Consider the following 57,671-nt stretch of genomic DNA (forward strand, 5'->3'; position numbering starts at 1 on the left):
CCGTTATTTTTAATCTCTATACTATGGTCTATCTTTAGAAAATGCTCTTTTATACTTTGATGCAGCATAAGATTGAAATCCGTACCTAAACTAAAGCTTTCAATATAATCACTAGAGTTAAAATAAAACATCTCTTGTCTTTTAAAATGCTTCACCTTAGCATTTTGTTCCACTTTTAGATCATTGTCTAGCATTACTAAGTAGCGCTGATAATGTAAAAATTGGGTAAAAACACTTGGAACACTACGGATTGTTGCTACACTTATACGAAAGAGAAAATCTTTTTTTTCATAGCTAGACTCTTTAGGATAGATAAAGTAGGAGAATGTCTCTCCGCCGGCCCATTGTACAGAGGTTGTTTGATTTTTCGTAACTAAAGACATATTTTTTATTTAAAGATAAATAAAAGCCTTCATTTACAAGGAGAATTCCCCTTAAAAAAAACTAGAAAATTTTAAACTCCCTTCTCTATATTCAACCTCAACTAAGGGCAATACATTTGGAGAGGTGTATTGTATAATTTGCATTGTTCTTTTTAAAAAATTGCAAAACCAAAAGTATAAAAATGAAAAAGAGGTAAATCACAAAGATCATTGTCTTTGTAATTTACCTCTTGCCCTATGTGTATGTCTCTAAGAGAAGCCTTACTATCTATAGTCAAATCCTTTAGGATATCATGCACTTATTCCATGATGAATTTAACATCTTTATTGTACTGCTTGTCGACAATTACCCCAACAAAAGGATGTATAGAGAAACTTCTTTGCTCGCTTTCACTTTCAATAGAATAGATAAACTCTAAATGATTTTCTCTGTCCTTTAAGCTAATTGGCTTAATTACAGTTTCTTGATTGGTAACCGGACCTATGATAACAATAACAAAGTATTTATCAAAATCAATAGGAGTTGCCTGGCTATTTTCACTCATTGTTCTGCCTACAGAAAAATAAGTATCGAATTGTTGTTTTGATTCGATTTTCAAACTAATCACAGAAGTATTCTCAATGGTATTCAGAACAAAATAGTTCTCGATCACCTTATATGGTACTAATGCATTATTTAAAGTCGCCGCCTTTTGGGAAACTTCTTCTTGAACATTTACAGTTGGTTCTTTGACTTTATCACAAGCTAAAAAGCCCATGCAAGAAATAAGTCCTATTATAAGTGTCTTTTTCATATTTCATCGTTTAATATCCTATCAACGAAAACAAGACAACTTTAGTATGTTTATCTTTAAAAAAAATTTACTAATTCTCTAAAATATTCCTTTGCAACACAAAAACAGTGTCATAAGGTGTTTTTCTAGGTTTACGTGGGTAAAACACAATACCAAATTTATTTTCTTCTATAGGACTAATACTAGATAGAACTAAATCATTATTATCTATATTAAGTACCTCTTTATTTAAAACATTGGTATAACCAGATTTGTTTTTATTATAGAAAAGCTCCAATAAGCTATCTTTTTGCACCACTAACCATCCGTTACCAAATTCGGTAGTAAATTGAACCGCTGTAGTATCTTGGTTTATTTTCTGAGGATGCCATGTCCCAAAAAACTCATCCTTTATATCAAATAAATCAATATACATCCCTTGGCCTTGTTCATCGATTTCTACTAAGCCTATTTCTCCATCCTCTTCACATAAAAGGTAAGAATTACCCTCAAAAGACAAAGCTAAAGCCTCATGTACAAAAGGAATATCAAACTCTAAAACTCTTCTTCTTAATTCCTTCCCATTTTGATCTATTTCCCTATGTAGCCAACCTTGTTCGATCTCAGTGATTAGCTGTATAGTGTTACCTGTAACACATACTTTATTATCCTTAGGTAAAGCAATGGCCACTTTAGTTTCCTTTACAATGGTATTATCTTCAAAGTGAATAACGCGCATGGTATCAGTTTTAGCCTCTTTCCACAAATCAACTTCGTAAAAAATAGAGCTATTACTAGTGGTTCCTATAAATCTGCCTTTAAAATCTTTGTTTGTTTTAAAACCAATTTCATTAGGAGAAAATACAGGTTTGCAAAAAGCAAAATCTTTTTCTCCCTCATGCATTACCACCGATACAAAGCTTTCTTTATTTGGGCTAATGAAAAAACAAGGAAGAGTTCCTTTATCCTCTACAACTTCTTTGGTCTGTCCCTGTTGATCTATTATAGTATACACCAACTTAAAATCACTATTATCTGTGGCTTGACTATAAACATAATTTGCCAATAGCAATCCTTGATTGCTCCAACAACTCCCTTTGGCTTGAATAGCAAAAGGCACTTTTATTGTTGTAATTAATCCAAATGATGTTTGTTCGTTCATAAAAAAAATATACTTTTTAATTCCCTACAAAGGTAAGAAAAACAAAATTGTTTAATTGGTCAAGAAAAATACATTTTTCCTTATAAAGGTATTAATGTAGTAGATCTGGATTAACAGATACAAACTCCTTATACTCAGGGTACTTCTGTAGCATTGCATCCACGAAACTACAACAAGATACAATTTTCAAAGAATGCTCTTTGACATAATGGATTAATCCCTTTAAAAATAATTCCGTCCCCACCCCTTTTTGCCTGTATTTAGACTTTACCATAGTATGGTCGATTACTATGGTATTTTCACGAATGTGATAAGCCATCTCTCCAGCACGATGGGTGTCGATAAAGGCCATAAAAAGTCCCTTATGTGTTTGATCTTCGTGTGCAATATTCATCGTGAAAGAATTTAAATCGTTGAACTATTAAATTTAGCACATATTGTTCTAGATAAAAAATATTAGAAGAAGAATCTGTGTTTGAAAAAAATATATTTCTAATAAAAAAACTCAAAATATACGCTAACATTTACCTGTTTATACCAATACATAGGTAAAAACAACATACACACCGTTTTATACCTTTTACTACTAAAAACTCAATGATTTTAAGATATAAATATATTTACACCTTATTTATATTGTAAAATTTAATAAAAAAGAACATTAATAATATAAATACTACAATTACCTAGTAAAAATAAGATAATATTAACAATCATATTTTGAATTATTACACATATCACAATAATTAATGTAAAAAATACATAAATAACATTTATTTATTAAAATATTACCACATAAATTGCTTTATATTTAATAATATATACTTTTGATATTCAACAAACAATCAAAAAATATGTTACACCTTACAAAACGATTTATTGTCTCACTCTATTTAGTGGTTTTTTTACCCATTAGCCTAGGTAAATTACAAGCCACTAATATCCACTTGGATAAAAGGCAATTAAGTAGCTTAAATTTTACTAAAGACACGCCTTCAAGTTCTTTATCTTTTGCTAAAGACCAAAATGGTAATAGCTGGATTAAAGGGTATTTTAGTCCAAATGAACTAGGAACTCCCATTTCCTTACGCATTATGAGTCCCTTATTACAGGACTATGATCTGTACATTGTTAAAGACAGTAAATATGTCAAGCAAACCCTGCCTGTTTACAAAAGGGGAATCATACAAAACAATCTATTCCCTCATTACAACTTCTGCACTTTACACGATGAATTCTACATTCATATTAAACAAAAAGTTGAAAAGAAGATTCCAATTGAAATTTACCAGCGTCAAGACCTTCTAGAGCAGTTACAACAGGAAAACGCCATTTCCTACATAGCCCTTTACTCTGCCATAGCATGTTTATTATTTAGTCTTGTCTCCTATTTTACAATTATGAAAACTTTACCTTTAAAAAAAACACTGATTTTATATTATACTAGTATTTTACTGCTTCTCTTATATAATTATGGCTTTATCTCCTATATAATCCAAAGTAAATGGCTAGTTAAAAACTTTTTACTCCTTGCCATTCCCTTAAGTACATGGATTGGAGTCCTTTTAATATATAAAATAGGAGAAAGCACTTACCTTAGTAGAAGTAATTTTATTAAAAACAGCTTCTTACTCATTCTAGCTATAAGTTTTGCTATCGTCTATTTTTTCTACCCCTTAAAGGTATTCCTACTATGTATAAGTATTTTAACCTTACTTAGTTTATTGGTTGCTTTAACCTTGAGTTTTCTGTCCAACTACTATTCTACAAAATTTAAACTACTATTCCTATTTACCGTTTTTTCCATGCTACTCACCTACTTTTTACTCATTCAAATGGCTATGAACTATAGTCTAAATTATAATGAGTATCTACCACTTTGGAATTATATGGTAGTGATAGTTCTTATAGCCTCTTATGGCCTATCTATTTTAAAATCTAAACAATTATCTTACAACCAAAAGATATTACAGGACTCTTTAAGGGATATCCCCGATCTAAACTCAGATGTCCTCAACAAATGGCAAGAGGAAGATTTTCTTAAAAAATGTGTCGCTTATGCTAAAAACCAGCATAACTTAACCAATCGAGAAGCGGATACCTTATTTTATATCTGGCAGGAGAATAGCATAAAACAGATCTCCGAAAAGATGTTTGTATCCCCAAGTACTATAAAATTCCATACCACTAGAGTATATAGTAAAATAAAGGTTAGAAATCGCACACAAGCTCTAGAACTTAGAGACCATTACTTAAAAACAATATCGTAGACTAGAAACAAAAAAGCCTTGTAACAAATCAACAAGGCTTTTTTTTGGTTATTTTTTGTTGTACCACAACATCTAAAGTGAATATAAGGCGTATAGTTTCCAGGTAGAAAGCCACTCCAAAAGTGCTAATTAGCAGTGTAAAGCATCTTTGAAAACTTTACTTTCTACTAGGTGAAGACCTCCTTTGATAGAACTAAACAAGACCTTTAGCGCACATGCCAAGGTTTTTTAAATAGATCTAAAGTTAAAAACAGTTGATGAGAGCCTGCATTATAAGAATGCATACTATTGGAAGACATGGTATAAGAATACCCTAAAAGCAAATTAGGTGAAAGTTTATAGGCTGCTAAAAAGCCTACCGAAGACTTATTACGATAGGATAACCCTAAATCAATTCTTCGCTTAAAGCGAGCTATACCATTTACTTCAAAACCAAAAGTATGGGGTCTACGTATTTTTAAGAGTCCAGTAGCTAGAAGATCTAAGCTTGGGCTAATATAAAAATCATATGCCCCATGAATATACATTACAGGACTTTTCTTTAAAACAGGTAACACTTTATTTTGATATACTTTATTGGGTATTAAGTCCATGACAGAAACCCCAATGTATGCACTGTTCATTGCCAATACAGCTCCCAAACCAATATTGGGATTGATTTTCTTTAACTGCCCTAGATCCCAATAAGGATCACTAGTATCTAAAAAAGTAAGATCATTATAATTAATCTGCGTTCGCTGCATAGTTGCCTTTAACCCAATTCGCAGAGCATAACCAGGGCTTAACTCCACCCCATAAGACAAATTAAGTGCTACATCTAACTGATCAATCACACCAATAGATTCTTGCATTACATTTAAACCTACACCAAAATCAGAATATCCAATCAAGCTACTTGCAGAAAGTTCAACCGACTTTGGTGCCCCTTGCAATCCAACCCATTGGGTATTATATCCTGCAAAAAGATGAGGCCCATCCTTAAAATAGATAAAACCTGGATTAAAAACCGAAGCATTGTATACTGTTTGGGCAATCCCCCCAACCTCTTGAGAAAAGCTAGGTAAACAACATCCAAACCCGGCTAGCAACAAAGCTAAAAAACGAGATAACAAACTAGTTCTTTTCATAATTCTACCTATTAAATCGTTTCTAAATGAAGGTTGCCAGATTTTGTAATTACTCTGTATTGTTCTTTTTGGCCCAATTGATACTTTAGTACATAGTAATAAGTGCCAGAGGGTAATTTCTTACCATTTTGCATACCTGTAAACACATTAGTGCTACCATCTGCATATTTATCATAATCCTTTACTGCAAATACTTTCACTCCCCAACGGTCATAAATCTCCACTTGAGTAGAAGAATACTTATGAATATTTTGAATATAGAGGTAGTCGTTCTTACCATCGTGGTTAGCAGAAACAAAATTGTACACTAAAACATCCCCAGGTAAAAGTTGGTCTTTATCCACATAGGCAAGAGTAACAACAGAAGTCTGGGGCCTTAAGTTTACGCTAGCCCCAATATATGCTCCATCTTTCTCTATTTTACCTCCTTTATCTTCCCAAATACCGAGGAGTTCATTCCATTGTACTATAGATAAGCCTTCTAGATTATCGCTAATATCTAGGGTTCTTTTGTCTATACTTAAGCTCAAAAAAACCGCGCCAGTAGTCTTCTTGTCTTTATCAATAACCCAATATTCCTGCTTATTTATATTTTTGATGATGCTAGCTTTATTTTCTCTTGTAGAAAAAAAATCATGATCTCCATAAACATACTTAACCTTAAAGGCAGCTTTGGGACAATCTACTGCTGCGATAACAAGGGGGCGATATAAATTATTGTCGCCAATTGGAAATGTATAGGAATGCTTTCCATGTTTCTCTATGCTTCCTTGTACATAACTTAAATCATTTGCCCCTACGGCAGTACTTTTATTATGTACAGCAATTGCACCTAAAGTTCTATGGTCAGTAGTTTTCTGAACCTCATCCATAAATACAATGCCTTGGACAAAGTCCATTTGTCCATAAACATCTAAGTTACTTCTAAGGGTAAAGCCATCACTATCTCCAAAAGAGTTCCAGGTAATATCGTGGAACTTAGAGATCGACTCTCCTGAAATAATTTTAGATTCTTCCTTTATATTTTCAAACACACTATGCGACTTATCGCTACTGCTTTCGAAAAAACCGTCGTTGTGAAAATCATCAAAAAAATAGGTGATTCCCTGGCTAGAAACTTGTGCATCAGACAAGCCAACAAATTTATAACTAGTGCTTAGCACTCCTTGGGTCCCAATGCTCAAATAACCATTTATAGTCAAAGCAGGGGAAACTTGTTCTTGCCAATTATAAGCTATAGACAATGAAGTATATAGCAGCATAAATAGACTAAGAATATATTTATGAGAATATATCTGTATCATAAAAATCCGGATTAATACATGAAACAATGAAGGGATTATTTTAAGCGAAGTACTAAATTCAAGGAACTCACACTGCTTTTCTTTGTACTATCCTTTACTTTAAAACTTAAGATTCCTTCTTTAGAGAGAGAAACAACTTCCAAGTAATCCTGATCCATTTTAGTTACAAAATAATCTATCTCAGAGGCTTTAAGCTCTTGCACACTACTCTGGGTATTGCTTTGAATAATAGGAGTTCCAAAAGATTCCTGGTAAAGGCTATAGAGGTTAATTTCTTGGATTTGCTGGGTTGGAAGAACAGTAAAAGAATACTGATAAATAAAAATTGCATCGCCTTGTAAACTATTGGTCCTTTTTAAGTCACTACTAGGACTTTGGTTATCTAAAGCAGTAGTTTCTGGAGTAAAACGGGCAGTTTGTGCAAAAGTATCCTTGCAAATTAGGGTATTGGCATTCACCCATTCTACCCCACTTTCATCAGCACTTGTAACCAAAACTTGGTTAGCTTTTCCTGGTTTAATTTCTAAGAGGACATCCTTGGAATTTTCTAGACTAGACTTTTTAACTTCTAAGGTTTTTGATTGAATATCCCCCCTTTTAATATGCTCACTTATTCTATTTATATCTACTTCAAGACTATTAGATTCGGTATTTACCTTCAAACCTTCCCCAACAAAATCTAAGTCTAATTTACTGACTGAAACTGACTCATCTCTAAGCATATTGTTAGAGATTTGATTTGTCAAATTAACTCTCGATTCCACTCCATTTATGGTAGAACTTAAAACACCGTCCAAAAAAGAGAGTTTATTTTCAAACTCTACTAATAATTTTGAACCATCTCTCCACTCTACCCCACTCCCAAAACTATTGGTAACTAGAATCTGGTTTGCTAAGCCGTGTTTAATATTTATTTCTAAATCTCCTAATAGAGCATCATTATCTCCTAAAATGGTAAGTGTCTCAGTGCTAATATTCCCTTTTGACTGCTTAAAATCCAATAAATCAAAATCTACTTCTAAAGCACCTGTTTTTGGGTTTTTAATCAAACCAGGACCAGCAATATCTTCATTTATCTTAAAGCGTGTTACTGTAAAGTTCCTTAACATATCTGTAGTAATCTTACCAGTAAGATCCACACTTGCTTTAGTGCCTTGTACATTTGAAACTAATTTATTTCCCTCTAAATCCAATGAATTCTCTATGTCTATGCTTTGATTTAGCCATGCTATATCTCCATCGTTATTCACTGATAAAACCTGTCCTTTATTTCCTTTTGTCAATTGACCTAAACTTAGTGTACCTGAGAGATCCTCTAAAGAAATCTCTTGGGAATTGACCTCTAAAATTCCTTCTTGATCTATTTGTACTCCCGAACCAGGCTTAATGACTCCTTGGCTTTGCTTGGTGGCTATTGGTACATTTAAGCTGTAATATTTGGTATTATCTTCAAACCTTTGGCTTATATTAATATGCTTGGAAGTGATGGTATCTAAGATAATAGCATCATAACTTCCCTTTAAGAGTGGATTTAAATCTACATTATTTACTTTACTATGCTCATCTTTATATAGTAAGACTTTATTGACAGTGTCAAGTTGTAAAGAAGTAAGACTTTGTTGCTCAGCTATTTTGTTATTTAAAGCATTGTCAAAAGAAATGGGCTTCTTATCCTCTAAAGCCCTTTGAACATCCGATAAAACATCTATGGTTGTAGCCTCAGAGTCTTCATTAGTAAAGGTATATATCCCATTTTGTATATTTTCCAAAGAAGTTTTTTTCTGATTATCCCAAACGATACGCTTTAGATCAATGGTGGATGCCTGCTTATTTTGATTCTCAAAATGCAATAATCCTTGTTTATAATCTACTTTTAAAACAGAAACTCCTTGAAACCCCTCTACTACTTGTTTCAAATCCAGTGTGGTAGTTTCTTTATTTTCATCCAAAAAGGCTAACATTCCTGTAACGGAATCATAGGACAAAATAGTTAAGTCTTGTTCTAATTGGATTTCCCTTTCTATATCCTGCTCATCTTTATAATATAGCGTATTGTCTTTAAACCATACATTTCCACTGGTTTTCTCGATTAATTCCAATAGAAACTCTTTAATCACAGTATTAGTGAATACTTTTTCTAATTCCTGAATTACAATCAGGGGAATATCTTCTATAAGGGCAATCCTGTTCCATTTACCATAAGCCCAATAGTAATATCCTGGACTTAACTCAGAATTAGAAGTGGTATTATAAAGAATAAGACTCTCTATATTCCCAGCTTTTATACTACGGGAATCTTGCAAAGACTGCAAAGCTATTCGAGGCATAATAAAACCTCTTGAATTGGACTCTAAAATTAACTCGGCAGAGGCATTAGGACGATTGGTACCAATGGCAACTTGAGCTTTTCCCAACAAAGGAAAAGCAAGGCATAATAATGCCCATACGATTTTTTTTGATTTCATAGGTTTAATAATTTGATAGTTAGATTTACCTTGGATCTTTTTCAAGTAAAAAGTCCAACATTGTAAAATTGCAAATTAAAACCACTAAAAACCTTAATAATCAATCAGTTACACCTATTTCCATACTCCCCTAATACCTCTACCTAACCCTTTAAAAACCAATACCATACCTTTTAGAAAAATAGAGTACTATACTACAAGACGTATAGAGCGCGCTTTTAGATACTATACTAGATTAAAACACTAATTAACACCATAATACCTCTTAGATAAAGTTTGCTATACCTTTGACCACCAAAATCTAGCCTATTTACAACCGTATTTAATAGCATTAATGAGTGATAAGTCCATTTAAAACAAAAAAATCCACCCTATAATTTGTCAAAAACAAACCATAGGGTGGATTTTTACAGATTATAATAAAGTATTTGTTTTAATCTAGAAAGCTAAGGGATTGCATAATAGCCTTTGAACTGAGCTGTAACTCATTGTTTTTCTGTACATTTAACAATACTTGAGTCACAAAATCAACCGCTTTTTCAGTGGCTTGTAGTATATCTTTTCCCTGATGTAGTTGACTTGTCAAAACAGAGGCAAATAAATCTCCTGTACCCACTGCTTGTAAATGCACAAAAGAAGTTTTAAATCGATATACCTCACCTTGTCTAACTACAATTACCTCCAAAATATCTTCTGGTGTATCTTCTAGTACCGCCCCAGTAAGTACAATTGTCTTTTCCTTTAATAATGCATGGGATAAAACGCTCTGTTGTAAATCTTTCTGTGTAGAAATCTTTCTTTGTAAAATAAATTCTATCTCGAAATGATTAGGAGTAATAATATCTGCTAATTCCAATAGATGATCTAAAGAATAATGGGCTACATCTTCTTCAATATATAAGCCATTAGCCCTAGTATCTCCAAAAACTGGATCATATACATAGAGGGCTGTAGGATTCACTTGTTTGTAGTATTTTATAAACGAGCTACTAATATCAATTAACTCCTTCGTATTTATATAACCTGTTATTAAGTATTTACTCTTTTGACACAGATCAATTTCTTTCACCCCTTTAATAAGTAAAGAAAATAACTCCGGAGTAATTACTTCTCCATAATAGACATTATCTTCTGCGTGTGTAGAAAGCAGTACAGTTGGTAAAATAACAACCTCTATACCATGTAAGCGAATAGCAAAGCTTGCAATACTATTTCCTACATAACCATAAGAAACTAAGCTTTGTATAGAGATGATACTATTTTGTTGCATAAGTGTTTTTTTGAGTGTTAGTAACTATGGAAGTATACAGCCATAACAAAGGCCAAGTTCCAAAGCAAACAAAGATAAAAATAAGGGAAGTTAATTACTAGTAAACACAAGCTATTTCCTTAGTATTACAACAAAAAAAAGCTGTTTTCACAGCTTTTTTTATGTAGATTGAACTAAAAATATTTTTTAGTTAGATACGAATTTTAATCCTACGATAGATCCAATAAGTGTGAAGATAAAGAACAGTCTCCAAAAAGATGCAGGATCTTTAAAGAAAATAATTCCCATTATAACCGTTCCAACAGCACCTATCCCGGTCCATACTGCATAAGCAGTTCCTAAAGGTAAAGTTTGAGTAGCCTTGATTAGTAAAGCCATACTTCCTACAAGTGCAACTGCAAAACCAATATACCATGCAACGGCCTCATTTCCTTGAGCTTCTTTAGCTTTACCAAGACAAAATGTAAACCCTACTTCAAATAGACCACCTAAAATAAGTAATATCCAATTCATTTTAATTCTTTTTAAAAAATGTAGGGGCAAATATCTATATAAATTTTATAATAAAGTCCGTTTTAAAAAAAAAACAGAATAACTTAAAATGGATTTTTAAATATACCTGATTTACCATTAAACAACATGGATTTATTGTTATATATCTTCTTGGATAACTCTATAAAATTCCCTAAGATGATATACCAAAGAAACATCCCAACAAACCCTATTAAGTATTTACAAATCACAATATTAGATATATTAATAGATATGAGGTTCTTGTAGAATAAAATTATAAGAAATTCCAAGCTAACAAATAGTAAAACGCATAACCACCAGAGGTTAATTATCCTTGTAGAAAACCTTTTATAATGTCCATCATACTTTATACGGTGGAAGGTTTGTAAACCTAAGAACAATCGCTTTACAAGTGCTAAGGGAAAAATTAGATTCATCAATGGAATAAACCACAATAGTACACTCAAGTAAACAGGCACTTTCATAGATGGATTGATAACAGAAAGCTTCTTATATGCTAAAAAGAACCATGCCAAAAAGACAAATGCAAAACCTATATAAACAATAAATCCTATCTGTTTTAGTATGCTTCCCATTCTTTGAAACTGTTCTAATTCTGTTGTTGGATAAGATACTCCCTGGAATATATTATCAATAATAATATAATGCATGATAGAATAATTGAGCATACCAAAGAGTTGCAAAAGACATAAAAGAGCTAACAGTCGAACTAAGAAATCTAATATTAACGTAGGTACCTTATAGATTATTTTTGCCATAATCTTGCATCTTGAATTTTAATTTGAACAATGCCATTGGATTTCTTATCTCCAATAGGATTTTGCAGAACCACCCAGTACATTAATCGTTTTTTACTTTGTGGATTAATATACACGCAACTAAGCACAGTGGTATCATCTAAATTAGCAACGCCTCGAGAATAAGTCATTGCTTGGGTACATAAGTCTTGAAACTGTTGTAGATTACAATTATAAAAGTAATCCTCTTTGGTGTAACTTACCTTGGCATCCTTTAATGTATAATTGGAATTTAAATAAAACTCTATGGAATATAGCACATCTTTACCACTAGTTAAACGTTCTATAGAAAAGCGATCTTGACTTTTGTGCTTATATGGGATATAGTACAGCTTTTCTCCTTCAAATTTTGGATAAATACTATAGTCCATCTTTGCCATCTCCATTGGGTTACCACTGGGATCCACTAAAGTAGTTAATAGGGATTCCACCTTAAGGGTATCCACTTCTTGGCTGGTTACTAGCTCCATTAATTGCCCTAATTTCTGGGCGAAGTTTTGCTTTTCTTGGCTAAACCCACTTAAACTAAGTAAGCTAAAGAGCCATATAAATAGTAAACACTTATTTTGTTTGCTTTGTTTTTTCATCAGTTACAAATTATTTCTTTACTACCAGATTACTAAAGTTGTTGTTGCACTAAAAAATAGCATTAAATTATATATCTATTTCACTAGATGGTTAGAAAAGTTCTTTTCCTATATATAAGCTACAAGTTAAGTATTTTACAGCCACTACACCCCTAATTTGATTATAAAATCGAGGCTTTAACCAAATAATTTCTAAAATACTCTTAAGACTAGAGTGAATGGCATAAAAATCTCCTCTGAATTATAAATTTATTGTATCTTTAAGCTTATAGCCTTGATGTATGAGGCCATTTAGCTTACCTATACTAAGCAATGGCTTTAAGTAATAAGTTTACTTTATAGCATTATAAATAGATAATTACCTGTTTAAGAATAAGTAAATAAAAAAAGGCTAAGTTTGTAAGTATAGCAATAACTATCAAAAACAATTTATAAGATGAAAAACCAAAGATTGACTACTGCTTCGGGAAGACCCTACAATGACCATGAGACTTCATTAACAGCTGGAGAAAGAGGACCTGTTTTATTAGAGGATTACTTACTTCATGAAAAACTTGCTCATTTTAATAGAGAGAGAATTCCAGAGAGAATTGTGCATGCTAAAGGTTCAGGGGCATTTGGAACATTTACAGTTACAAATGATATCACTGCTTATACTAAAGCAAAACTTTTCAGTGAAGTTGGTAAAAAAACAGATGTGTTTTTGCGTTTTTCAACAGTTGGAGGGGAAAAAGGATCTGCAGATTCAGAAAGAGATCCACGCGGATTTGCATTAAAATTCTATACAGAGGATGGAAATTGGGATCTTGTTGGAAACAACACTCCTGTATTTTTTGTTAGAGATGCTAAAAAATTCCCAGATTTTATTCATACTCAAAAAAGAAACCCTGGAACTAACTTAAAAGACCCAACAATGGTATGGGATTATTGGTCTTTAACTCCAGAGAGTTTACACCAAGTTTTAATCCTTATGAGTGACCGTGGTACTCCTTATGGATATAGACATATGAATGGATATGGTAGTCATACTTTCTCTATGATCAATAAAGACAATGAGGTAGTATATGTGAAATTCCACTTCAAAACAGCACAGGGAATCAAAAACTTAACAGGTCCTGAGGCAGAACAAATGAGAGCCAAAGACATGGATTTTGCACAACGTGATTTATATGAGAACATTAAAGAAGGTAACTTCCCTAAATGGAATTTAAAAATCCAAGTAATGACTTTAGAGCAAGCTAGTAAAGCAACAACTAATCCTTTCGATGTTACTAAAGTTTGGCCACATAAAGACTTTCCATTAATTGATGTGGGAGTTTTAGAATTAAATAGAAACCCAGAGAACTACTTCCAAGATGTAGAGCAAGCAGCTTTTGCTCCTGCGCATATTATTGATGGAATTGGATTCTCTCCAGATAAAATGTTACAAGGTAGAATTCTAGCCTATCCAGATGCCCAAAGATATCGTTTAGGTGCTAACTACGAACAAATTCCAGTGAACCGTTGCCCATTTATGGTTAACACTTACCAAAGAGATGGTTATATGCGTGTAGATGGTAATAGCGGAAGCAAACCTAACTATTCACCAAATAGCTTTGATGATCTTTATGAAGATCCAAACTACGCTGAACCTGCAATGTCTTTAGGAAGCAATGTAGTGGCGGATCGTTTCAATGTGGATAATACTTATGATAATGACTTCTTTACTCAACCAGGTAATTTATACCGTCTAATGAGTGAACAGGATAAAACCAACACAGTAAACAACATTGTTGGAGCAATGAGTGGAATCGGCAGTGAGAAAAGAGATGAAATCATCGCTCGTCAACTATGCCACTGGTTTAGAGCTGACTTAGAGTTAGGAATGAGAATTGCTAAAGGATTAAACTTTGATACTACTAAGTTTTCTAAATCTTAATCAACTCATTTATAAAACATAATAAAAAAAGCTGTAGAAAAATTTCTACAGCTTTTTTTTATATTACTTAATCTTTATTGGATTCCTAAGAATTCAAAAGGCTTAGCCGTTATTAATTTATCTTTGCTATTACCCGAAATCATAGGGCTATTTGCAAGTTCTATTTTCTTAACTTTAGCTTTTTCACTAAAATCTAATTCATTAAAGTCTAACCAAATAGGCGTTAAAGAAAGTGGATCCTCATAATAATACACTAGGTTCTTTTGATCTGCAACAGTTCTCCATTTCGTAGAGGATAGGTTAGGTTGACCATCAATGTGAACTCCATAAGGCACCGAACAGTTCCTAATAATACTAAAGGCAGCACCTACGGCAATTTTAGGATTATCACTTTGTTCTACTGCTGTGGCATAATAGGCTGCACGAACAAAACGATCTTCTGATCTACCCGTTCCTGGTAATACTTTATTACCTGGTAAGTAATCCCAATAACCACGAATAGCTAATTGCTTATCAAAAGTAGGTGAGTTTGTAAGTACCGTATAGTCTGGACTATGGTAAATCACTAATTTTCCATCTATGTATTCAAAAATAGCATTATCTCCACTTGCATCTGAAATAGATAAATGCACAGTAGCTAATGAATCCCTTCCAGGAGTATTATCGGTTACAACAATTATTGGATTATCTTGCAAATCTTCTACTGCTTCTTTAACAGTAGCATAGTTATCTAAGACGTATTGCGCCCAAATAGCCAGAGAAATTCCCTTTTCGTTTCCATTTGGATTATAAGCAGGATAAATAGACTCTTCTAGCCATAAAATATTAGAAACCAGTCCTTTTTCATTCATTCCATCAGTAGTTGCAATATCAAAGGCAGATACTACCACACTTCCATATTTAGCTGTCCACTGAGCAGAAGCCTTCCCTACTACTCCATTTCTTTGCATTCCACGAGGAAAAACCCACATATTTGGCACGATATCGTCCTTCCAATCCATAGAACGAGCTGTAATATTCGTATTTTTTGGCCCTTTATAAACTACTCTAGTACAAGCATCTGATTCTTGCCAAGTACCAAGAGCTATTGCAGCTAAAGCAACCATTGCTAAACTCTTTACCCCTTTTTTCATTGTTATACTTTTTTGGTTAACACCCTATAAAGATACTGAAATTTTAACAATTACTAAGATGTTAATGCTTTTTTATAGCATTGAATAGCCCTTAGTCTTGCCTCTTGGTGATCAACTATTGGCAAACAGTAATCATCAGTGAAAGCCTCTGGCACCCATTTTTGTATATAAATATTATCTGGATCAAAACGCTTAGCTTGTATAGAGGGATTAAATATTCTAAAATAAGGTACAGAGTCACAACCAGTTGAACTACACCATTGCCAATTCCCATTGTTGCTAGCTAGCTCATAATCTATTAGATATTGGGCAAAGAAAGCCTCCCCCCAACGGTAGTCAATTAATAAGTGTTTACATAAAAAACTAGCCACCACCATTCTAACCCTATTTTGCATAAAACCTGTAGTTCGTAGTTCTCTTATGCCGGCATCAACTAACGGATACCCCGTTTTTCCTTGACACCAAAGCTCAAATTCCTCCAAATTATTACGCCAAGCAACACCTTGGTACTTCTGTTTAAAACAGTTTAATTCCACTGAAGGAAAATGATAAAGAATTTGAATAAAAAATTCCCTCCAAATTAATTGATCTAGCCATACAGAACTGTACTTTTGGGCATAGCAGAAACATTCTCTTATACTTAGGGTACCATATACCAAAGCAATCCCTATATGGGAAGTTGCATCTAAAGCAGGTATATCCCTAGTTTGGCCATACTCTTTTAAAATTTCAGGATCCAAAGTAACATTAGTAAAAACCTTTTGGCTAGTAATAAACCCTAGCTCTTGTAAACTAGGTAACTCCCATGGATAATCTACCAAAAGTAACTCCTTAGATAACTCTACTTTATAGCTTTTAATTTGTATTTGAGCTAACAGCTTTTTATAAGCCTTAGCATAGTAACTATATACTTTATAGGCCGTAGAGTCATTTTTGACAATTTGATCTACCTCAATTAAAATACGATCGCATAGAAAACGAATAGCAATACCTTTATTGAATAAAAAATCCTTTAATGCTATATTGCGTTTTACCCTCCTTGGTTCATAATCTCTTACTGCAAAAACTTGTTGAATGTCAAAGCAGTTTTGTAAATCTTCGAAGGCCTTAAAAACACTTTGATGCATAGCAATTATATTGGCTCCAAAAACATTTAATGTTTTGTTTATCTGTGTTAAATGGTAATGGATATAATTTATTCTTCTGTCGTCTTTCAAAGAAAACTCCTCCAAGATTTGGGGGTCAAAAACATATAAAAACACTATTTTATGGCCTGTTTTGCTCGCTTCAAACAAGGCGTAGTTATCTTGTAAACGCAAATTTCTCTCTAACCAAACTACAGTTATCTTTTGTTTTTCCATAGCTATTTAAAAAAAACACCGGTTAGTTGTATAACAAACCGGTGTAATTAAACTATTTACAATTTCAATTTAAGCAAATTTTAAAAATCGCCAATTAAACTCATCCATGAAGTACCTACAATAAAGTAAATCCCTAGAAGCATTACTCCAATGATAAGTCCATAAGACCACCATGTTTTTAGTTCCACGTATCCACTTCCGAAATAAACCGGCGCTGGCCCGTGTCCATAATGGGTTAGAGTTCCATAAATAGACCCCATAAATCCAAGCATTAATGCCAATAATAAAGGCGGAACTCCTAAAGTAATCCCCACCCCTAATAAAGCTGCATACATTGCCGCTACGTGGGCTGTTGCACTTGCGAATAAGTAATGGGAAAAGAAATAAACTCCGATTAATATTGGGAAGGCATAATGCCAGTGAATACCACCCATTTTAGACTGTACTAAATCACTGAACCACCCAATAAATCCAAGTTCATTTAATGAACTAGCCATCATTACTAGAACGGCAAACCATACGATAGTATCCCAAGCACTTTTCTCACTTTTCACATCCTCCCATGTTAATACAGAAGTTAATAAAAGGATAGTTAAACCAATAAAGGCTGTAGTAGTTGCATCAATGCTGAATAAATCTCCTGTAATCCATAAGCAAAGTAGGATAATAAAGGTAATCAACATTAAAATTTCTTGGATCGTTAATTTACCCATTTCTTTTAATTTCTCTGCAGCCAATTTTGGAGCATCTTGGGTTTTTTTAAGTTCCGGTGGAAATATTTTATAAAGAACAATAGGCGTTATAATAAAGGCAACCATCCCAGGAACAAAACCTGCCGCAGCCCAACTCATCCAACTTATATTTACCCCTAAATCCGCAGCAAACTTCTGACACATTGGGTTAGAAGCCGTTCCTGTTAAGAACATAGATGAGGTAATAAGGTTCATATAATAAGAATTAAGTGTAAGATAAGAACCTAATTTTCTATGGGTTTCTGGCTTGGAAGGATCCGATCCAAAGTTCAAAGCCATTGACTTCATAATAGGATATATAATACCACCACCTCTTGCAGTGTTACTTGGAATAGCTGGAGCTAATACTAAATCCGCTAAACCTAAACCATAAGCCAGTCCTAAGGTACTTTTTCCAAAACCGCGAATGAACAAATAAGCAATTCGATTACCTAAACCCGTTTTAATAAAACCTCTAGCAATAAAGAAAGAGATTCCAATAAGCCAAATTACTTTATCGCCAAACCCTCTTAAACTAAGAGCAATACTCTTACCTGGATCACCAGGAGCTAATAATTGGAAAAATGCGGTTAAAGCAACTGCTAACATACACATAGTACCCATAGGAGCCGCCTTTAAGATAATACCAATGATAGTACTAACAAAGATGGCAAATAAATGCCATGCATCTGGACTTACGCCCTCTGGTTGAGGACAAAACCACAACAATAATCCTATTATTGCAGTAATTACTAAATTACGTATATTAATTTCTTTCATGACACTATATTTCTATGATTATAATCGGCATTGGAATTGTACAAAGGCAAGATTCGAATTATAGGTCTTTGTATCTTTGATATTTTTCTTGTAATTATCGATCTGCATTCCTATTTGAATTCTAGCACCGTAATTCTTCAAGAACTCTAAACTAAGCATTGGCACCCAAGTTTGCCTTGGATTAGAATCTAACTTAGAATTAGCATCTAAATATTCGTAGCGCATTGCAAATTCGATTGCCTGAAAGTGTCTATGCCCTAGCTCATAACGAAAGTTAGGAAGAACATAAAATCCCTTCATTATATAATCATCTAGCTTTCCTAAGCGATTCTCAGGTGCAGTGGCAAAATACATATTGTGATTGGTACCTTGCTTTGCTTCACTTTGAATCTCTACACTCCAACGATCTGCTATTGGCAAAGTGATACTAGCCTCCACGCCAGCGGCGTAAATACTCTCTTTATGAGTTTCTCCCAAACCACCACTTGCTCCAACACTAAAGTTTAATTTCTTGTCTAAAAGAAATAATAATCGAGTAGAATAATTCTTCCCATTGTCATTATCGGTGGTATTTTTTCCATTTCCATTCGTTACAGAAATACCATAACTAAGGGGAACTTTACCTAAATCCACACTACCCGATACGGCAGCTCCAATTTGGAAACTTTGCCAACCATTGGAACCGAACATATAGTAGGAATTCGAGTAATCAATACTCTTTACAATATCCACAGAATAAGTATCTTCCAATCCAAAAAGTGGTCTAAACTGCCCTACAGTAAATTGTAAATAACGATTTACTGTATACTTTGCATAAGCATTCTCCAATACTTTTGTCTTGGTGTCATTTTTAAAATCTGCAAAGTTGGCTAAAGCTACTACCTCTAAATTCTCTGATAATCGGGCATTTAAAGAAACGCGCATACGTTTAATATCAAAGGAATTGCTCACTACATCACCACTTGTGTGCTGTAATCCATCGATATCTACTCCTTTTTTTGTATTGTCTAAGAATCTTGCTTGAAAGACCCCTCCGATCTTAAATTTGGGAAATTTTTGCTCTGGCTCATTTAAAACAACCACATCTTCGAAAATCTTAATGGTATCGTTTTCAATAATTTTATCTTTACTATAGCCGTAAGCACTAAACAAAAAAGTGCTTACTACTATAGCTCCCTGGAATAATTTTTTGTTGATGATTTTCATAACTTACTTTTTAAACTTGAAAAAGTTGGTTCGATTGTATTCGTAATTCATTCTGGCAATATTCAATACTGAGATGCCCTGTGGACATTTCACCTCACATGCTTCTGTATTAGAACAGTGTCCAAAATCCTCTAGATCCATTTGATGAATCATCTTTAAAGCTCTATTATCTCTTTCTTCTTTACCTTGAGGTAAGATTGCCATTTGGGTAATCTTAGCAGAGGTAAACAATGCAGCACTTCCATTCTTACATGTAGCCACACAAGCTCCACATCCAATACAAGCTGCGGAATCAAATGCTGCTTCTGCTGTTTGGTGAGAAACTGGGATGCTATTTGCCTCAGGAGCCTGTCCGGTATTTACCGATACATATCCTCCAGAGGAAATGATTCTATCAAAAGCGGATCTGTCTACTTTTAAGTCTTTTTTGATTGGAAACCCTTCCGCTCTAAAAGGTTCAATTAATATAGTTTCTCCATCTTTAAACTCCCTCATATGCAATTGACATGTAGTAGTGTTTTTTAATGGACCATGGGCTTGACCGTTAATAACAACACCACATTGTCCACATATTCCTTCTCTACAATCGTGATCAAACTCAACCGGTGTTTGATCCTGTAAAATTAACTGGTCATTTAAAGTATCTAACATCTCTAAAAAAGACATATGTGTATTGACATTGTCTAAAGTATAGTCTACTAATTTACCTTGTGTATTGCGATTGTCTTGTCTCCAAACTTTTAAATGCAACTTCATAATCTCAATTATTTATAACTACGGATAGTTGGTTGTACGAATTCAAATTTTAACTCCTCTTTGTTTAAAATAGGAGTTTGAGCTTGTTCTCCTGGCCATTCCCAAGCAGAGATAAACTGGAAGTCCTTATCATTTCTCATTGCCTCTCCATCTGGGGTTTGGTATTCCTCTCTGAAATGGGCTCCACAAGATTCCTCTCTAGTTAAAGCATCATAACACATTAACACTCCTATTTCAAGGTAATCCGCCACTCGGCCAGCTTTCTCTAATTCACTATTCATACCTAAGGTACTACCAGGTACTTTTACATCTTTATAAAACTCTTCTTTTAGCTTTTTGATTTCTTCAATGGCATATTCAAGACCTTCTTTATTACGTGCTAATCCGCAGTAGTCATACAATAGCTTCCCAAGTTTCTTATGGAAGTAATCCACTGTCTTTGTTCCATTGATTTGTAATAAATGGTCTAATTTTTCCTGGGTTTGCTTTAATGAAATTTCAAAAGCTGGATTATCCACCGTTACTTTTTCAGTCTTTAAATCTTCTGCTAAATAATTAGCAATGGTATATGGAGCAATAAAATAACCATCCACACATGCTTGAAGTAAAGAGTTAGCACCAAGTCTGTTGGCACCATGATCAGCAAAGTTGGCCTCTCCAAGGGCAAAAAGTCCTGGTATTGTGGTTTGCAATTCATAATCTACCCACAGTCCGCCCATTGAAAAGTGAGCTGCTGGAGAAATCATCATAGGCTCTTTATAAGCATCTATATCCGTAATTTTTTGATACATGGTAAAAAGGTTACCATACTTTTCTTTGATTTTATCCTTTCCTTGTTCTTTAATAGCTTTAGAGAAATCTAAGTATACCGCATTTTTTAAAGCCCCTACTCCATGACCTGCGTCAATTCTTTCTTTGGCTGCACGAGAGGAAATATCCCTAGGAGCTAGGTTACCAAAAGCTGGATAACGCCTCTCTAAGTAATAATCTCTTTCATTCTCTGGTATATCATTTGCTTTTCTTGTATCATTTGCATCTAAAGGCACCCAAATACGCCCATCATTTCTCAACGATTCACTCATTAGGGTTAATTTAGATTGATAATCTCCACTTTGCGGCAAAGAAGTTGGGTGAATTTGTGTCCAACTAGGACTTGCAAAATAAGCTCCTTTTTTATGGGCTCTCCAAATTGCAGATCCGTTACATCCCATAGCTAAAGTAGATAAGTAATATATTTTACCGAATCCACCAGTGGCTAAAACAACTGCATTGGCTGCGTGTTTTTCAATTTCTCCGGTTTCAAGGTTTCTAACAATAATACCTTTTGCCTTTCCATCTACTACCACTAAATCTAACATCTCATGGCAAGTATACATTTTAACCGTCTTTTTCTCTACTTGTCTCATTAAAGCCTGATAGCTTCCTAAAAGTAATTGTTGTCCGGTTTGTCCTCTTGCGTAAAAGGTACGACTCACTTGTACCCCACCAAAAGATCTATTATTTAAATATCCTCCATATTCTCTACCAAAAGGTACTCCTTGAGCTACTGCTTGGTCAATTAAGTTTACTGAACATTCTGCTAAACGGTATACACTTGCCTCACGTGATCTAAAGTCTCCTCCTTTTAAAGTATCTACGAACATGCGATATACACTATCCCCATCGTTTTTATAATTCTTTGCCGCATTAACCCCTCCTTGTGCAGCTACAGAGTGCGCACGACGGGCAGAGTCTTGAAAACAAAAAGATTTTACATTATACCCCATTTCACCTAAAGAAGCTGCTAGGGAACTACCCGCTAGGCCAGTTCCTACAACAATTACATCTAGCTTTTTACGGTTAGCTGGATTTACCAAACGAGCGGTTTTTTTATAATTGGACCATTTATCTTCTAGTGGTCCTACTGGAATTTTTGGATCTAACTTCATTGCATCAACTAATTTTGGGTGAAATAAATATAAACAGGCATTAAGGCAAAGCCTAAGCAAATAACGATGGAATAGACTAAAGCAAAGGCTTTTGTCCATCGAACAAATTTTGGATTAAAAAGCCCTAGTGTTCGAATACCACTATTAATACCATGTATTAAGTGATAACACAAGGCTACCATAGCAACCACATAAACAACAACTAACCAACCTTGGGAAAAAGCAGTAACAACTACTTCATATAAGTCTTTATGCCCATTAGCATCTAAGCCTACTTGACCAAACTTATATTGGTACCAAAAGTTTTGAAAATGCAAAACAATAAATATCAATACAATAGTACCTAGGACTCCCATATTTCTACTAGCCCACTTACTAGCTTTTTGTCTTTCGTCCTTCTTGTAATGCCCTCCGCTTTTTTTATTTTTCATGGTAATTACCAAAGCGTAAATAGCATGAAAAATAATGGATAAATATAGAACGTAAGAAACCACTTTAATCAAAGGGTTGCCAGATAAAAAAGCAGAATAAGCATTAAAGCTCTCTCTTGCTTGTTCAGGTTCTAAAAACAACTGGGTATTTCCTAAAAAGTGTATTAGTAGGAAAAACACCAAGAATAATCCGGTAGCAGCCATTATTAGCTTGCGTGTTAGTGTGTTCATCTGTACATGGTTTAAAATATAAATACTCGCTTTTCAGCCTTATTAATTCTGTTTTTAACTAGAGAAATTTTAACATTTCTACTTTCTTAGTAACGCTAAAACTTAATAAAATAGTACTTATTAGTATATTTTTATCAAATTTAGTAAGTTAAATTTATTAATTTTTGATAACATAAAACATTACAAATGCCATTTTGTTAAATAAATTAATTAAAAATAACAATTCTAAATAGAGTTTAAACTTCTAGAATAGCTTAATTTCTTCCACAATAAGCCATATCTGCTTAAAAAACAACATAATAAAGCTCACTATGTAATTTTCAATAGTAGAATTAAAGTTCTAAAAAGGAGCAAATTTGTTAAGGTGTTTTTGAAGTTTACTAAATAAAACAAGACCTAGGGCGCCCATCTATTCAAAGAAGACTTCCCCAAAGCCAGAAAAAGGAATTTAAAGCAATCCAGTTAGCTACATTTTGAGTTTTAAAAAAGGATATAAAAAATTAGGGTGTCCAGCCTATAGCCAAACACCCTATACGTTATGTATACTAAAGTTCCCATACTCCAAATGTCTATATTAGACCATGGCATAATGAAACTTATAAATCTTTCCCAGACATACTTGCCCCTGCATTGCTTTTTAAACGAAGGAAAATCCCACTAGATAAAATCGTCATTACCCCCATTACTAAGAAAGTGTATCTAAATACAGCAATATTTTGATCTCCATGTCCAATAGCACTTTGTTGGAAAACAAGTAAGAACATCGCTGCTAATGAAATCCCTAAACTAATTGCTAGTTGCTGGGTTACCGATAAAAGACTATTACCATCACTTGAGGTCTCATTGTCTAGATCTGCTAAGGATATTGTATTCATGGAAGTAAACTGAATGGCATTAAAACCACCATTTCCAATCATTAATAAAATAATCACCCAATATGGAGTGGAAGCATCTATAAAAAAGAATAAACTAATTAGAATTCCCACCAAAATTGTATTGGTGATTAAAGTGGTACGATACCCATATTTCTTTACAATTGGCACCACAAAATTTCTACATACTAAATTAGATAAAGCTTGAGGAATCATCATTAGCCCAGCATAAAAAGGGGAATAACCAAAACCAACTTGCAAAAGTAAAGGAATCATAAAAGGCATCCCTCCTATACCAAAACGGGTAATTAAATTACCAATTAAACCCACCCTTAAGGTATCTATCTTAAATAAACTCAGTTTTATAAGTGGACTAGAAGACTTCTTGGCATGATATACATATGCTACAATAGCAATAATACTAACACATAATAACAAAGCTATGGTGGATACTGACATATAATCTGAATTCCATCTTTCTATTAATAAGGTTATACTAGTTAAGGCTGCACTTACTAAAATCCAACCAAACAAGTCAAATTTCTTTACATTATTAGTGTAATTGGGAATTATTTTATTGGCCACTATAACAGCTACAATACCAACAGGCACATTAATTAAGAAGATCCAATGCCAGGATAATTTCTCTACCAAAAAACCTCCCGCTGTTGGGCCTAACATAGGACCAATTAAAGCTGGGATAGTGATAAAGTTAATTACCCCTAAGAGTTGGTCTTTGGGATAAGCATATATAAGGGTTAACCGGGCTACTGGTACCATCATTGACCCTCCTACAGCTTGAATAATTCTCGAGAGTATTAATTGATTTAGGGTTTGAGAGAAACTACAAAACAAGGAACCAAGACTAAAGAGAACCACAGCTGTAATAAAAACGCGTTTGGTTCCATACCTATCGGCTAACCACCCACTAAGGGGAATAAGCAACGCCACTGTTAAAGTATAGGATACAATAATACTTTGCATCTGTAAAGGTGATTCTCCCAAACTCTTAGCAATAGAAGGTAAACCTGTATTTAAAATAGTCCCATCTAAGGCTTGCATAAAAATAGCCAATGCTCCTAACCATGGTAAATACTTGCGTATCTTGGGATCTTGTATTACTTCAACTTTCATTTATACGTTGTTTTTAGATATGAAAAAGGATAAACCAAATTAGTTAACTAAATATATTTTTGACAGATAATTACCCTAATATATTTGCTAATACCTACTAAGTTAAGAAATTTAACTAGCCTATAAAACTTCTTTTAGGGGATTTTGCTCTAAAGTAGTTCTTTAGGCGTCTTGTTTTTTTATCATTATTGCTCTATCCAATTGTGAATCATCTCTACACCTTGATTACTCATATAAGATTCTGGGTGAAATTGAATACCACAAATATTGTACTCTTTATGGGCTAAGCCCATAATAACTCCTTGCTCACTTAAAGCAGTGATGGATAATGCATGGGGTAAATTCTCTTTACTTACTGCCCAAGAGTGATAAAGTCCAACATAACATGGTCTCTCTATGTCTTTGAATAAAATATTCTCTGGGTCCATATAAGATAGCTCGATTCTTTGTCCATGTAAGGGATGAGCTAAATTCTGTAAATCGGCCCCAAAGTATTGGGCAATACACTGATGTCCTAGGCAAACTCCCAAAATAGGTTTGTCTTTTTTATAACGCTCGATAACATCAAATAAAATAGGGTAGGCTGTTGGTACATCAGGCCCTGGGGATAAAACAATTTGATCAAAATCCTGTAGATCTTCTACCTTTAATCCCTTACTTGAAAGTACCTTTACTTGACAAAGGGGATGTTGCACAAAAATTTGATATAAATTATAGGTAAAAGAATCTTGATTGTCGATTATAACAATTTGCTTTGCTTTGCTCATAAAGTATTTTTGTATTTTTGAACTCTAAATTCAAAATCTGTAATGAGCATCAAAGATACAACTATCCACAAAATGAATGAACTTGGAAAGGCAAGAATACCTTTTATTTTTATTTTGGATTATAAGGGACAAAACAATATTGTACTTCCTTTAGATGAAGTTAATGCAGATGAAATTTTATTCGATTTCCAAGGAGTTACCAATAAAAAGGTAACTAAGTCTGCACTTACTCCCTCTTTAAAAGCATATCCTTTGTCCTTTGAAAGCTACAAGGAAAAATTTGATAAAATAAAAGACCAGCTAAAGCTGGGTAATAGTTACTTAACTAATTTAACCATTCAAACCCCTATTGACTTAAAGGGAAGTTTACTTGATGTATATTCTCAAACAAAGGCCAGGTATAAAGTCTACCTTAAAGAGAATTTTACTTGTTTTTCACCAGAGACCTTTATACAAATACACCAAAATACCATGGAGTGTTTTCCAATGAAAGGCACCATAGATGCTACTATTGAAAATGCCCAAGAAATCCTTTTAAACGACCCTAAAGAGAAAGCAGAACATTATACCATTGTGGATTTAATCCGAAATGACTTAAGTATTGTTGGACAAAACACTAAAGTAGAAAGCTTTGCATATTTAGATCTGATTTCTACTTCAAAAGGGCCAATTTTACAGATGAGTTCAAAAATAAGTACACAATTACAAGAAAATTGGCAACAAAACATTGGGGATATTTTTAATGCCCTTCTACCAGCTGGATCTATTACGGGGTCACCAAAACAAAAAACCCAAGAAATCATACAAGATGTAGAGCAATACGATAGAGACTTTTATACCGGGGTATGTGGTATTTTTAACGGGGAGACTTTAGATAGTGGTGTAATGATTCGATTTATACAACAGAATAAAGAGCAATTTTATTACAAAAGCGGTGGTGGAATTACTCTAGATAGTCAATGTGATAAGGAATATCAAGAGTTATTACAAAAAATATACATTCCTTTTTAGGTTTTTTGGCAGGAATTATCAAGGTAATTGACCTAGCATGGGTAAAATAAAGGGCTAAATAAAGCAGATTTACACTTTTTACATTTTTTTATATTTCACCCTTAAAAAATACCTTCAAATATCTTTTCGTTAAAAAAATTAAGATAAAAATATGTATTAATTATATTATCTTCTAATATATTACAATATTGATGTTTTATTTAAACCAAAATACCACCTTTAATTGTTAAATATTAACAATTAAAGGCTTTTGTTTTTTTATCTATGTTTTGTTTTATGTATATTTCTAAAACCAAAAACCAACTAAATGAAAGATTTATATAAAAACATCGGTGAATTACTGAAACAAGAAGACTATCAGGCTCTACATGATCTGAAAATTGAAAAACCAGAGTATTTTAACTGGGTAACAGAAGTATTTGAAGACATTCATGTAAAAGAGTCGCCAGATAAAACAGCCCTTTTATGGACAGATGGAGAGACGACTCATCATTATTCTTTTTTAACGCTATATAAGCGTTATAATAAATTAATTAACTTTTTACGTTCAAAAGGTATTAAGCAACAAGATGTTGTTTTAACCCAAATGATGCTACAACGTATAAATTGGGTTACCCACCTAGCTTGTATTAAGGCCGGATATAGACTATCCCCTGCTGCTAGTATTTTAGGGGTGCAAGACCTTGCCTACCGCTTTGAAAAAATTCAACCAAAAGTTATTTTAGCAGACTCCGATAATGTGGAGAAAATCGATCAAGCTCAAGCCCAAGCAGGAATAGATATCCCAGTAAAAATCATTGTAGATGGTCAAAGAGAGGGTTGGTATAGCTTAAGTGAAATTGACAATCAAGAAGATCACGCAAAAGCAGCAGATACCAAACCAGATGATGTACTATTTTTATTCTTTACCTCTGGAACTACAGGAATGCCTAAGATTGTATGCCATACTCATTTAAGCCAACCTCTAGGTCACTTAACTACTTCGGCATGGATTGGAGTAACTAAAGACGATATTCATTATAATATCTCTCAACCTGGATGGGGTAAATTTGCTTGGAGTAGCTTATTTGCACCATGGAATGTAGGAGCCACTATTTTTGCCTTCCATACCACTAATCGATTTGATGCAAAAACAACCTTAAGTTTAATTGAAAAACACAAAGTAACTACTTTATGTGCTCCACCAACAGTGCTGCGCTTTTTTATACAAGAGGACTTATCAAAATTCAAGTTTAGCCTAAGACAATGTGTTGCAGCAGGAGAACCTTTAAATCCTGAAATTATTGAAGAATGGAAAGATGCCACTGGCCTTTTGGTTAGAGATGGCTTTGGACAAACCGAGAGTTCTTGTATGGTAGCCAATTACCCAGGAGCTACAGTGAAATATGGTTCTATGGGAAAACCTACCTTCTTGTATGATATTATTATTGCGGATGATGAAGGAAAGGAATTACCAGCAGATCACGAAGGAAACATTTGTGTTAGAACAGATACAAAACAGCTTAATGGTATATTTAAAGAATATATGTACGATAAGCAAAAACAAGCAGAAGTATTTAAAAACAATGTTTACTTTACTGGAGATAAAGCCTATAAAGATGCAGATGGATACATTTGGTTTATCGGTAGAGACGATGATGTAATTAAAGCATCGGACTATAGAATTGGCCCTTTTGAGGTGGAAAGTGTACTTTTAGAACACCCAAGTGTAGTAGAATCTGCAGTGGTAGCTAGTCCACACCCTGTAAAAGGATATGAGGTAAAAGCTTTTGTAATCTTAAACAAAGAATATACACCTAGTAAAGAACTTGCCAAAGAGCTTTTTGACTTCACAAGATCTTTATTAGCACCATATAAAATGCCTCGTAAAATTGAATTTGTAGAGGAGTTACCAAAAACAATAAGTGGTAAGATAAAAAGAGTAGAATTACGCGCTTTACAAGCACAGAGAATAGCACAAAAAACACCTGTTTCTCTAGAGTTTGACTATGTAAAATAATCTGAAAAATAATGGTATAATATAAAATACCCCAAAGTAGCTACTTTGGGGTATTTTTATATCCTCTTTTTATTTTAAAGAGTTAACCTATTTATTTTAATTCAAAACTTACGGAAATAGAACTGCTTATTTCTATTTCACCAATAGCTAAGGTCTGATCCATTGCATCTGCACTTTCCATTTTCATAGCATACATTCTTGGAGCAGGGCGATAATCATTACCTCCCTCTTGTAGTTGTAATGCTTTACCTAGTTTTTGTCCAAGTGCATTAGCGTAATCGTTGGCTTTTGTTTGAGCGTCCTTCACTGCTAATACTCTTGCTTGTCTTTCTAATTCAGTTGCCTTAGATGTTTTGAAGGTAACATTGGAAATACTATTAACTCCTTGATTCATAGCTCCTAAAATAAGAGGCTCATATTGTTTAATATCATTTAAAGTAATTACGATATCTTGAGAAGCAACATAAGTAATTTCTTTAGTTTGATAGTTTTGATTTCTATTCAAATCTACCATTCTAGTTTGGTAATCTTTTACTGGAATATTCAACGATTTTAAAAACAATAATACTTTAGCAATAGCTTTATCATTTTGACTCTTAGCCACACTTGCCTCTGCATCTTCACTGATTACTCCTAGAGTAAGTACCACTTGATCTGGGACAATTGATACTTTACCACTTCCTGAAACTGAAACACTACTAACTGGCATAGTAGAAGTGTTTTGGGCCGTCATAGCCGTTGTAGTTAGGCTGATAAAAGCCAAGAAAAGTAAACTCCATTTTTTCATAGTAATAATTTTATTTATTCTAAAGATATTTAAATAATCCCAATCCTTATGTTAAAACACTATTAAAATACAATTACTCCTCTGTATAAAAAAGAACTAGAAGCTTAATGGGTAAAAGTAAAAAAGACAACTTAACCAAAGTGAAACTATATTTTTTTTGCTTTATATAAATACATTAAGATTGCAATTGGTAAAATCATCAAGCCTACTAGCCATAATTGTTGGGTTAATAAAAATGGAAACTTTGCAATAATTAGAATCAATCCACCCAAAGCACCTCCAATATGAGCAGAATGCCCTATACTATCCCCTTTGCTTTTCATGCCGTAAACCGAATAAAACAAATACAAAATAGCAAATAAATAACTAGGCATTGGAATAATAAAAAACACCCCTATGGTCATATCTGGAAACATCATAATAGAGGCATACAAAACACCCATTACAGCCCCAGAGGCTCCTACTGCTCTATAGTTTAAGGTATTGTAATAGATTTGATAGGTTATTAAGTTTCCTAAGACCATACTTGCCATATAAATTAAGGCAAAATAAGCAGGTCCCACTTGCATTAATACAATATCTGCGAAAAAATACAGCGTAATCATATTGAATAAAAAGTGCATCCAATCTACGTGTAAAAATCCAGATGTAATCATACGGTAATATTGTCCTTGTCTTAAAGCAGACATATCGAAGCAATATTTAGAAAAGAAAGAATAATCCTGTAAGCCCTTATAGGTAACTAGAGCACTGATTCCCATAATTAACAGAACTAAAAAAGAAATATCATCCATGTTTTTTTTTCAAAATTAAGCAATGTTTCCAACTATTCGTTTTAAAAATTATTTAAAATAAACTCCAAGGCCTATATTTGCACAAAATCTCTAGTATGAAATATTTAACTTATCTAATTGCTTACCCATTATTGTGGCTAATTTCTATATTGCCTTTCCCTTTATTTTACTTTGTATCGGATTGTCTTTATATACTTATCTATTATGTTATAGGATATCGTAAAAAAACGGTTAGAAAAAATATACAAATGACTATGCCCGAACTTTCCTTGGAAAGAGTCAAGCAAATAGAAAAGAAATTTTTCAGACACCTTTGTGATATATTCTTAGAGACTATCAAGCCAATGAGCATCTCAAAAAAGCAAATGTCAAAAAGATATACCTTCACTAACCTAGAAGAAATTCACCAAGTGGAACGACAAGGAAAGAGTGTTACTCTATTTTGCGCCCATTATGCAAACTGGGAATGGCTTACTATTCTGGATTGTTATATAAACTTACAAGGTTTTGCCGTGTACAAGCAAATAAACAATCCTTATTTTGATCGATTTATAGCTCGAATTAGAACTCGTTTTGGTTCTAAAGTAGTAGAAATGAGAGAAACTATACGAGTAATTAGAAAAAATGAAGTAGAGGGTAATAAAGGTTTATATGCCTTTATTAGTGACCAATCTCCAATGATTGGGAAATCCAACTGCTGGCAAGAATTTATGGGTATTGAAGTTCCTATTTTCACAGGAGGAGAAGCATTATGTAAGAAGTTTGGCATGGTACCTTACTACTTAGAAGTAAATCAAATAAAAAGAGGATATTATCAGTGTACTTTTATTCCATTGACCAAAGAAGCAGAAGATGTCTCAAGTATTCCTAATTACGAATTATCTAGACGTTTTTTCCAAGAGGTAGAAAAACAAATCCGAAATAGACCTGAGTTATATTTCTGGACACATAAGCGTTGGAAACACGCTGGAAATAAACCAGCTAATTTATAAGTATAAAAAAACCACTTTTTGAAGATTTCAAAAAGTGGTTTTTTTTATTTTAACAGCAATGAATTAAATTCCTGCTATTACGCTTAATTCTTCTATCATTCTTTGAGCCAATTGATCTGCATCTTCTTGGGTTTTAGCCTCTGTATAAATACGAATAATTGGTTCTGTATTAGATTTACGCAAATGAACCCATGATTGTGGAAAATCAATCTTCACACCATCCACTAAAGAAATTTCTTGGTTAGAATAATTCTCAGCAATTTGCTCTAAAATCATGTCTACATTTAATTTAGGAGTAAGTTCAATTTTGTTCTTACTCATAAAGTATTGTGGGTAACTAGCTCTTAACTCAGCAACACTTTTATCTTGTTTCGATAAATGAGTTAAAAACAGAGCCGCTCCAATCAAAGAATCTCTTCCGTAGTGACTCTCTGGATAGATTATTCCTCCATTACCTTCTCCTCCAATAACAGCATTAGTTTGCTTCATCAAGCTTACCACGTTAACTTCTCCAACAGCAGAAGCGTTATACTGCCCATTATGTCCAACAGTTACATCTTTAAGAGCTCTTGAAGAAGATAAGTTAGATACTGTATTTCCTGGCGTTTGACTTAGAACGTAGTCTGCTACAGCCACTAAAGTATACTCCTCTCCAAACATTTGACCATCTTCACTAATAAAAGCTAAACGATCTACATCTGGATCAACAACAATACCAAAATCAGCCTTTTCTTTTACAACAAGTTCACAAATATCTTGTAAATGTTCTTTTAAAGGTTCTGGGTTATGTGCAAAGTGTCCTGTAGGTTCACAGTGAATTTTAATTACCTCTACTCCCATTTTCTCTAATAAAGCAGGTATTACAATTCCTCCTGAAGAGTTAACCCCATCTACAACTACTTTGTATTTTTTATTCTTTACACTTTCAAGGTCTACAAGTTTTAACTTCAAAACCTCCTCAATGTGTTTGTCCATGTATCCCTCTATAGTAGTGATTTTTCCTAAATCATCTACCTGAGCAAAATCGTAAGACTCTTTTTCTGCTATTGCAATAATTTGAGCTCCTTGCTCAGCATCTAAGAATTCTCCTTTGTTATTTAAAAGTTTTAAAGCATTCCACTGTTTTGGATTGTGAGATGCAGTTAGTATAATTCCACCATCTGCTTTTTCCAAAGGAACTGCTATTTCTACTGTAGGTGTAGTAGAAAGTCCTAAATCTATTACATCAATTCCCAAACCTACTAATGTATACATTACCAGGTTGTGGATCATTTCACCCGATAGACGAGCATCACGTCCGATAACTACGCTTAATTTTTCTTTTGAAGAGTTATTCTTTAAAAAACTACCATAAGCAGAGGCAAACTTTACCGCATCTATTGGAGTTAAATTATCTCCTACCTCACCACCAATGGTTCCTCTAATACCAGAAATCGATTTTATTAATGTCATAAGAATTTTATTTTTTTGTATTAGGACAAATATAACATAAAAACCATAGTTTATTGGCTTATCTTTGAGAATTACCCTAAGCTTAGTATTGCCAATTACATATGAATTTTTTAGCCCATATATTTTTATCTAAAGACATAACACCCATCCAAATAGGAAATTTCATAGCCGACTCGGTAAGAGGCAAACAGTACAAAGAGTATCCCAAAGAAATCCAACAGGGTATTATACTGCATCGACATATTGATACCTTCACAGACACCCACCCAATTTGGAGACAGAGTAAAAAGAGAATTGTACCACAATACAATCACTACGCTGCAGTAATTATTGATATGTATTACGATTATTTTCTAGCTAAAAACTGGTCTTTATTTAGCTCCACTCCACTAGAAGAATACAGCCGAAATTTCTATAAAATTCTAGAGGATAATTTTGAACTTTTACCCCAAAAAGTACAAAACTTTTATCCCATTATGCTCAGGGAGAATTGGTTATTAAAATACCAAAGTATAGAAGGGCTTCATTATATTCTATCTCAGATGGATCGAAGAACTAAAGGAGTATCTAAAATGAGTTTGGCTACCAAGGAGTTAGAGCTTTATCATGAGCAATTTGAAGAAGAATTCTTTACCTTTTTTCACCTTTTACAAGAAGAAGTTAACTTTTTTATAGAAATTAACGATTTTTAACTTAAATTAGACTTTTTATCTGTAACTGTCCTCTATATGAAGAATGCGCTTAGTAAATTTGGCCAATTTTTTTCGAACTTACTCCACCCTATATTTGTTTTTTTTAGCCGTATTTTTGGATCTATTTACAGGTTTATTCAATATTTATTTAAAAATCTGATTATAGGGATAGAAAAAGCTTTTCATTATAGTGAAGGCATCTTATTTTTTGTAAAATCTTTCACTACAGATCGCCAGTTTTTATACATCTCCTGCATCTTAGTTGGAGCAACCGCTGGTGTGGCTGTTTTAATACTAAAGGCCTTTGCTAGAGCTGTTTTTCAATATGCTACAAGTATAGATGGTATTTCCAGCATTCCTTATACTTTTAGTATTTTACCTATTTTTGGTATTGTGTTAACTGTATTTGTCGTTCGAAAATTCTTAGGAGGAAGCTTAGTAAAGGGAACTACAGAAATCATGATATCTATTGCTAAAAAAGCAGGTATTATACCCAAAAAGCAAATGTATGCCCAAATTATAACCAGCTCACTTACGGTAGGTTTAGGAGGTTCTCTAGGTTTGGAATCCCCTACTGCTATAACAGGTGCGGCTTTGGGTTCAAATTATGCCCAAAATTACCTACTCTCCTATAAAGACCGTTTACTTCTTCTAGCAAGTGGTGTAGCCGCTGGTATTGGAGCCATGTACAATGCACCAATTGGAGGTATATTTTATGCCGTAGAAATTATTTTACTAGAAGTTTCTACCGCATCCTTTATCCCTATTATGATAGCTAGTGTAACGGGAACCTTAGTGGCTAATCTTATCCAAAAAGAGGGTTTACTTTTATCCTTAAAGTACCAACTTACCTTTAGTCCTAGTGATCTTCCTTATTATCTAGTTTTAGGTGTAGTTATTGGATTATTCAGTGTATATCATGCTAGAGTATATCGAAACACGATAAAGAAACTAAATTCCTATGTGGGCCATCCTTATAAAAAAGCATTAATTGGAGCAGCCCTTTTAGGGGCTTTAATTTTAATTTTCCCTAGCTTATTTGGGGAAGGGTATAATAGTATACGTTTACTACTTGGAGATCACCCACAGAGTATTTTATCTAATACTATCTTTGAAAAGTTTAGCGCCAGTGAATGGTTCCTTTTGTGTTTTGTTCTAGCTGCTGGTTTTGTAAAAACTATAGCTGTAGGTCTAACATTGGGAAGTGGTGGTAATGGAGGGGATTTTGCTCCTGCATTATTTGCGGGTTCTTATGTAGGCTTTGCATTTGGTAAATTACTAACTTTGATAGGTTTTAGTCATGCTCCAGTTCAAAATATGGCTGTAGTGGGTATGTCTGGACTTATTTGTGGTTTATTCCACTCCCCTTTAACAGCAATCTTTTTGATTGTAGAGGTCACAAATGGCTATGTACTTCTACCTCCTATTTTAATTGTTGTGGCACTATGTTATGCTATATCTAAAAAGCTAGAAACCTACGCTATGGATGTGAAGGAGCTTGTACCAACTGGCCAGGTTTTCACTAACGATAAAGACACCAATATACTATCTACAATCGATTTGGAGTCTTATATTAAAAATGATGCTAGAACGCTTAATAATCAGGCAACCCCTGAACAAATAATGGATGCTCTAGGGAGTACTCAACTCTCCTTTATTCCTGTTATTGATGATCAGAATAAAATTCAAGGTATTATCTATTTAGATAACGCAAGACCTCTTATTATTAACACCCTGCAAAACAAAACTTTAAATATAGCCCAATTAATCAGTCCTGCTATTATTTTGGAAAAAGACGATTCAGCAAAAACCTATATTGACAATTTTGACCAGCATCATGTACAACACATTTTGGTAGAAAGCCAAGGTATATACGCGGGTTATGTATCTAAAAACACCCTTATGGATGTATATAGAACAAACTTAAAGACTATGTTAATTGGCTAAGTTTCTAAAAACATTTCTATTCTAGGTAAAAAGCTACTATGAAGCCCTAGGTAAATCAATGGGGGATTATTGAAGTAAAGCAAAACAGGTAATAAACACCAAAAGGAAAATATCAAAGTTATACAGGCTAAACTCTTTTTTTAGTCTATACTTCATTTATGGTAAGGTTAATACTTTAAGCTATCCATAGAAGTTCTTCTATAACTGTTTTCCTAAAGACATTATTTTCATTACAATATCTCTTTAAATCTTAAAATAGTTTTTCTTACCTACCAACTATAAATAATGAAAGGTCACCCTTTTTGAGGATGACCTTTTCATTGCAAAATTTCGTGCCGACTTGTATAGATTTGAAACTGTGAATAGAACAACAAAACAACAAAACCAAATTTCATTATAAGTAGCCAACTCATTAGAAATTCAAAATTAAATCTATTCCTTTTTTCAAGTATACAAGACTAAAAATGCTTGCTTTGAATCACTTCGCCTTCGTAATTCTTAAACAAATGTAAGATAATTATACATCACATTTTGTGCTATTTACTCATTTTAACAATTGTTATCTAAAATAGATAACGCAATTACAAACAACTTAAAATCAATATATTACACCACAAGCAGTCTACAATAAGAATAATATATTGTTATATTTAGTTAAAATAATGAGTATACAATGATATATTATTAAATTTACCTATACAGTCGAAAACTGTTATTCAAAAATATTTTACAAATACCAATAGGACTTTTTATAGTATATAAAAAAAACTATTTTATTGGACATTACCATAGACAATGCAAGCAAAATTTATTAAAGAGTTACTTCATAAGAACGAAAGTTCACAATCCTTTTTAGACAAAAAGCGTATTGAAAAGTTTACCGACAGCCTTTTTCATTTTTTATTTCAATTAGAAGACAAAAAATACCTATGTGAACAGGCTATAGATATTCGCATACAAGGTTTGAAAAATGAGTTAACTTCTATTGTTTTTAATATCAATCAAAATGGTGATAAATCCAACATAATTACCAAAGAGTTCTTTGATGCCTTGCCTCAAATTTATTTCACTTTACAAACCGATGCAGATGCCATATTAAAAAATGACCCAGCAGCAACATCCCTACAAGAAGTATATATTGCATACCCAGGGTTTTATGCCATTGCTATTTATAGATTTGCTCACCAATTACAAAAGCAAAAAGTAAGTTTGTTACCTAGAATTTGGACCGAATATGCCCATAGTAAAACAGGAATCGACATCCATCCTTCTGCCAAAATTGGAAAATACTTCTGTATAGATCACGGAACAGGTATTGTAATTGGAGAGACTTGTATAATTGGAGCTAATGTAAAAATTTATCAAGGAGTTACTTTAGGTGCTATTTCCGTATCTAAGGATAAAGCCAATACCACAAGACACCCTTTAATCCAAGACAATGTAATTATCTATTCTGGAGCCACTATTTTAGGAGGAGATACTATCATTGGGCATGATAGTGTTATCGGTGGTAACGTATGGTTAACCAAGAGTGTAGCTCCAAATTCGATTATATACAGTAAGAGTAAAGTGTACACAAAAGACCAAGAATCCGCCCCAAAACCTATTAACTTTATTATTTAATGCTACCTTTAAGTAAAAAATAAGAATTATGAAATTAGACAACATCCTACAGGCTATTGGAAATACGCCTCATGTAAAAATAAATAAGCTTTTTAATCCCGATATCAATGTTTGGATTAAATTAGAAAAACAAAATCCAGGTGGAAGCTTAAAAGACCGTATTGCCTTGGCTATGCTTATGCAAGCAAAAGAACAAGGTCTTATCAATAAAGATACTACTATTATTGAACCAACCTCTGGAAACACAGGAGTTGGTTTAGCAATGGCTTGTGCAGTACTAGGATATAAATTAATCTTAGTTATGCCAGAGTCTATGAGTATTGAAAGAAGAAAACTAATGGCTGCTTATGGTGCTAAGTTTATCCTTACTCCTAAAGAATTAGGAACTGCTGGATCAGTGGCAAAAGCCAATGAATTATCCCTAGAAACACCAAATTCTTGGGTACCTCAACAATTCAACAACCCAGCAAATCCAGAAATCCACAGACAAACAACAGCCCAAGAAATCCTAAGAGACTTCCCAGAAGGGATTGATTACCTAGTGACTGGGGTAGGAACAGGAGGCCATATCACAGGTATAGCAGAGGTATTAAAAAAGGAATTTCCCAACTTAAAGGTATATGCAGTAGAGCCTTCTAACTCTCCTGTATTAAGTGGAGGAAAACCAGGACCACACGCCCTTCAAGGTATTGGAGCAGGTTTTGTTCCTAAAATTCTAAATACTTCTATTTTTGATGGTATTCTAACAGTGGACAAAGACAAAGCTTACCAATACACCAATGCAATAGCAAGTAAAGAAGGTATTCTAGCAGGGGTATCCACTGGAAGTTCTCTAGCTGCTATTGAGCAGTTATTACCACAAATCCCAAAAGGATCTACCGTATTAACCTTTAACTATGATACAGGTGAGAGATATTGGTCAGTAGATGAATTATTTGACGAGAAATCTGCTGAAATGAAGTAATATAACAACAAGAGCCCCATATTTAATCAAATATTGGGGCTTTATTTTATATTAAAGTCCCTAAAATTGGCAATGTTATATAAACGCTAACAAAATTTTTAGAATTAAATGTGTAGTTTTGTGCAAATTAGAAATTAATAAACTATCATGTTAAAAAGATCATTGCTTATTGCAAGTATTGCTTTTGTATCTTTGTACTCTTGTGCACCAGCACAGCAAAGACAACAAGTAAAACCTACTACAGAACTAAATAATATAGAACTAGAAGGAAAGCTTTACGCAGCAGTTTTTCAACAAAACGCAGCTGAATACCAAGCACTTTGCCTACAAGCCTTTAACATTGCTAGATTGCAATTAGACAATATTCTACAACAAGAGCACCAAAAACCTATTGCTATTGTAACCGATGTAGATGAAACTTTCTTAGACAACTCCCCTTACGCGGTTCAAATGGCAAGAGAAGGTAAATCCTTTAGCCAAGAATCTTGGAATAACTGGGCTGTAAAAGCAGACGCAAAACCAGTTTTAGGTAGCCTTGACTTTTTTAACTATGCTGCTTCGAAAAACGTAGAGGTATTTTATATCACCAACCGTGGAGAATTAGATAAAGAAGGAACAATCCAAAACTTAAAAAAATATAATTTCCCTTTTGCAGATAACGAGCATGTTATTGTAAGAACAGCCGAATCAAGCAAAGAGACTCGTCGTGAAAACTTAAGCAAAACACACGAAATCGTATTATTATTAGGAGATAACCTTTCAGATTTCTCGGCTGCTTTTGACAAAAAAAGCCAAGAAGAAAGATTGCAAAATGTTATTTCTAACCAAGACTTATTTGGTAAGAAATTCATTGTATTTCCAAATTCAGGATACGGAGATTGGGAAGCTGCTTTATTCAATTATCAAAAAGATCTAACTCCTTCCCAAAAAGACGCTATCTACAATCAAAGCGTTATAGGATTCTAAAAAAATAAAACTAATAATCATTATCAAATAAACATGAAAAGATTTTTTACATGCAGTCTTATTTTAACTCTATTTATGGGAGTTACAAGTTGCTCTAATAGTGATGACACTATTATTCGCCCAGAAGAAAACATTGAAGTATTTGCTGGAAGCTGGGAAACAGATGAGTTAACTTATGACATACCAGGAGTACACCAAGGTACGTTTAAATTCGTACAATTAAGTGGTAAATTTGGTGCAGAATACCCTTATAAAGAAGTGTATAAAATTACTTCTCAAGACCTAATTACTTTATCTCAGTACACTGAAGACGGAGATCTTATTAAGTCATACACAGGGAAAGTACAAGGGAAAGATATCGTTTTTGAAGGATTTGAAACAAGAACAATTACTAAAGCAAATGAAGCTCAATTTGTTATTTCTTACCCGATGACATTAATGGGAACAACAGCTAAAGTTCAAGTTACTACTTTAAAGCAAGCTGAAATGAAAGATTTCATAGGTACTTGGAAAACAGATAGACTATCTTATGATATTCCTAATGTTCACAAAGGGGAACATGCATTTTCAGACATGCCACCGGCATCAGATCCAAATCGTATTATTGAAGAGCAAATCACTATTGCTTTAGATAGTAAAACAGATGGATTAATTGCTACTTTAGTTCAAATTACAGCAAAAGGAGACAAGCTTGACCCTATTGTTTCTCCAATTAGCGAACACTTAACAGTGGAGTTTGGAGATTCTGTAAGAACCTTTATTACTACAGACAGAAGTACTTTATATTCTACATATAAATTCACTCTTTTTGGAACAACTGCAAATGCAGAAGTTTCTTATATAAAATTATAGTTCTACAGAATTTATATAGTTTCAAAACGCCTCCATATTATATGGGGGCGTTTTTTATTTCCCCCTATCCCCTTTTTTAAAAGTCTACATATGCTTTTACTTACCAATACAAATTAGAAATATTAGTATGCTGAAATCTCTAATTAAAAGTAAAGCACCCTATATAAAAATCCCTTGCAGCCTATTACAACTCCTAGTAAATTCTGGTACTATCCCCTTTTTTACAAATAGCAAATACATCACTATATATTTTATTATAAATTCACAAATTCCATCAACAAAACATATAAAAAAGACACAAAGCCCATCTATTCCCAAAAAACTACTTTTAAAAAATTAGGCGATTTTTATCAAATAAGAACATTGAGTTTACATAAAAAAACGTATATTTCTTGATTAGAATAATTCTTTTTTATTATGCAGACATCCGCACCAAAGAAAATTACCCTTTTACAGGCGTTAATTCCCATGGTCTTTTTAATTAGCCTTTTAGGTTTTAATGTTTTTATATACCAAGCTGAGTCATTACGTGGTAGCAATCAATTTATATTACTCCTTGCTGGTTTACTAGCCATCTTTATAGGATTATACAATAGAGTACCATATGACAAAATGCTTAATAAAGTAAGTAAAAACGTTAAAGACACTACTATGGCGATCTTTATTCTACTTTTAGTAGGAAGTTTGTCTGGAACATGGCTTTTATCTGGAGTAATTCCAACGATGATCTATTATGGATTACAGGTTTTAAACCCTCATGTATTTTTGCCATGTTGTGTAATAATTTGTTCAATCATCTCGGTTTCTACAGGAAGTTCATGGACTACCTCAGCAACAGTGGGAATTGCACTAATTGGAATTGGAAATACTATGGGTATTAACCCAGCTATTAGTGCAGGTGCTATTATCTCAGGAGCTTACTTTGGAGATAAGCTATCCCCTTTATCTGATACAACCAATTTAGCTGCTGCATTAGCTGGAACAGATCTTTTCACACATATTCGCTATATGATGTATACTACCGTCCCTACTTATGTAGTAACTCTTATAGCCTTTGTAATTATTAGTTTTAACATAGAGGCTTCCACTAGCATTGATATTAGCGAAACCTTAGGAGCTATTGAACAAACATTTAATATCTCTCCTTGGCTGTTTTTAGTACCAGTGATGGTAATTTGCTGTATTTTATTTAAGGTAAAACCAATTATGGCTTTACTTATTGGTACAATCTTAGGAGCTATTTTCGCTTTAATCTTCCAACCAGAGTTAGTTGGTTTAGTTGGTGGAGCTCAAGGAGTAGGTGATTTAGATATCATTACAGGATATAAAGGCCTTATGAATGCCATTACCACAGATATAGAAATTATTTCTCCAATGGAGAGTCTAAATAGCTTATTCAAAGCAGGTGGTATGAAAAGTATGCTAAACACAGTTTGGCTTATTTTATGTGCTATGTTCTTTGGTGGTATTATGGAATCTATTGGAGCTTTAAAGAAAGTAACTAAATCTTTACTAATATTTGCAAAGAGCACTTTTGGACTTTTTGCCAGTACAGTAACAAGTTGTATAGCAGTAAACATTACAGCCTCTGAGCAGTACTTATCTATCGTTATTCCAGGTAAAATGTTTGCCAAAGAATACCAAAAAAGAGGTCTTGCGCCGGAGAATTTAAGTAGAACACTAGAAGATGGAGGAACAGTAACCTCTGTACTTATTCCATGGACTACTTGTGGAGCTTATCACGCAGGTGTACTAGGAGTGGAAACTCTTGCTTATTTACCTTATGCTTTCTTTAATTTAATTAGCCCAATTATGACCTTATTATTTGTGGCTTTCTCCATTAAGATCAGACGTATTTTTACTCCAAATAAAGAACAACAACTTTCTTAGTAAAATAAACATTAATAAAAATGGGGCTATTTCAAATGAAATAGCCCCGTTTATATTTTATACAAGATAGCTACCTACCTATTACAAAGCATTGAAGTACTTAAACATCGTTCTTGCTTAAAGGTAGCTGTTATACTTACTTCAACAAAAAAAGGTAATAAGAGCATTTAGTTGTTTTATATTTTTTGTACAAATAAATGTATTTTCCTTACACTCCTCCTTAGGCTGAATAGTTTTACTTTTGATTCCATATATAAAGTAAACACCAAATAAAACGCCCTTATATATCATTTATATAAGGGCGTTTTCTATACTATAGCTTTTTTACTTAGCATTTTGAATTGCTTGTAAAGAGCTTCCAATTATTATCTAGAGTAATTTGGCGCTGATTTAGTAATAGTAATGTTATGAGGGTGACTCTCTCCAATACCTGAAGCTGTTAATTGTACAAAACGTGCAACTTCTTGTAGTGTTGGAATATCTTTAGCTCCACAGTATCCCATACCTGCTCTTAAACCACCGATGAATTGTAACATACTCTCGTTTAATTCACCTTTGTAAGCTACTCTTCCTTCGATACCTTCTGGAACTAATTTCTTCACATCATCTTCCACATCTTGGAAGTAACGATCTTTAGAACCTTGCTTCATTGCTGCAACAGACCCCATTCCACGGTAAGCTTTGAATTTTCTTCCTTCAAAGATAATTGTTTCTCCTGGAGATTCTTTTGTACCAGCTAACATAGAACCAAGCATTACACAGTCCGCACCAGCTCCAATAGCCTTAGGGATATCTCCTGTGTAACGAAGACCACCATCACCAATAACAGGAACACCTGTTCCTTTTAAAGCAGCAGCAACTTCCATAATAGCAGAGAATTGAGGGAATCCTACTCCTGCAACAACTCTTGTTGTACAGATAGAACCTGGTCCAATTCCAACTTTTACAGCATCTGCACCGTTTTCAACTAAGAATAAAGCAGCCTCTGGAGTAGCGATGTTTCCAACCACTACGTCGATTTCAGGGAAAGCAGCTTTTACTTGTTTTAAAACACCAACAACTCCTTGAGTATGTCCGTGAGCTGTATCGATAATTAAAGCATCTACTCCAGCCTTTACTAAAGCTTCTGCTCTATCTACTGCATCTGCAGTAACTCCTAAAGCAGCTGCTACACGTAAACGACCAAATTTATCTTTATTAGCGTTAGGTTTTAAAGTTAGTTTTGTGATATCGCGGAAAGTAATTAATCCTACTAATTTATAATCTACATCTACCACTGGTAGTTTTTCGATTTTATTTTGTTGAAGGATTTCTTCTGCTTGTGGTAAAGTTGTACCTTGTTTTGCAGTTACTAAGTTTTCCTTAGTCATTACCTCTGTAATAGGTCTTGAGAATACTTTCTCAAAACGCATATCTCTATTGGTAATAATACCTTTTAAAACACCATTTTCATCCACAATTGGAATACCTCCAATGTTATACTCAGCCATTGCTTGTTTAGCATCACCAACAGTTGCAGTTAGAGGAAGAGTAACAGGATCCAAAATCATACCTGATTCTGCTCTTTTTACTTTTCTAACCTCTTTGGCTTGCTGCTCTGTAGTCATGTTCTTGTGGATCACTCCGATTCCACCTTCTCTTGCCATAGCAATAGCCATATCGCTTTCCGTTACTGTATCCATAGCTGCAGATACAATAGGAACGTTTAATGTTATGTTTCTTGAAAAATTAGTTTTTAAACTTACCTCGCGTGGTAATACTTCTGAATAGTTAGGAACTAATAGAACGTCATCGTAAGTTAGTCCTTGACCGATGATTTTAGCTGTGTGTGCTTTCATGTGCAATTGTAGTTGAATTGCACGCAAATTTAGCTTTTTTAAATCAATTAAAAAAATCTAGTGGTAAAAATTAAATATTTTTAACGCCTCGTTGTAAGAACTCTCGAAAGACATTGCATTTAAATTGGTATCTACCTTATTTGCAGTAAAGTAACTCAAAAGCTTTTCTGTAGGCATATTTCCTATTAATTCATCTTTAGCCATTGGGCAACCTCCATAACCTTTTATAGCACCGTCAAAACGAATACAGCCCGCTTTAAAAGCAGCGTCTACTTTCTCAAACCAAGTATCTTTTGCAGTATGTAAATGCGCTCCAAACTCTATGGTAGGGTAAGCTGGAATTAAAGCAGAGTATAAATAATCTATTACCTCAGGGGTAGAAGAGCCAATTGTATCGGATAAAGAAATAATTTCCACACCCATTTGAGCTAAACGCTCTGTCCACATACCAACAATATCTACATTCCATGGGTCTCCATAAGGATTTCCGAATCCCATAGATAAGTAAGCCACTACTTTTTTATTGTTCTTAGCGGCAATATTCAATATTTCCTGTAGACTTATTAAAGAATCTGCAATAGTTTTATGGGTGTTTCTCATTTGAAAGTTCTCCGAAATAGAAAATGGGAAACCCAAATATTCTATCTCTTTATGCATAGCTGCCATTTCAGCCCCTCTAGTGTTAGCAATAATAGCTAGGAGTTTACTTTGGGTTCTACTTAGATCCAATCCTTGTAAAACTTCTTGAGTATCTTGCATTTGAGGAATAGCTTTTGGCGAAACAAAACTACCAAAATCAATACTATCATACCCTACCCTAAGTAAGGATTGAATATATTGAATCTTCAAAGAAGTTGGAATAAACATTTTAATGCCTTGCATAGCATCGCGAGGGCATTCTATAATTTTAACTTTTGCTTGCATACTCCCAAATATAAAGGAATTATAGGGAATTTACCAAACGTAAAAAAAATAATTTTCTCCTACTTTTTTTAAGTGTATTGTCCCATAAAAAAACAGGTTTCTCAAAGAATTACTTCCTTAAAAAAACCTGTTTTAAAATATTGTATTAGTATCCTTCTATAATAAACTAAACCAAAGATATATTCCTAAAAAACCAAATAGTAAAATTTGCACCCATTTTATGATAGTAGTAAAAAGTTTACTAGTAGTAATAAAGGTTGCAAAATACCCTGCAATAGTACAGATTAACCCGAAGACCACAAGTGCTTGTCCAATAAAGATAAGTCCTAAAATAAAAACTTGCTCCTTTATACTGTAAATGCTATCGGTGACCAAAAACCCAGGAAAAAGACCAAGAAAGAACATCATTACTTTAGGATTTAGGACATTCATCCAAAATCCCTTTTGTACAAATCCGAAAAAGCCCACTTTCTGGGTAGAACTACTCTCAATGGTAATACTACTCTTATCTCTAAAAATAGCTACACAGAGCCACAATAAATAAGCTCCACCTAAGAACTTTACAATACTGAAAGCCAAAGTAGAGGAAACAATCAAGCTTGAAATACCAAAGGCGAATAAACTTAGATGCACTACTAGCCCACATAAAAGCCCTGCAACGATGGCATAACCTGATTTACGCCCATGGGTAACGGTTTGAGAAATAACAAATAAAACATCCGGTCCTGGACTAATGGCCAATAACACACTTGTTATTAGAAAACCATAGAGGATATGATCTGGCATTACTATTTCTTAGAAGCTAAGATTCGTTGGTTGATTTGTTTAATTAAAGCTGGTCCTTCATAGATAAATCCACTATAAAGCTGGATTAAACTAGCGCCTGCTTCTAACTTGTCTATAGCATCTTGAGCACTGTGAATACCTCCTACCCCAATAATAGGGAAAGCTTTATTACTTTTCTCAGATAAAAAGCGAATTACCTCGGTACTTCTCTGCGTTAAAGGTCTTCCACTTAATCCTCCCATTTGCTCCTTATTAGAAGACATTAAATTATCTCTTGAAATAGTAGTATTAGTAGCAATTACACCTGCAATTTTTGTCTGTGTTACAATCTCAATAATATCCATTAATTGCTCATTAGTTAAATCCGGAGCTATTTTAAGTAAGATTGGCTTAGGGTTGCTTTTAGCGTTATTTTTAACTTGAAGTGCATTTAATAAAGCCATTAACGGCTCTTTATCTTGTAAAGCTCTTAAATTAGGAGTATTTGGAGAACTTACATTTACCACAAAATAATCTACATAATCAAATAAAGCATCAAAACAGTAATTGTAATCTAAAATAGCATCCTCATTAGGAGTATTCTTATTCTTACCAATATTACCACCAATTAAAGTACCTTTATTTTTTCTAAGTCTCTCAACAGCCTGTTCTACTCCACCGTTATTGAACCCCATACGGTTAATTAAACCTTGGTCCTCTCTTAAACGAAAAAGTCTAGGTAGTTCATTTCCTGGCTGTCCCTTTGGAGTTAAAGTTCCGATTTCTATAAATCCAAAACCGAAATTCTCCAATTCACTGTATAATTTTGCATCTTTATCCAAACCTGCTGCAAGTCCAACAGGATTTTTAAATTTCAATCCGAAAACCTCTGTTTCTAGTCTTGGATCATTAATTTGACAATTTGCTCTAATCAATGCAGATACACCTGGTATTTTATTTAATATTTTTAAACTATTAAAGGTAAAATGGTGTACTTTCTCTGGATCAAATTTAAAAAGTATCGGTCTAATTAAGCTTTTATACATTCTGTATCTAATTTGTTGCGTGTTAATTTGGTTGCAAAGGTAATACTTTTAGCCTTAGTTTTAAAAGGGGATATTTAGGTTTTAGCAAATTACACTAAGGCTTAGACAATTATCAGAATAAAAATACAAATAGCAGATAAAAAACATTTTCTTACAATAAAAACACCCAAAAACATTGGGCTTTCACAATTTTCTTTAGTAAATTGCATCTTTAAATCAATAGCTATGACAAAATACGCTTATAGAGAGTTTGTCCAAAAATTATCCCTTAAAATAACTAAATCCCAAATTATCACAAACCCCTTACAACTACTAGCTTACGGTAGTGATGCGAGCTTTTATCGCCTTACTCCTAAGGTGGTTGTTTTCGTTAAAAACGAGGCCCAAGTAAGGGAATGTTTACTGCTAGCTAATAAATTAAAATTAGCTGTTTGCTTTCGCGCAGCAGGAACTAGCCTATCGGGACAAGGTATAACGGACTCTATCTTAATAGTAGCAACTAGCCATTGGCAAGAATACGAGGTTTTAAATGAAGGATTACAAATTAAACTTCAACCCGGAATTAGAGGTATAAAAGCAAACCAGCTTTTAAAACAATACGGCAGAAAGATTGGACCAGATCCAGCTTCTTTAAACACAGCAATGATTGGTGGAATTGCTGCCAATAATGCAAGTGGTATGTGCTGTGGTATTTCACAAAACTCCTATAATACTATTAAAGATATCCGTATAGTATTACAAGATGGGACTGTGCTTGATACTAGCGATAACCAAAGCGTAGAGGATTTTTTAAAATCCAAATCTACTTTGGTAGAGAAGATCAAGACCCTACACCAAAGTATACATGCAGATCCATTACTAAAGCAAACCATTGAAAATAAATTCAAGATAAAAAATACTATAGGATACAGTATTAATGCTTTTATTGACTATCACGATCCTATTGAAATTATCAAACATCTGATGATTGGCTCGGAAGGTACTTTGGGTTTTATCAGTAATATCACCTACAATACAGTGGAGAATTACGAATTTAAATCCTGTAGCCTAGTGGTTTTTTCTGACATAGAACAAGCCGCTTTAGCTGTACCTATCTTAAAGCAAACTCCGGTAATGGCCGTGGAGTTAATGGACAGAAATAGTATCACTACTATTGAAGATGACCCATTAGCGCCTTCATTTTTTAAAGACTTACCTGAGCAAACTTGTGTTCTTTTAATAGAAACTCAGGCCCATAGTGAAGAGCAATTAATTCAAAATCAACTTTTAATCACAAAAGCCCTTGAAAGGGTAACTACTCTAGCGCCTTTTAGCTTTACAAGTGATCCTGTTTTATATGCTTTTTATTGGAAAGCAAGAAAAGGTCTTTTGCCAAGTGTAGGAGCCCTAAGAGAAGCTGGAACAACTTGCATTATAGAAGATGTAGCCTTTAAAGTAGAGGATTTAGCCAAAGGAGCTATAGCTCTTCAAGAATTATTTAAAGACTTACACTATTACGATGCAGTTTTATTTGGACATGCCTTACAGGGAAATTTACACCTTGTATTCTCTCAAGATTTCTCCAATGAACTTCAAGTAAGAAGATATGGCATGCTAATGCAAGGCTTAAGTGATATCGTAGTCAACCAATTTGGTGGATCATTAAAAGCAGAACATGGAACTGGTAGAAATATGGCCCCTTTTGTAGAAATGGAATGGGGAGAAAAGGCCTATAGTATTATCAAAGAAATCAAGGCGATATTCGACCCGGTTAATTTACTTAACCCAGGGGTGATTATTAATAATAATCCCAAAGTTCACTTACAAGATTTAAAACCATGTGAGGCAACAAGCCCAATTATCGATAGTTGTATAGAATGTGGATTTTGCGAACCCAACTGCGTTTCTCATAATTTAACTCTATCCCCTAGACAAAGGATTGTAGTGGCTAGAGAAATTCAACGCTTAAAAAACAGAAAAGTAGATTCTAAAGAATTAGACAACTTAAAGAAATACAGAGAATACTATGTAGACCAAACTTGTGCTATAGATGGACTATGTTCTCTTGCATGCCCTGTTTCCATTGATACAGGTGAATACGTAAAGAGCTTCCGTGAGAAAAAGATTCCTTCCAAGGAAAAACTAGACGTTACCTTTACTCCTATTAATCTAGCTGCCTTAACAGCTCGAGCTAGAATTGGATTAAAGGCTTTAAGCATGATTCAAACTATAATAGGCAATAAAAACATGCTTAATCTCTCTACTCGTTTTAGAAGATTATCTAATAACACCTTGCCACAATGGAACCCAGCAATGCCAGGTGCTTGTAAAACAAAACTTAAAAAAATAGAACCACATGCCACTACAAAAAAGCAAGTAGTCTATTTTGCCTCATGTATTAACCGAACTATGGGGAAATCCAAGGATTATCCAAGTGAAGACAAAGACCTTGTACAAACTACTTTAAATATATTAGAGAGAGCCGGATATGATGTTATCCTACCTGCTGATATTAACTATCTATGCTGCGGAATGCCTTTTGCTAGCAAAGGATATGCACAAAAAGGAGCGCAATTCACCGAGGCCTTAGAGGATGCTTTAAATATTGTTTCTCACTATGGAGAGATTCCTATCTTATTTGATATGAGTCCTTGCTTCCATCATTTTACCCAACAAGAATTTGATCATAATTTACAGATTTATGACCCCATCACCTTTATGCTAGAAAAGGTAATGCCGGTTTTACCTATTACTAAATCCTTGGAACAAATTGACATATTCGCAGTTTGCTCGGTTAAAAAGGATAATTTAGAAGGCAAACTGATAGAACTTGCTAATTTATGCAGCACCAATGTAAATGTACTAGAGAGTAATTGTTGTGGATTTGCTGGAGACAAAGGGTTCTTTTTCCCAGAACTTAACCAATTTGGAACCAAAGACCTTAAAGAGCAAATTACCCAAAACACCCAAGGGTGCTTTACAACAAGTAGATCTTGTGAAATTGGACTATCTAACCATACACAGGAAAATTTCAAATCAGTCTTTTATCTTGTAGACCAGGTAACCCAAAGCTCTAGCCCGTTTTAAAATAAGATACCTTAATAAATATAAAAGCCCTTTACTTTTTAAGTAAAGGGCTTTTATATATTAAAATCATTATTATATACTACTATTAGCCTTTTTTTAAATCGGAAATAGCGGCCAATCTACAACTATTACCCCCTATCAATAAAATAACTGCTATTATTTCTTACCATTAATAGGCAGAGTAAGTTTTTGCCAACCACTATTTCTAGAAGCTTCTACAGATAATTTACTATACCCAGATTTGGTAGATTTTACAGGAATTAATGTCAATAATTTCACAGTATCCTGCGTATTATCTCCTATACTCTGCGGCATATCAACACTCTTTTTACTCTTCCAGGAAACATCAATAATAAAAAATCCTGCAATTATATCTTCCCACTGCAGATCACTAAAGCTAGGATTTGTCTTTAATAAATAATCCCCTTCCTTTACAACTAATCCATTTTGAATTAGTTCTATGACCCTACTGATAAACAATATTGGAAATTGATTAGCAGCATCTTGATCGTAAAAGTTCCAATATTGAGGCAATACGATAAATAACTCTATCCTTGGAATACATACATCATATAGCCCATACGTAAATAACATTCTATTATTTCTATTATTTACAGGCACTAATTTTAACTGTACCTTGCCTATTGCAAGGGGCGTAGGAATATTAAATGGTAAAATACGATCAAACTTTAAAGATAAATGCTCTAAGATTCCACTAGCTTTATCCTCTATCCAATCTGGCAGGGTAAAGTGACTCTTAGCTCCAGCTTTAATTAAAAGCTCTTCAATATCTTTTTTACCTCTACCTTTTGCTTCATCTAAAGGTAAGTACCCCGTTCTTAAGTGCATTCTATTTACATCTGCTCCATGGTCGATTAAGGTTTTTGCTATCTCATAATTCCCTGACATCACTGTACTCATTAAGGGAGAAATCAAATCCGTAGTGTTACCATCTACTTTTGCCCCATTTTCGAGTAACCACAAAACGCAGTCCATTTTATTTTCTTGCCCAGCATACCCCAAGACTGTTTTATATTTAGTTAAGGATTGATCTAAAGGAATCTTAGATACCTCACTAATGAAAACTAGTGTTTCTAAATCACCATACACAACTGCGTATTCTAAAGCAGAATCATAAACAGAAACATACTCTTCAAAAAAAGAAGGATTCTCTTGCAACAACTTCTCAATCTCGCTAAACTTTTTCTGGTCTAAAAGAGCTTCAAAGCTCCTAATTATCTCTCTATCCATCATGGCTAGTCTTTCCAAATTACACGAATATTCTTCTTCTTTGACACTTAATCAAACATCTAAAACTACTGTTTACAATCCAAGCTCCCAGTTCTGTAGATAACTACAAAAATCTTCAAAGCTAGGGGCTACAGGTAGTAATCCTTCCATTAAATCATATTCATGATAAAATACCTTTACAACACCCGTTTTAAGATCCATCCAAATGGTATTTCCACAACCATCATCTGCAAATGGAATATGCGTTTGACTTAAGGCAAAGATCTCTGGATTTTCACCTTCCTTAATACTCTGCAAATCAATTATATTGGCTAAAGTAAGAAAGAACTCCACTTCAATTTTATCCCAACTACCTTTTTCAATAGGGTAAAATTCACTCCTAAAGATCATTGCGCCTCTTGGAAATTGAATCCCATCATAGATTCGATATACATCCATAAAACTATCTACACCTGTAGCAGAGCAGCCCTTTAGCACATCTAAAATATCAGGTTCCGATAAGGAAGAATCTTTACCAATAAACAATAACTCTTTATTTTTAAATAGTTTCATTCTAATGCAAAATTTAAGTACAGTACTCATTATAAGGCCGCCTTTATATTCTTATTAAAAAAGTGGAGCTAGCAAGGTTTTTATTTTAGGTAAACATCCTCTTGAGGAGCCTTGGGATTATATAGTATAACTATTTGCTCCCCTACTTCTAAAGAGGCACTTATTTGCTTTCTATACATTGTAAGTGTCGTTCCATCAGGCAAAGAGACTAGTAAATCATAACTACTTTGCTTACTGCCATATTTTGTAATTCGAGGGGGGTAAACTTTTTCAACTACAGCATTTGCCTGACTGTAAGTACTTAATTTTTGAGTCAGCTCACTTTGGTTAGTTCTATAGTCAAATAAAGTAATAGCCGCTGAGAAAAGCACGCAACAACCAATAGCAATAATTATATATTTTTTATTCATTCCTTATAAGGTGTTAATTCTTTTTGCACTATCACAAGCTAGCTTATCTTGGCAGTATAGCAAAAATTAGGTAAAGCTAAAGTACAAAAAGTCATAAAAAACAAAACTCATTACCCAGAGGAAATTAGAAAATATCCTATAGATAATGAGCTTTATGGAATATAAACGATTTTGGAAATATTATTTCTTTTCCTTTGATATCTGATTTACCAAAATAATACGTAAACTAGAAGCATCCATTGGAGCATTTTCAACTTGCTCTGAACGAACCTCTAATTTATACTCATATCCTGGTTCATAAGTAAAACCTTCAATAGAAGAATACATCATTTCCCAAGGAGCATCTTCACTTTGTTTTACTTGCATACATTTTTGTGGAGCTACTCCAACACAGTCGGCTAATTCACTAGCTACAAACAAAGTAAATAAATCTTGTAATTCTTCTTGAGGAAGATTCTCTAAAGCTGCATTATACTGTTCTTCTGCAGTAGTTTGTATACTGTGATTTTCTTTACTTTTATCCGATTTACAACTGGCAAATAAAAAAATACCAATACTCATAAATGCAATAACTCCAAATTTTCTCAACATATATATTATTATTAAGGGTGTTTAATAATCTATTATTCTCTCTAAAGGCGTTAAATCCTAAGGATTGAATAATCAAATATCGTGCATATTTTTGAATTAGCACACCTGTGCAAATAAAAATCACTCACCACTTTAGAAGTATCTTTACCAATAAACAGCAAAACGACCTACTTTGCTAATACTTTAAACAACTTATATGTTTAAATACTACATAAAAAACATTACTTTTTTTAAAAAATAAAGCAATTAATGATTGTATTAATTAGCTAAAAGTACAAGGGATCGTTGTAATTCGGGTTTACCTTCTACAAACTGTACTACCCAACTGTATAAGTTTTCCAATTCATGGGGTAATAAATAATGGGTTGCTTTGCTTAATTCTTTATGAAACAAATGTGGATCAAAACTAACTCTTTGTAAAACCACTTTAGTCAAACAAAACATCTCGGAACTTTTCATAATAGGCTATATTTTTTTATAGTGTATCAAATATAATCATTTTTAACAAAAAAACACAATTCATTATTTTTTTTGTTAAAATCAAAATAATGAATAAAAATATAACGATATTAGAACCAGTAATATCATATACCCTAAGAAAAATTACTTATAAGCAACTATCATCTCTCTTTTACCTGGAGGGCCAGCCACTTTTTCTACTCTAAAGCCAGCACTTTGCATATTTCTTTTAATAACTCCTCTACAGGCATAAGTAGTTAATATACCTCCTGGTTTTAAAGATTGGAACATTTTTTCAAAAATAACCTGACTCCATAACTCGGGTTGATAAGGGTATCCAAAAACATCAAAGTAAATCAAATCAAAGGTGTTTGGCTCTAGGATTTGCTCTTCAAAGGTATTGTGCATTTTAAGTAAAGAGAAAAAAGAACTAATCTGCTCTTTAGTGCCCCATTTACTTTGGTGCAACAGATCAAAGATTTTTTGATCCTCTTCTATAGAAGGAATCTCCCTATAATTTAATGCTCTTAATTCTTCTGTAGATATTGGAAATCCTTCTATGGAGCTATACTCTATAGTACTACCCCATTCTTTGGCCTGTAAATAAGTTAAAAACGTATTTAAGCCAGTACCAAATCCCATTTCTAAGATAGCTATATCTTTTTGGTCTTTAAAATGGTGTAAGCCATTATCTAGATAAACATGTTTAGCCTCTTGGACTGCTCCATGTACAGAGTGATAAGATTCTCCCCAGTCGTTAAGGGATATACTACTAGAACCATCTTCGGTAATGATTACTGTGCGCTTCATGGTATTTTCTATTTTAAAAAAAAAGACAGCTACTCTTCCTTAAGCTTGCCTTTGTAGATTCACAATGTAGCCTTAGTATATAATTAAAGGTATGCCCCCTTTAAAATAAGGCTAGAGTTTAAAGCTCAAAAATACTAATAATCCATCAAAACAACTCCATTCTGCCTTTGTAAGTAAAACCTAAGGCTATCCCTTTTAATAAATCTGCTAAATTTTTCTATAGCGAAAGGCTATTTTATTCTACCTTTATAATCATTCTGTGCATGGATTAGCAGAAAAGGCTCCTTTTAAGGCCTCGAATTTGAAAAAAAACGGCAACTATCAGGGTATAAAATTACTTTAATAGGTTTTTTATTATTTAAAAATTCGTTAATTTTAACCGAGATTCACCACCTTGAAAAGAACCTATTAATTGACGTTTTTCTTTAGTAAAGCACACTACTAAAGAATAATAGCAATAAAGCTTGTTAAGATTTGAAATTAGCTATAAAAACATATACTTATTAGAGATTCAATAATTAGCCACACAGAACAGGTGTTTTTTTTGATAAATTTGTAATATCTCTATTTATTTGATACATTGCAAGCTAATAAGACATACGAAAATTAAAAAATACTATAAATAATGAGTACAATAACTGCTAAAGATTTCTCTATTCAAAAAGCGGAGTCATCTAAAATTGGAAACGTTGACTTTGCCAATGTTTCTTTTGGAACACAATTCACTGACCATATGTTAGTTTGTCACTATAAAGATGGAAAATGGGGACAAGTAGAAATCAAACCTTACGGACCAATGTCTTTTGAACCTTCTATCAATGTTTTCCACTATGGACAAGCTATTTTTGAAGGAATGAAAGCATATAAAGATGACCAAGATAAAGTATGGTTATTCCGTCCAGAAGAAAACTGGAAACGTTTCAATAAATCTGCTGAGCGTTTAGCTATGCCTCATATTGACCAAACACGTTTCGTAGATGGTTTAAAATCATTATTACAATTAGACCAAGCTTGGGTACAAAAAGGAGATGGAAATGCTTTATATATCCGTCCTTTCATGGTAGGTACTCACGCAGGAGTTGTTGCAGGACCTTCTTCTGAATTCATGTTCTGTATCATCTTATCTCCAGTGCGCACTTACTACTCAGGAAAAGTAAAAGTACAAATTGCTGAATACTATAGCCGCGCTGCAAATGGTGGTGTTGGATCAACTAAATGTTCAGGAAACTACGCTGGACAATTCTACCCAACAAAACTTGCTCAAGAAGCAGGATACCAACAAGTTATTTGGACAGATGATGCTACGCATACTAAATTAGAAGAAGCAGGTACAATGAACCTTTTCTTCCGTATTGCTGATACTATCTACACTGCTCCTACTAGCGAAAGAATCTTAGATGGTGTTACAAGAAAGAGTTTAATTGACATTGCTAATTCTCAAGGAATTAAAGTAGAGGTTAAATCTATTGTGGTACAAGATTTATTAGATGCTCATGCTAAAGGAGAATTAAAAGAAATTTTTGGTTCAGGAACAGCTGTGACTGTAGGACAAATCGAAGGATTTGCTTATAAAGATAACTACTATGCTTTACCAGAGATGAAAGATGAAGATTCTTATGCATTAAAATTAAAATCTATACTTCAAGGTATTCAACAAAAACATATTGAAGATACTTTTGGATGGACTCAAACTATCTAAAATTGCTTTAAAAACAGTAGAAAAAACAAACGGCAGAACTTTTCTGCCGTTTTTTGTATCTTAATCTTAAAGGTTTTACTTACTTTTGCTAAAATTAAAAAAACATGTTTACACCTGGACAAATTAAGTTCTCTATCTTTTTTATTGTTGTTTTTGTTATCGTACTTATTATAGTATATAGAAAAGACCTCAAACTACACCGTGTTTACTATAAAAACAGGTTATGGGTTTTACTTGCTTTCCTAGCTTTTATAGGGAGCTTATTTATTTTAAAAAACCTTTTGAAATAACTTTTTAATTTATGTAGTTCTTATGAAAATCCTTCAATATTTTTTACTGTTGCTTGCACTAAGCGCCGTAGCTTTAATTGTCTTTATACTTACGCAAAACCCAAGTTTTAAGGTAGAGAGACAATTCAAAGTAGATGTTCCTAAGAACATTGTATATAAATATGTAAAGGATTTAAATAATTGGTCCAATTGGATTGATTCCAAAAAGTTGGAAAATGGAACCTACGAAATCGCTATCGACAAATTAGGAGTGTATAATATACAATCCGAATACAACTACCCTTTTGATAGTATTACCCAAGACATTTTAAATGATAAGGGAATTTCTAACATTTCTTGGAAATTCGCCCAAAGTATTGACTCCACTAGTACTATAGTGGATTTTAAACTAGAGAGCGCCTTAGATTTAAAAACGAAAATTCTAACCTTTTTCAAAGGATCTCCAAATGAGATTGCTAGAAAGGAAATAGAGAAAAACACCAATGCCTTTGAAGTGCATTTTATAAAACAATACAAGGAGTTTAAATTAGACTCCCTTGGAGTTAAGGCTTATCAGGAAAACTGTTATTTAACGCTAGAGAAAAAAACAGTGCGTATCGATCAATTAAAAGATAACATTGTGGAAGACTATGCTAAACTAATGGAGTTTTGCACGGTAAATGCCATTGAAAACACCAATAAGCTTACCCTAGTGTTTTACCCATCTGCTAATTCCTCTACCCTTACCTATCAAGGAGCCATAGCAATAGAAGAGCAAATTTTCCTTCATCCTGATGACGCCTTTCAAGTACTTTGTTTACCAAAGAGCTCCTACTTTGAAACCCTGTTAAAAGGATATTATAGTCATATAGCTCCTAGTGTACAAAAAAGCCAGAACTTATTGCAACAAGCTGGTTATACCCAAGATACAAGTACGCCTATTTTACTAGAGCTTCAAGGGGAAAATATCTCCTCAAATCTCCCTAGTGAATGGCAAACTAAAATTGAGATTCCACTAAAAGAAATCCCTTTAATGGAAACTCAACTTATAGAAGTACTTTAAAGTGCCAAACTTGGGTTGTCTAGAATCATTTGTCTAGCACGCTGCAAGTCCTCATAGGTATCAATTCCAATACCTACATGATTAGTAATGGCCATTTTAATTCTTTTTCCATTTTCTAAGTAGCGAAGTTGTTCTAATTTTTCGCTTTCCTCTAAAAACCCAACAGGTAAAGTAGTGAAGTCCAATAAAGCTTCTTTTCTAAAGGCATAAATACCAATATGTTGGTAATAAATTGCCCCTGCTTCTTTTTCTCTTGGATAAGGAATAACCGAGCGAGAGAAATAAAGAGCAGTATTGCTTCTATCCACTACCACTTTTACATTATTTGGATTTTCCACATCTTTCCAATCCTGCATTGGAGTCATTAAAGAAGCTAGATCTACTTCTTTTTTAGAGTCATTGGTAAATATCTGTATAAGCTTCTCTAGATTCTCCTTATTGATAAAAGGTTCATCTCCTTGCACATTGATTACCACATCAGCAGAAATATCCTTTACTGCTTCGGCAATACGATCACTTCCACTTTGGTGATCTGCCTGAGTCATTACTGCTTTACCACCATGGGAGGTAATTTCATTGTAAATCGCTTGGGAATCTGTAGCCACAAAAACCTCATCAAATAAATTGGTTTTCACTGTAGCTTCATAGGTTCTTCTAATTACGGTTTTACCCCCTAAATCCTGCATTAATTTAGCTGGAAAACGAACAGAGGCATAGCGTGCCGGTATAACTGCAATAATTTTCATACTTGATATTTTTTGATTCTCAAAGGTAATAAACCCCTTTAAAACTTGAGACTATTTTACTGGGAAAATTTAGTCACTGAAAAACTCTTCTTTGAAGCCTATTAGATAAAGCTTACTCTTTGCTCTTGTCATAGCAGTATAAAGCCAGCGAATATATTCCACATCAATACCATCGGGTAAATAAGGCTGTTCTATAAAGACAACATCCCACTGACCACCTTGGCTTTTATGACAGGTAATAGCGTAGGAGAATTTAACCTGAAGGGCATTAAAATAAGGGTTTTCTTTTACTT

Annotated in this window: 50 protein-coding genes (2 of these 50 cut by a window edge); 15 read left to right on the forward strand and 35 right to left on the reverse strand. The window is 33.6% G+C overall.

Features of this window, described 5'->3' with window-relative positions; genetic code table 11:
• The 4 genes from ACYSNM_RS05875 to ACYSNM_RS05890 form a co-directional block, all read right to left on the reverse strand.
• A protein-coding gene (locus tag ACYSNM_RS05875; RefSeq protein ID WP_461756035.1) for a HutD family protein crosses the window boundary here: on the reverse strand, positions 1-383 show its 5' portion. 163 nt of this gene lie to the left of the window's left edge; only the first 383 of its 546 coding nucleotides appear in the window; the start codon lies at positions 381-383; its stop codon lies off the left edge, out of view.
• Positions 384-682: 299 nt separating this feature from the next.
• Positions 683-1,177, reverse strand: coding sequence for a hypothetical protein (locus tag ACYSNM_RS05880; RefSeq protein ID WP_461756036.1), 495 nt, complete (start codon positions 1,175-1,177; stop codon positions 683-685).
• Between the two features lie 70 nt (positions 1,178-1,247).
• Positions 1,248-2,318 (reverse strand): hypothetical protein, encoded by a 1,071-nt coding sequence (locus ACYSNM_RS05885; protein WP_461756037.1) that lies wholly within the window; start codon positions 2,316-2,318, stop codon positions 1,248-1,250.
• 91 nt (positions 2,319-2,409) lie between these two features.
• The gene (locus ACYSNM_RS05890; protein WP_461756038.1) at positions 2,410-2,712 is read right to left on the reverse strand and encodes a GNAT family N-acetyltransferase; all 303 of its coding nucleotides are present in this window, start codon (positions 2,710-2,712) and stop codon (positions 2,410-2,412) included.
• Positions 2,713-3,172: 460 nt separating this feature from the next.
• Here ACYSNM_RS05890 and ACYSNM_RS05895 point away from each other — a divergent pair, with 460 nt between their 5' ends.
• On the forward strand, positions 3,173-4,588 hold the full coding sequence (locus ACYSNM_RS05895) for a response regulator transcription factor (protein ID WP_461756039.1): 1,416 nt from the start codon (positions 3,173-3,175) through the stop codon (positions 4,586-4,588).
• A gap of 206 nt (positions 4,589-4,794) precedes the next feature.
• Here the strand turns inward: ACYSNM_RS05895 and ACYSNM_RS05900 are convergent, their stop codons facing one another.
• The 7 genes from ACYSNM_RS05900 to ACYSNM_RS05930 form a co-directional block, all read right to left on the reverse strand.
• Positions 4,795-5,715, reverse strand: a complete 921-nt coding sequence (locus ACYSNM_RS05900) for a PorP/SprF family type IX secretion system membrane protein (protein WP_461756040.1) — start codon at positions 5,713-5,715, stop codon at positions 4,795-4,797.
• Between the two features lie 11 nt (positions 5,716-5,726).
• Positions 5,727-7,019: a gliding motility-associated C-terminal domain-containing protein gene (locus tag ACYSNM_RS05905; protein ID WP_461756041.1), complete on the reverse strand. Its 1,293-nt coding sequence runs from the start codon at positions 7,017-7,019 to the stop codon at positions 5,727-5,729.
• Positions 7,020-7,054: 35 nt separating this feature from the next.
• Positions 7,055-9,484, reverse strand: a complete 2,430-nt coding sequence (locus ACYSNM_RS05910; RefSeq protein WP_461756042.1) for a hypothetical protein — start codon at positions 9,482-9,484, stop codon at positions 7,055-7,057.
• 433 nt (positions 9,485-9,917) lie between these two features.
• The gene (gene pdxY / locus ACYSNM_RS05915; RefSeq protein ID WP_461756043.1) at positions 9,918-10,754 is read right to left on the reverse strand and encodes a pyridoxal kinase; all 837 of its coding nucleotides are present in this window, start codon (positions 10,752-10,754) and stop codon (positions 9,918-9,920) included.
• A gap of 186 nt (positions 10,755-10,940) precedes the next feature.
• The gene (locus ACYSNM_RS05920; RefSeq protein WP_461756044.1) at positions 10,941-11,267 is read right to left on the reverse strand and encodes a DMT family transporter; all 327 of its coding nucleotides are present in this window, start codon (positions 11,265-11,267) and stop codon (positions 10,941-10,943) included.
• A gap of 83 nt (positions 11,268-11,350) precedes the next feature.
• The gene (locus ACYSNM_RS05925; RefSeq protein ID WP_461756045.1) at positions 11,351-12,046 is read right to left on the reverse strand and encodes a DUF4328 domain-containing protein; all 696 of its coding nucleotides are present in this window, start codon (positions 12,044-12,046) and stop codon (positions 11,351-11,353) included.
• A complete protein-coding gene (locus ACYSNM_RS05930) occupies positions 12,034-12,672 on the reverse strand; it encodes a hypothetical protein (RefSeq protein WP_461756046.1) in 639 nt (212 codons plus the stop codon). Before ACYSNM_RS05930 ends, ACYSNM_RS05925 begins: the two co-directional genes overlap by 13 nt.
• Before the next feature lie 436 nt (positions 12,673-13,108).
• Between ACYSNM_RS05930 and ACYSNM_RS05935 the strand changes: the two genes are divergently transcribed.
• Complete coding sequence (locus ACYSNM_RS05935; protein ID WP_461756047.1) at positions 13,109-14,590, forward strand: catalase; 1,482 nt, start codon at positions 13,109-13,111, stop codon at positions 14,588-14,590.
• A 74-nt stretch (positions 14,591-14,664) separates the two neighbouring features.
• Here the strand turns inward: ACYSNM_RS05935 and ACYSNM_RS05940 are convergent, their stop codons facing one another.
• The 9 genes from ACYSNM_RS05940 to ACYSNM_RS05980 form a co-directional block, all read right to left on the reverse strand.
• The gene (locus tag ACYSNM_RS05940) at positions 14,665-15,696 is read right to left on the reverse strand and encodes a linear amide C-N hydrolase (RefSeq protein ID WP_461756133.1); all 1,032 of its coding nucleotides are present in this window, start codon (positions 15,694-15,696) and stop codon (positions 14,665-14,667) included.
• Between the two features lie 80 nt (positions 15,697-15,776).
• Positions 15,777-17,084 (reverse strand): cryptochrome/photolyase family protein, encoded by a 1,308-nt coding sequence (locus tag ACYSNM_RS05945; protein ID WP_461756048.1) that lies wholly within the window; start codon positions 17,082-17,084, stop codon positions 15,777-15,779.
• A gap of 80 nt (positions 17,085-17,164) precedes the next feature.
• On the reverse strand, positions 17,165-18,595 hold the full coding sequence (locus tag ACYSNM_RS05950) for an anion permease (RefSeq protein WP_461756049.1): 1,431 nt from the start codon (positions 18,593-18,595) through the stop codon (positions 17,165-17,167).
• A gap of 18 nt (positions 18,596-18,613) precedes the next feature.
• A complete protein-coding gene (locus ACYSNM_RS05955) occupies positions 18,614-19,801 on the reverse strand; it encodes a porin (RefSeq protein WP_461756050.1) in 1,188 nt (395 codons plus the stop codon).
• Positions 19,802-19,804: 3 nt separating this feature from the next.
• Positions 19,805-20,557, reverse strand: a complete 753-nt coding sequence (locus ACYSNM_RS05960; protein ID WP_461756051.1) for a succinate dehydrogenase/fumarate reductase iron-sulfur subunit — start codon at positions 20,555-20,557, stop codon at positions 19,805-19,807.
• A gap of 8 nt (positions 20,558-20,565) precedes the next feature.
• Positions 20,566-22,485: a fumarate reductase/succinate dehydrogenase flavoprotein subunit gene (locus ACYSNM_RS05965; RefSeq protein ID WP_461753696.1), complete on the reverse strand. Its 1,920-nt coding sequence runs from the start codon at positions 22,483-22,485 to the stop codon at positions 20,566-20,568.
• Between the two features lie 8 nt (positions 22,486-22,493).
• Entirely contained in the window at positions 22,494-23,147 is a 654-nt protein-coding gene (locus ACYSNM_RS05970) for a succinate dehydrogenase cytochrome b subunit (RefSeq protein ID WP_461756052.1), read from the reverse strand.
• Between the two features lie 596 nt (positions 23,148-23,743).
• Complete coding sequence (gene mdtD, locus ACYSNM_RS05975; protein ID WP_461756053.1) at positions 23,744-25,153, reverse strand: multidrug transporter subunit MdtD; 1,410 nt, start codon at positions 25,151-25,153, stop codon at positions 23,744-23,746.
• Positions 25,154-25,338: 185 nt separating this feature from the next.
• Positions 25,339-25,920, reverse strand: coding sequence for an anthranilate synthase component II (locus ACYSNM_RS05980; RefSeq protein ID WP_461756054.1), 582 nt, complete (start codon positions 25,918-25,920; stop codon positions 25,339-25,341).
• A gap of 42 nt (positions 25,921-25,962) precedes the next feature.
• On the opposite strand from ACYSNM_RS05980, the gene ACYSNM_RS05985 reads away from it, so the two are divergent.
• Complete coding sequence (locus tag ACYSNM_RS05985; RefSeq protein WP_461756055.1) at positions 25,963-26,931, forward strand: aminodeoxychorismate synthase component I; 969 nt, start codon at positions 25,963-25,965, stop codon at positions 26,929-26,931.
• A 307-nt stretch (positions 26,932-27,238) separates the two neighbouring features.
• Positions 27,239-28,930: an acyl-CoA synthetase gene (locus ACYSNM_RS05990; protein WP_461756056.1), complete on the forward strand. Its 1,692-nt coding sequence runs from the start codon at positions 27,239-27,241 to the stop codon at positions 28,928-28,930.
• A gap of 91 nt (positions 28,931-29,021) precedes the next feature.
• On the opposite strand, the gene ACYSNM_RS05995 is transcribed toward ACYSNM_RS05990, so the two are convergent.
• Positions 29,022-29,717, reverse strand: coding sequence for an SIMPL domain-containing protein (locus tag ACYSNM_RS05995; protein WP_461756057.1), 696 nt, complete (start codon positions 29,715-29,717; stop codon positions 29,022-29,024).
• Positions 29,718-29,863: 146 nt separating this feature from the next.
• The gene (locus ACYSNM_RS06000; RefSeq protein WP_461756058.1) at positions 29,864-30,511 is read right to left on the reverse strand and encodes a rhomboid family intramembrane serine protease; all 648 of its coding nucleotides are present in this window, start codon (positions 30,509-30,511) and stop codon (positions 29,864-29,866) included.
• Between the two features lie 95 nt (positions 30,512-30,606).
• Here ACYSNM_RS06000 and ACYSNM_RS06005 point away from each other — a divergent pair, with 95 nt between their 5' ends.
• A complete protein-coding gene (locus tag ACYSNM_RS06005; protein ID WP_461756059.1) occupies positions 30,607-31,503 on the forward strand; it encodes a lysophospholipid acyltransferase family protein in 897 nt (298 codons plus the stop codon).
• A 63-nt stretch (positions 31,504-31,566) separates the two neighbouring features.
• On the opposite strand, the gene glmM is transcribed toward ACYSNM_RS06005, so the two are convergent.
• Complete coding sequence (glmM, locus tag ACYSNM_RS06010; protein ID WP_461756060.1) at positions 31,567-32,955, reverse strand: phosphoglucosamine mutase; 1,389 nt, start codon at positions 32,953-32,955, stop codon at positions 31,567-31,569.
• A gap of 101 nt (positions 32,956-33,056) precedes the next feature.
• Here glmM and ACYSNM_RS06015 point away from each other — a divergent pair, with 101 nt between their 5' ends.
• The 7 genes from ACYSNM_RS06015 (at position 33,057) to nhaC (ending at position 41,889) form a co-directional block, all read left to right on the forward strand.
• On the forward strand, positions 33,057-33,647 hold the full coding sequence (locus ACYSNM_RS06015; RefSeq protein ID WP_461756061.1) for an acyl carrier protein phosphodiesterase: 591 nt from the start codon (positions 33,057-33,059) through the stop codon (positions 33,645-33,647).
• Positions 33,648-33,683: 36 nt separating this feature from the next.
• Positions 33,684-35,594 (forward strand): chloride channel protein, encoded by a 1,911-nt coding sequence (locus ACYSNM_RS06020; protein ID WP_461756062.1) that lies wholly within the window; start codon positions 33,684-33,686, stop codon positions 35,592-35,594.
• Between the two features lie 795 nt (positions 35,595-36,389).
• The gene (locus tag ACYSNM_RS06025) at positions 36,390-37,217 is read left to right on the forward strand and encodes a serine O-acetyltransferase (RefSeq protein ID WP_461756063.1); all 828 of its coding nucleotides are present in this window, start codon (positions 36,390-36,392) and stop codon (positions 37,215-37,217) included.
• Between the two features lie 28 nt (positions 37,218-37,245).
• Positions 37,246-38,181, forward strand: a complete 936-nt coding sequence (gene cysK / locus ACYSNM_RS06030) for a cysteine synthase A (RefSeq protein ID WP_461756064.1) — start codon at positions 37,246-37,248, stop codon at positions 38,179-38,181.
• Between the two features lie 147 nt (positions 38,182-38,328).
• A complete protein-coding gene (locus tag ACYSNM_RS06035; protein ID WP_461756065.1) occupies positions 38,329-39,147 on the forward strand; it encodes a 5'-nucleotidase, lipoprotein e(P4) family in 819 nt (272 codons plus the stop codon).
• Between the two features lie 33 nt (positions 39,148-39,180).
• Positions 39,181-39,999: a hypothetical protein gene (locus tag ACYSNM_RS06040; protein WP_461756066.1), complete on the forward strand. Its 819-nt coding sequence runs from the start codon at positions 39,181-39,183 to the stop codon at positions 39,997-39,999.
• A 417-nt stretch (positions 40,000-40,416) separates the two neighbouring features.
• Positions 40,417-41,889: a Na+/H+ antiporter NhaC gene (gene nhaC, locus ACYSNM_RS06045; RefSeq protein ID WP_461756067.1), complete on the forward strand. Its 1,473-nt coding sequence runs from the start codon at positions 40,417-40,419 to the stop codon at positions 41,887-41,889.
• 365 nt (positions 41,890-42,254) lie between these two features.
• Here nhaC and guaB read toward each other — a convergent pair whose 3' ends face one another.
• From guaB to ACYSNM_RS06065, 4 genes are all read right to left on the reverse strand, one after another.
• Positions 42,255-43,727 carry an IMP dehydrogenase gene (gene guaB / locus ACYSNM_RS06050; RefSeq protein WP_461754179.1) on the reverse strand — a complete coding sequence of 491 codons (1,473 nt, stop codon included), beginning with the start codon at positions 43,725-43,727 and terminating at the stop codon, positions 42,255-42,257.
• A gap of 57 nt (positions 43,728-43,784) precedes the next feature.
• Positions 43,785-44,651: a hydroxymethylglutaryl-CoA lyase gene (locus ACYSNM_RS06055; protein ID WP_461756068.1), complete on the reverse strand. Its 867-nt coding sequence runs from the start codon at positions 44,649-44,651 to the stop codon at positions 43,785-43,787.
• Positions 44,652-44,807: 156 nt separating this feature from the next.
• Positions 44,808-45,437: a LysE family translocator gene (locus tag ACYSNM_RS06060; RefSeq protein ID WP_461756069.1), complete on the reverse strand. Its 630-nt coding sequence runs from the start codon at positions 45,435-45,437 to the stop codon at positions 44,808-44,810.
• Between the two features lie 2 nt (positions 45,438-45,439).
• On the reverse strand, positions 45,440-46,462 hold the full coding sequence (locus tag ACYSNM_RS06065; protein WP_461756070.1) for a quinone-dependent dihydroorotate dehydrogenase: 1,023 nt from the start codon (positions 46,460-46,462) through the stop codon (positions 45,440-45,442).
• A gap of 225 nt (positions 46,463-46,687) precedes the next feature.
• Between ACYSNM_RS06065 and ACYSNM_RS06070 the strand changes: the two genes are divergently transcribed.
• Positions 46,688-49,528: an FAD-binding and (Fe-S)-binding domain-containing protein gene (locus ACYSNM_RS06070; RefSeq protein ID WP_461756071.1), complete on the forward strand. Its 2,841-nt coding sequence runs from the start codon at positions 46,688-46,690 to the stop codon at positions 49,526-49,528.
• A gap of 156 nt (positions 49,529-49,684) precedes the next feature.
• Here ACYSNM_RS06070 and ACYSNM_RS06075 read toward each other — a convergent pair whose 3' ends face one another.
• From ACYSNM_RS06075 to mnmC2, 6 genes are all read right to left on the reverse strand, one after another.
• Positions 49,685-50,797 (reverse strand): ankyrin repeat domain-containing protein, encoded by a 1,113-nt coding sequence (locus ACYSNM_RS06075; protein WP_461756072.1) that lies wholly within the window; start codon positions 50,795-50,797, stop codon positions 49,685-49,687.
• A gap of 54 nt (positions 50,798-50,851) precedes the next feature.
• Positions 50,852-51,331, reverse strand: a complete 480-nt coding sequence (locus tag ACYSNM_RS06080) for an SMI1/KNR4 family protein (RefSeq protein WP_461756073.1) — start codon at positions 51,329-51,331, stop codon at positions 50,852-50,854.
• Positions 51,332-51,411: 80 nt separating this feature from the next.
• Positions 51,412-51,741, reverse strand: a complete 330-nt coding sequence (locus ACYSNM_RS06085; protein ID WP_461756074.1) for a hypothetical protein — start codon at positions 51,739-51,741, stop codon at positions 51,412-51,414.
• A gap of 180 nt (positions 51,742-51,921) precedes the next feature.
• Positions 51,922-52,332: a DUF4377 domain-containing protein gene (locus ACYSNM_RS06090; RefSeq protein ID WP_461754189.1), complete on the reverse strand. Its 411-nt coding sequence runs from the start codon at positions 52,330-52,332 to the stop codon at positions 51,922-51,924.
• Between the two features lie 258 nt (positions 52,333-52,590).
• On the reverse strand, positions 52,591-52,791 hold the full coding sequence (locus tag ACYSNM_RS06095; RefSeq protein WP_461756075.1) for a hypothetical protein: 201 nt from the start codon (positions 52,789-52,791) through the stop codon (positions 52,591-52,593).
• 144 nt (positions 52,792-52,935) lie between these two features.
• Positions 52,936-53,601 (reverse strand): tRNA (5-methylaminomethyl-2-thiouridine)(34)-methyltransferase MnmC2, encoded by a 666-nt coding sequence (mnmC2, locus tag ACYSNM_RS06100; protein WP_461756076.1) that lies wholly within the window; start codon positions 53,599-53,601, stop codon positions 52,936-52,938.
• Between the two features lie 625 nt (positions 53,602-54,226).
• Between mnmC2 and ACYSNM_RS06105 the strand changes: the two genes are divergently transcribed.
• Positions 54,227-55,300 carry a branched-chain amino acid aminotransferase gene (locus ACYSNM_RS06105; RefSeq protein ID WP_461756077.1) on the forward strand — a complete coding sequence of 358 codons (1,074 nt, stop codon included), beginning with the start codon at positions 54,227-54,229 and terminating at the stop codon, positions 55,298-55,300.
• Between the two features lie 312 nt (positions 55,301-55,612).
• Positions 55,613-56,632 (forward strand): SRPBCC family protein, encoded by a 1,020-nt coding sequence (locus ACYSNM_RS06110; protein ID WP_461756078.1) that lies wholly within the window; start codon positions 55,613-55,615, stop codon positions 56,630-56,632.
• Here ACYSNM_RS06110 and kdsB read toward each other — a convergent pair.
• Together kdsB and ACYSNM_RS06120 are read right to left on the reverse strand one after the other, a co-directional pair.
• Positions 56,629-57,378 (reverse strand): 3-deoxy-manno-octulosonate cytidylyltransferase, encoded by a 750-nt coding sequence (gene kdsB, locus ACYSNM_RS06115; RefSeq protein WP_461756079.1) that lies wholly within the window; start codon positions 57,376-57,378, stop codon positions 56,629-56,631. The genes ACYSNM_RS06110 and kdsB overlap by 4 nt on opposite strands.
• 69 nt (positions 57,379-57,447) lie before the next feature.
• A protein-coding gene (locus ACYSNM_RS06120) for an ATP-dependent DNA helicase (RefSeq protein ID WP_461756080.1) crosses the window boundary here: on the reverse strand, positions 57,448-57,671 show its 3' end. The gene runs 1,210 nt beyond the window's last position; only the last 224 of its 1,434 coding nucleotides appear in the window; its start codon lies off the right edge, out of view; its stop codon occupies positions 57,448-57,450.

It is taken from the genome of Myroides sp. LJL116, assembly GCF_054871685.1.

Excerpts from the sequence above, each read along its gene's own strand:
- ACYSNM_RS06025 (WP_461756063.1), top strand. The coding sequence starts at position 36,390 with ATGCAAGCAAAATTTATTAAAGAGTTACTTCATAAGAACGAAAGTTCA.
- ACYSNM_RS05935 (WP_461756047.1), top strand. The coding sequence starts at position 13,109 with ATGAAAAACCAAAGATTGACTACTGCTTCGGGAAGACCCTACAATGAC.
- ACYSNM_RS06085 (WP_461756074.1), bottom strand. The coding sequence starts at position 51,741 with ATGAATAAAAAATATATAATTATTGCTATTGGTTGTTGCGTGCTTTTC.
- ACYSNM_RS06015 (WP_461756061.1), top strand. The coding sequence starts at position 33,057 with ATGAATTTTTTAGCCCATATATTTTTATCTAAAGACATAACACCCATC.
- glmM (WP_461756060.1), bottom strand. The coding sequence starts at position 32,955 with ATGACATTAATAAAATCGATTTCTGGTATTAGAGGAACCATTGGTGGT.
- ACYSNM_RS06005 (WP_461756059.1), top strand. The coding sequence starts at position 30,607 with ATGAAATATTTAACTTATCTAATTGCTTACCCATTATTGTGGCTAATT.
- ACYSNM_RS05980 (WP_461756054.1), bottom strand. The coding sequence starts at position 25,920 with ATGAGCAAAGCAAAGCAAATTGTTATAATCGACAATCAAGATTCTTTT.
- ACYSNM_RS05930 (WP_461756046.1), bottom strand. The coding sequence starts at position 12,672 with ATGAAAAAACAAAGCAAACAAAATAAGTGTTTACTATTTATATGGCTC.
- ACYSNM_RS05920 (WP_461756044.1), bottom strand. The coding sequence starts at position 11,267 with ATGAATTGGATATTACTTATTTTAGGTGGTCTATTTGAAGTAGGGTTT.
- guaB (WP_461754179.1), bottom strand. The coding sequence starts at position 43,727 with ATGAAAGCACACACAGCTAAAATCATCGGTCAAGGACTAACTTACGAT.
- ACYSNM_RS05945 (WP_461756048.1), bottom strand. The coding sequence starts at position 17,084 with ATGGAAAAACAAAAGATAACTGTAGTTTGGTTAGAGAGAAATTTGCGT.
- ACYSNM_RS06060 (WP_461756069.1), bottom strand. The coding sequence starts at position 45,437 with ATGCCAGATCATATCCTCTATGGTTTTCTAATAACAAGTGTGTTATTG.
- ACYSNM_RS05970 (WP_461756052.1), bottom strand. The coding sequence starts at position 23,147 with ATGAACACACTAACACGCAAGCTAATAATGGCTGCTACCGGATTATTC.
- ACYSNM_RS06040 (WP_461756066.1), top strand. The coding sequence starts at position 39,181 with ATGAAAAGATTTTTTACATGCAGTCTTATTTTAACTCTATTTATGGGA.
- ACYSNM_RS05905 (WP_461756041.1), bottom strand. The coding sequence starts at position 7,019 with ATGATACAGATATATTCTCATAAATATATTCTTAGTCTATTTATGCTG.
- mnmC2 (WP_461756076.1), bottom strand. The coding sequence starts at position 53,601 with ATGAAGCGCACAGTAATCATTACCGAAGATGGTTCTAGTAGTATATCC.
- ACYSNM_RS05955 (WP_461756050.1), bottom strand. The coding sequence starts at position 19,801 with ATGAAAATCATCAACAAAAAATTATTCCAGGGAGCTATAGTAGTAAGC.
- ACYSNM_RS05890 (WP_461756038.1), bottom strand. The coding sequence starts at position 2,712 with ATGAATATTGCACACGAAGATCAAACACATAAGGGACTTTTTATGGCC.
- ACYSNM_RS06110 (WP_461756078.1), top strand. The coding sequence starts at position 55,613 with ATGAAAATCCTTCAATATTTTTTACTGTTGCTTGCACTAAGCGCCGTA.
- ACYSNM_RS06080 (WP_461756073.1), bottom strand. The coding sequence starts at position 51,331 with ATGAAACTATTTAAAAATAAAGAGTTATTGTTTATTGGTAAAGATTCT.
- ACYSNM_RS06000 (WP_461756058.1), bottom strand. The coding sequence starts at position 30,511 with ATGGATGATATTTCTTTTTTAGTTCTGTTAATTATGGGAATCAGTGCT.
- cysK (WP_461756064.1), top strand. The coding sequence starts at position 37,246 with ATGAAATTAGACAACATCCTACAGGCTATTGGAAATACGCCTCATGTA.
- ACYSNM_RS05995 (WP_461756057.1), bottom strand. The coding sequence starts at position 29,717 with ATGAAAAAATGGAGTTTACTTTTCTTGGCTTTTATCAGCCTAACTACA.
- pdxY (WP_461756043.1), bottom strand. The coding sequence starts at position 10,754 with ATGCAACAAAATAGTATCATCTCTATACAAAGCTTAGTTTCTTATGGT.
- ACYSNM_RS05925 (WP_461756045.1), bottom strand. The coding sequence starts at position 12,046 with ATGGCAAAAATAATCTATAAGGTACCTACGTTAATATTAGATTTCTTA.
- mdtD (WP_461756053.1), bottom strand. The coding sequence starts at position 25,153 with ATGAAAGTTGAAGTAATACAAGATCCCAAGATACGCAAGTATTTACCA.
- ACYSNM_RS05885 (WP_461756037.1), bottom strand. The coding sequence starts at position 2,318 with ATGAACGAACAAACATCATTTGGATTAATTACAACAATAAAAGTGCCT.
- ACYSNM_RS06105 (WP_461756077.1), top strand. The coding sequence starts at position 54,227 with ATGAGTACAATAACTGCTAAAGATTTCTCTATTCAAAAAGCGGAGTCA.
- ACYSNM_RS05965 (WP_461753696.1), bottom strand. The coding sequence starts at position 22,485 with ATGAAGTTAGATCCAAAAATTCCAGTAGGACCACTAGAAGATAAATGG.
- ACYSNM_RS06020 (WP_461756062.1), top strand. The coding sequence starts at position 33,684 with ATGAAGAATGCGCTTAGTAAATTTGGCCAATTTTTTTCGAACTTACTC.
- ACYSNM_RS05950 (WP_461756049.1), bottom strand. The coding sequence starts at position 18,595 with ATGAAAGAAATTAATATACGTAATTTAGTAATTACTGCAATAATAGGA.
- ACYSNM_RS05900 (WP_461756040.1), bottom strand. The coding sequence starts at position 5,715 with ATGAAAAGAACTAGTTTGTTATCTCGTTTTTTAGCTTTGTTGCTAGCC.
- ACYSNM_RS05985 (WP_461756055.1), top strand. The coding sequence starts at position 25,963 with ATGAGCATCAAAGATACAACTATCCACAAAATGAATGAACTTGGAAAG.
- kdsB (WP_461756079.1), bottom strand. The coding sequence starts at position 57,378 with ATGAAAATTATTGCAGTTATACCGGCACGCTATGCCTCTGTTCGTTTT.
- ACYSNM_RS06055 (WP_461756068.1), bottom strand. The coding sequence starts at position 44,651 with ATGCAAGCAAAAGTTAAAATTATAGAATGCCCTCGCGATGCTATGCAA.
- nhaC (WP_461756067.1), top strand. The coding sequence starts at position 40,417 with ATGCAGACATCCGCACCAAAGAAAATTACCCTTTTACAGGCGTTAATT.
- ACYSNM_RS06065 (WP_461756070.1), bottom strand. The coding sequence starts at position 46,462 with ATGTATAAAAGCTTAATTAGACCGATACTTTTTAAATTTGATCCAGAG.
- ACYSNM_RS05895 (WP_461756039.1), top strand. The coding sequence starts at position 3,173 with ATGTTACACCTTACAAAACGATTTATTGTCTCACTCTATTTAGTGGTT.
- ACYSNM_RS05960 (WP_461756051.1), bottom strand. The coding sequence starts at position 20,557 with ATGAAGTTGCATTTAAAAGTTTGGAGACAAGACAATCGCAATACACAA.
- ACYSNM_RS05940 (WP_461756133.1), bottom strand. The coding sequence starts at position 15,696 with ATGGTTGCTTTAGCTGCAATAGCTCTTGGTACTTGGCAAGAATCAGAT.
- ACYSNM_RS05880 (WP_461756036.1), bottom strand. The coding sequence starts at position 1,177 with ATGAAAAAGACACTTATAATAGGACTTATTTCTTGCATGGGCTTTTTA.
- ACYSNM_RS06070 (WP_461756071.1), top strand. The coding sequence starts at position 46,688 with ATGACAAAATACGCTTATAGAGAGTTTGTCCAAAAATTATCCCTTAAA.
- ACYSNM_RS05910 (WP_461756042.1), bottom strand. The coding sequence starts at position 9,484 with ATGAAATCAAAAAAAATCGTATGGGCATTATTATGCCTTGCTTTTCCT.
- ACYSNM_RS06090 (WP_461754189.1), bottom strand. The coding sequence starts at position 52,332 with ATGTTGAGAAAATTTGGAGTTATTGCATTTATGAGTATTGGTATTTTT.
- ACYSNM_RS06095 (WP_461756075.1), bottom strand. The coding sequence starts at position 52,791 with ATGAAAAGTTCCGAGATGTTTTGTTTGACTAAAGTGGTTTTACAAAGA.
- ACYSNM_RS06035 (WP_461756065.1), top strand. The coding sequence starts at position 38,329 with ATGTTAAAAAGATCATTGCTTATTGCAAGTATTGCTTTTGTATCTTTG.
- ACYSNM_RS05990 (WP_461756056.1), top strand. The coding sequence starts at position 27,239 with ATGAAAGATTTATATAAAAACATCGGTGAATTACTGAAACAAGAAGAC.